The following is a 57,671-nucleotide window of genomic DNA, read 5'->3' as shown; positions in this document are numbered from 1 at the left end:
TTTGACATAGTATGGGCTTTACACTGCGCTTTATCCCGTTGGAGGTTGCGCGAACGCAAACAAAAACCGTTTCCCTGCCGCCTAAGCGGTGGAAAACGGTTTTAGATGAGTGTGGGTTAATTGTTCTACACTTCCATGATGATCGGCAGGATCATCGGTCTTCTTCTCGTCTGTTCGTACAAGAAACGGCCGAGCGCGTCTTTGACATTCGTCTTCAGCGACGCCCATTCGTTAACGTTCTCGTTCATAAGTTTGTGCAAGGTGCTCGTTACGATGCGATTCGCTTCTTCGAGTAATCCTTCGGATTCCCGTACGTATACGAAACCGCGGGAGATAATATCCGGTCCCGACATAATCGTGCCGTCTTGTTTGCTAAGCGTAACAACGACAACCAGAATACCGTCCTGTGACAAAAGCTTGCGATCACGAAGAACGATATTGCCCACATCGCCTACGCCCAGACCATCAATCAATACGTTGCCGGCAGGAATCTTTCCTGCTTTGCGTGCCGTACCATTCTGAAGTTCAACCGTATCCCCGTTGTCTAACAGGAATATGTTTTCCTTCGGAATGCCTACAGCTTCGCCTAGCAGCCCGTGATGGCGAAGCATCCGGTATTCACCGTGTATCGGTATAAAATATTGCGGGCGCATCAGGTTAAGCATGAGCTTAAGTTCTTCTTGGCTCCCGTGTCCGGATACGTGCACGCCAGAGACGGACCCTGGACCATAGATGACGCTTGCGCCTAGACGCATTAACTCGTCAACGGTTCGTCCAACGTAACGTTCATTACCCGGAATCGGAGTTGCCGCAATAATAACCGTATCTCCCGGTAAAATATCGACTTTCCGATGAGTGGAACGGGCCATCCGGGTTAATGCCGACATCGGCTCCCCTTGGCTTCCCGTCGACAGGATAACAACGCGGTCCGCAGGAAGCTTGTTCACTTCCTCCGGCTCGATCAACATGCCTTCCGGTATCGTCAAGTAGCCTAGTTCGGAAGCGATGCTTACGACGTTAACCATACTTCTGCCGATAACCGTCATCTTACGGCGGGTTTCAGCGGCAGCATTGATCACTTGTTGAATCCGATGTACGTTGGATGCGAACGTTGCGACGACTACGCGTTGCTTCGCGCTGCGGAATAACGATTCGAATTCCTTGCCGATATTGCTTTCGGATGGCGTATAGCCGGGGCGTTCCGCGTTGGTGCTGTCCGACAGCAAAGCCAACACGCCGCGGCTGCCGATAGCAGCCATCTTCTGCAGGTCAGCGAATTGGTCGTTGACCGGCGTATGGTCAAACTTGAAGTCGCCCGTATGGACGACCAGTCCTTCCGGTGTTTCCAAGCACACGCCGACGGAATCCGGAATACTGTGATTCGTTCGGAAAAAGCTAGCATTAATCGTACCTAGCGTCAGTTCCGAAGATTCGTTGATCAAATGACGTTTCGTATCCCCGAGCAAGCCGGCTTCCTTCAGCTTGTTTTCTACCAAGCCTAATGTCAGCTTTGTTCCGTAGATCGGAACATTAAGCTGCTTCAGTACGTAAGGAAGTCCGCCGATATGGTCTTCGTGTCCATGGGTTATTAGGATAGCCCTTACCTTATCGCGATTTTCCAACAAGTAGCTGATATCCGGGATAACGACGTCGATTCCGAGCATCTCTTCTTCCGGGAATTTCAATCCAGCGTCTACGACCACGATGTCGTTGCCATACTGGATGCAATACATGTTTTTGCCGATTTCGCCAACGCCACCGAGCGCGAAAATCAGTAATTTGTCTTGGCTGTTCTTCTTTGACACTTCAGTACCTCCTAGATCAATTCGACGATCCCGATCGATATTAAATTTTCAATTTGCATAATTATTGGCCGCACCCAATCACTCTCAACCATTATACATGATGCAAAACAAGAATTACAAGATCGACGATCTTATCATTTCCCTAACAAAAAACCGACATCCTGAGGACATCGGTTTTCGCAAATTACGGACAGAGCGACCGACGGATCTCTTGATTAAGCATCAAGCAGGTTATTCAAGAAATTCGCTTCCGCGTCTGTCGCCGGCACAAGCGGCAGACGAACTCCGCCGACAGGTACCCCGCGCCGGGAGAGCGCATATTTAACGGCAACAGGGTTGGGAACCGGATGCGGACAATTAAACAGTCCATTAAATATCGGGTAACATTCCGCGTTAATGGCGATGGCATCTTGAACCCGGCCTTCGAGGTAAGCGGATATTAGTTCTTTCATCTTCGCGCCGATCAAATGGCTGGCGACGCTGATAATCCCGTATCCTCCCACGGACAAAGTAGGAAGCGTAACCGCATCATCTCCGCTATAAAGAACAAAGCCTTCCGGTGCGCCGCTTACGATTTCTATCATTTGACTCAGAGATGCGCATTCCTTGGTCGCAACAATGTTCGGGATTTGCGCTAGCCTCAGCGTCGTTTCCGAAGATAGGCTGACAACCGTACGGGAAGGCACATTATACAGAATGACCGGAAGCGTAGTCGCCTCGGCAATCGTACGGAAGTGCTGATAAATGCCTTCTTGACTCGGTTTATTGTAGTAAGGCGCCACTAACAAAATCCCGTCAACGCCGGCTAGTTCAGCCTGCTTGGTCAATTGCACGGAATGGGCGGTTTCGTTACTGCCCGTCCCGGCTATAATTTTCGCGCGTCCAGCAGCATGCTTGACGGAGAAACGAAATAACGCAACCTTCTCCTCGTCCGATAACGTCGGGGACTCGCCCGTCGTTCCCGATATAACCAAGCTGTCGGACTTTTGCTCCTCGATCAAATAATCGATCAGCCGAGCCGTAGCTTCCCAGTCGATCTGGAGCTGTTCGTTAAAAGGTGTAACCATTGCCGTAATCAAACGCCCGAAACTCATTGCTATTCCTCCTTCTATATTCCCAGTCCTGGAGAAAGATGTAGTCCGAAAGCCGTATGCAAAGCTTGCAGCGCCTCAGCTAAATCTTCTTCGGATATAAGCACCCATATCGTTGTGTTAGAGTCTGCAGATTGCAAGATGGGAATGCTCGAGTTCGTCAACGCTTCCACAATGACGGCCATAACTCCCGGTTCCCCGTTCATCCCGCCGCCGATTACGGATACTTTAGCGCATCCTTTTCGCACATTAGGCTCAAATCCTAAACCTTGCAGCATCTGTATGGCAATGGGGGTATCCAAGTCGGATACCGTGTAATGGACTCCGGTAGGCATCACATTGATAAAGTCAACGCTGATCCCGTGGGTTGCCATAGCGCGAAATACGCGCAACTGAAGATCGGCAAGGCCGTCTTGATTCAGCACGGCTAGCTGGGTCACGCCTCTTACATGAGCTAGTCCCGTGACCGTTTTGTCCGTCCATATGCCTTGGCTGCGAAGAATTTGCGCATGGGTGACCAGCGTCCCTTCTCCTTCGGAAAAGGTGGAGCGTACGCGGACGGGCACCCCCGCTTTCATTGCAATCTCTACGGCTCTTGGATGGATAACCTTCGCGCCATTCTGAGCCATATTACAAATTTCTTCATAGCTCACGGCAGCTAAAGGCCGGGCATTGCTCACCCATCGCGGATCAGCCGTTAATATTCCGTCCACATCGGTATAGATATCAACGATATCCGCACTTAATGCGGCTCCCAGCGCGGTTGCGGAAGTATCGCTCCCGCCGCGACCAAGCGTCGTTATCTCACCATCCGTTGTCATTCCTTGGAATCCTGTTACGATGACAACTCGACCTTCAGCCAAGCATTGATTTATTCGATCCGTTTTGATTTCCACAATACGAGCGGAGCCAAAGCGGTTATCGGTTAGAATACCCGCCTGTCCTCCCGTTAAAGCAACGGAAGGTATGCCTTCTGCGTTAAGTAAACTGCACAGTATAGATGCGGATATCAATTCCCCGCAGGAGAGCAGTAAATCCCGCTCGCGCAAAGGAAGAGCGTTCCCGTTCTGTCGAATAAGATCGAGCAGCGAATCAGTCGCGTAAGCTTCACCGCTGCGTCCCATTGCGGATACAACAACAACTAGGTTAACTCCTGCTTCATGTTCCCTGACAATATGACGGAGGACGTGGCGCCGACTTTGCTCGTCGGACAGCGACGTCCCTCCGAATTTTTGCACGATCAGGTCCATCTCGTCTTCCTCCGCTCCTGTAAGAATGGGTAGTCGAGGGGAAAAATAGAGAGGAAAACTATCGCGATGTTTAATTTAATTTTATTATTGCTGGATCGCAATATACTCGGCAATTTGCACTGCATTCCAAGCAGCGCCCTTAAGAAGATTGTCGGAGACGATCCACATATTCAGAGCACGAGGGTTGGAAAGATCGCGGCGTATGCGTCCTACGAAAACCTCATTCTTGCCGGCAGCGTCCGTTGCAAGCGGATATTGTTGGCCAGAAGGATCGTCAACCAATTCAATGCCCGGAGAATCGGACAGCAGCGCTTTAATTTCATCGATATCGAAATCATTCTTTAATTCGACGTATACCGATTCGGAATGACCGTATACGACAGGTACTCGAACGCAAGTTGCCGTTACTTCCAAAGATTCGTCACCCATGATTTTCTTCGTTTCGCGAATCATCTTCATCTCTTCCAACGTAAATCCGTTATCCTGGAACTTATCGATTTGCGGAATGACGTTAAAAGCGATTTGGTGCTTCACCGGCAAAGAGGAAACCGGAAGGATAGCAGGCTTAGCGTCGTTTCCAGCCAACACTTCGCTGGATTGTCTTAGCATCTCGGTTACCGCGGAAGCTCCGGCACCCGATACCGCTTGGTATGTGGATACGATAATTCGCGAAATGCCGTACCGATCATAAATCGGCTTTAATGCCGCTACCATCTGAATGGTAGAGCAGTTCGGATTCGCGATAATGCCTCTGTGCTCGTTGATTTTATCCAAGTTCACTTCGGGCACGACAAGAGGTGTATCCGGATCCATCCGATAAGCGTTCGTGTTATCGATACATACGGCGCCATGCTCGACCGCATGCGGGATGAGCGCTTTGCTTACGTCTCCGCCGGCGCTAAACAACGCGATATCTACGCCGCGAAAACTCTCGGGCGTGGCTTCTTCCACGGTAATCTTCTTGCCGTTAAATTCAATGATCGAACCCGCTGAACGGGCAGAAGAAAGCAGCTTTAGACTAGCGATCGGGAAGTTGCGTTCTTCAAGTATTTTGCGGATTTGTTCTCCAACGGCACCTGTCGCTCCCACGACGGCGACATTAAACAACGGCTGTGTCGACACTTGGTATCTCTCTCCCCTCGAATGCGGCATATCTATCTCAAGCGTGCATGAAACGCTCAATGAGCATGGGTTGCAGTTGTTTTCCCTGAAGTGCGGCTTCGCAGGTTTCCAGCACAAGATCCATTCTAGCTACGAGAGAGTTTGGCTTGGCAATCGGATTGTCCTGACCGAACGGCACGAAGTAGATGTTCTTCATGATTAGAAGCTTGGCGATATTCGCCGCGTTGAGCCCTAATCCGTCATTGGTGGATATCGCAAGAACGAGCGGACGCTGATTCCGCATCTGCGCCTTCGCCGCCATCAGCACCGGTCCATCCGTCAAGGCATTAGCGAGCTTGCTCGTCGTATTGCCCGTACAAGGCGCTATCGTTAAAACGTCCAGAAGTTTAGAAGGACCAAGCGGTTCCGCGTCTACGATGGAGGAAATAATTTCGTTTCCGGTAATTTTTCGCAAAGATTCCTGCCACTGGTTCGATGTTCCAAAACGGGTGTCCGTCGTCATAATCGTGGAAGATACGATCGGCACCACCTTGGCCCCGGCATCAACGAAACGCTGAATTTGCGGCATGATTTCCTCTAATGTGCAATGAGAACCGGATAGAGCATAGCCTACAGTGATTCCCTGCCAATTCATGGTAGATTCCCCCGTAATCGGTTGTCTTCCAGAATAATCTGGGTTAGACTGTTCGCGATGATTCGACCGGCTGTCTTCGGAGCCACGATTCCCGGTAATCCGGGAGCCAGCATCGCCTTGATCCCTCTCTTCTCAGCGAAGCGGAAATCAGTGCCGCCGGGCTTCGATGCCAGGTCGATTATACATGCGCGCAGGGGAAGTTGTGCGATCACTTGTGCTGTGACTATCATAGTCGGAATTGTATTAAAAATCAAGTCGATATTCCCCGCCTGGCGCGCTAATTCAGGCATATAGAAAGGCTCGAAACCCATTTCAAAAGCACGTGCGAAAGCCTCATCCCGGCGCACTCCGACTTTAACGCGCGCGCCCAATGCTTGCAGCGTTCGAGCCATCGTTAAACCCGTTCTGCCCAAGCCGAGAACGATGCAATTGGAGCCATGTATCGTAATATCCGTATTCTGGATGGCCATCATCAAAGCGCCTTCCGCCGTCGGAATCGAATTATAGATGGCCACATCATCCCGCTCGAACAATTCTATAAGCTCCAGATGGTATTTTTCACACAGTTCGCGCAAAAAGGGCTTCGCCATCCCAGTAATCACTTTGCAGGTTTTGGGCACGACCGCAAGATGCGCATCCGTTAACTTCAGTTCTTGATCGGTGAATAAAGTCGAAATGATTCCATCATCATCCGTACCGACCGCAGGAAGTACCAACGCATCCGCCTGCTTCAAAATATCCGGAGACCACTCCGCTTTAACGACTCCGCTAAAAGGAGTATCCAACCTATCGAAGCCAACTAGCGTAACCGAGGCATCCATCTCGGTTAATCGCCTGATGACCTCTAGCTGCCGGGCGTCTCCGCCAGCGAGCACAACTTGCACTCCCGTAAGTATCGCTGCCCCCTCCTTTCGGCTTTCTTGCATAGCATATCGTATGCAATCGCCCAGTCCGGGGTGCCGATAGGAGTGAATAGTCGGGAACGAGATACTGAGCGAAGGGGATAACAAAAAACCTAACTCGGATCAATAAGATCCAAGTTAGGCCGGTGGAGATTAGTTAGACTTATTTTCCTGTGTGTCCGAAACCGCCCTCGCCGCGAACGGTGTCCGTTAGCTCCGAGACTTCTTCAAGAGATACTTGGGGCACGCGTTGGAAAACGATCTGCGCAACGCGCTCGCCACGTTCGATAGTGAAAGGCTCCTGTCCCAAGTTGATAAGGAGTACTTTTACTTCTCCGCGATAATCCGCGTCGATCGTACCCGGCGTGTTCAGGCACGTAATCCCATGCTTAAAGGCTAAACCGCTCCGTGGCCGGATCTGCGCTTCCAATTCTCTAGGCATCGCCATCGCGAACCCGGTCGGGATTAAAACCCGCTCGCCCGGTTTTAACACGACAGGTTCAGCTACGGCAGCATGCACGTCGAATCCCGCAGCCCACTCCGACATTTGGCGCGGCAAAGCAACATCCTCATTCCCCGGCAGACGTTTCAACTGAACTGGATACAATGAATTCCCTCCCGATTCCCGACAGCACCTTCTCATTCGAACCCACCAACGCGACGGCGCATGGCTCTGCCATCATCGTCTCCATAATCTCGCTAACATCATATAGCTTTACTTGATCTATCCGCTCCAGCATTTCATCCAATGTATAATGTCGGCCAAGCATCAACTCGTTTTTCCCCAAACGGTTCATGCGGCTGCTGGTGCTTTCCAAGCTTAAGATCAAATTGCCTTTCAGTTGCTCTTTGCCCCGATGAAGCTCGGCTTCGCTCATTCCCTCGGCCGCAAAATCATTCAGCAATTCCATCGTGATATTATAAACGTCCTGCGTTTGCTTCGGAGCCGTTCCCGCATAAACGGTAAACAACCCGCTATCCGCATAGGATGTATGATAGGAATACACCGAATAGGCAAGACCGCGTTTTTCCCTGATTTCCTGGAACAAACGCGAACTCATTCCGCCGCCGATCGTGTTGTTTAGAAGAATCATAGCATACAGGTTAGGCGCTTTAATCGAGGAACCCGGAAAAGTAAGACATAGATGGTTTTGTTCCGTTTTTTTGCGATGAAACAACGCACGGGAATGGAAAACCGGCGATTCGAGCGAGGTGTCCTGACCCCTCACCCCGAACTGTCCGAAATATCGCTCAAGCAACTCGAGTACTTCTTCGCCTACGTTGCCCGCTACGCTGATAACGGTGTTATCAATGCGATAACGCTCCCCCATATAGCCGCGCAAGTTATCCGATCCCATTGCATGAAGCCGTTCGGCCGTTCCAAGAATCGAATAGGCGAGCGGGTGATCGTGAAAAGCCGCCCGGGATGCTAAATCATGGACCGTATCGTCGGGTGTATCCTCATACATTGATATTTCTTCCAGTATGACGTTTTTTTCCTTGGCTAACTCCACTTCGTTAAGCAGCGAATCAAAAAACATATCGGACAAAATATCTACGGCTATCGGCAAATGCTGATCCAATACTTTGGCGTAATAACATGTATATTCTTTGGACGTAAAAGCATTTACGTTGCCCCCGATTCCATCGAAACGGTCGGCTATATCTTTCGCGCTATGGCGATTCGTCCCCTTGAACAGCATATGCTCAATGAAATGCGAGATACCGTTATTATCTACACTTTCATAACGGGAACCGGTTTTAACCCAGATGCCGAACGATACCGACCGACAGGTCGGTATCGTCTCGATCATCACGCGCAATCCGTTCTTGAGCTCATATTTGTTCATCCGATTTCCCCCTCTGCTGAATACCTAACAAACAGTGATACAACTATATCAAATTCCGACATCCGTCACAACCGATCATCTACCCGTTCCGAAGACAGTGTTTCCGACACCGTTCCAAGCGTATAACCCTTGGATTTAATGACCTTGATCATACCTTTTAATGCCCCTTGCGAGGTTGCTGTTGGATGCATCAGGATCAATGTTCCCGGACTAACATGTCTGGACACTTTATCAATAACCGTCCAAGGCTGCGGCTTTTGCCAATCAATCGTATCCAACGTCCATAATACCGTTCTTAATCCGTATTCGTTAGCGACTTTCACCGTATTTTCATTATAATATCCGGATGGAGGCGCAAACCACACATTAGTTACGCCCAATTTTTTCAGAAGCGCTTCCGTCTTGCCGATCTCTTCCCGCTGCCGAGTGGCGCCCAGTTGACTCATGTTCGGATGAGTATACGCATGATTGGAAACTTCGTGTCCCTGAGCGACTATGCTTCTGGCCGTATCCATATGTTTAGACAACCACGTACCGTCGAAGAAGAAAGTCGCTTTCACGCGGGCTTCTTTTAAAATATCGAGCATCGGAAGCAAGTATTCATCCCCCCACGCGACATTAATCATAAAAGCGACCATAGGTTTGGATGGATTGCCTCGATAAATCGGCTGTTTCGGCAAATCCATCAGCGAAACCTTCGGCTTCAACTCGCGATAAACCCATGGGAATTGATCGGTGTTTTTAACTGTTAAGCCGAGCAATTTCGCTTTCTGATAAGTTGCCTCTACATCGACAACCCGTCCGTTATACCCGGGAATCGCTTTCCAAACCCGATCGATAACGGCATCGATCGGAGGTTTGTTTCGTTTCGTCGCCTCTGATTTAATCCATCTCATTAATTGATCTTCCTGTTTGCCGCTTTCTAAGACAGCGATTGAAGCAGCTTGAGGTTTGACGGATTGTACGAACGGCTTTAACGGCCCGTAAGTTCCTGCCAATAATACGGCCGTCAGGCACACCAGCATCGCCGCCAACAATGCGGGCGACGTCTTTCTCTTCATTCGGCTCACCCCCGTCTTGTCCCGTTTACCCTGCCTCATCCTATGCCAGGGCAACGGGGTTTATGAGTGAGCATCCCTTAGAAACCATTTATTTATGCAAAACAAAAAGAGACCTGCAAATCGGAGTCTCTTTTGTCTTCCTTATTCGATTGCCGTTCGTTTATACGGATACTTGTTCGGAGCTTAGCAAAGCCTTGCGGGACAAGTTGATTCGGCCCATATTGTCGATTTCCGTAACCTTTACTTCGATCTGGTCTCCGATGTTAACGACATCCTCCACTTTGGCAACCCGCTCGTTGGAAAGCTGGCTGATGTGTATGAGCCCGTCTTTGTTCGGCAAAATCTCGACGAAGCAACCGAATTTCTCGATCCGTTTCACCGTACCGGTGTAAACCTCGCCAACAACGACTTCTTTGACGATGCCTTCGATTATGCCGCGAGCGCGTTGGTTCGCCGCTTCATCCGTCGATGCGATATATACGGTACCGTCTTGCTCGATATCGATTTTTACGCCGGTTTCTTCAATGATTTTGTTAATGATTTTACCGCCGGAACCGATAACATCGCGGATTTTGTCCGGGTGTATCTTAAGCGAGATGATTTTCGGAGCGTATTTGCTTAATTGCTTGCGCGGCTCTTGGATCGTCTCGAGCATTTTACTCAAGATGAACAAGCGACCTTCTTTAGCTTGCTGCAGAGCGTCCGTCAGAATCTGACGATCGATTCCGTCGATCTTGATATCCATTTGAATCGCCGTAATGCCTGCTGCCGTTCCCGCAACTTTGAAATCCATGTCGCCCAAGTGATCTTCCATCCCTTGGATGTCGGTCAAAATCGATGTGTGTTCGCCGTCTTTAATCAAGCCCATGGCAACGCCGGCAACCGGCGCTTTAATCGGAACGCCCGCGTCCATCATGGCAAGCGTACTTGCGCAAATACTTGCTTGAGAAGTAGATCCGTTGGACTCCAGAACCTCGGATACGAGGCGGATCGTATACGGGAACTCTGCTTCCGAAGGCAGAACCTTCAGCAAAGCCCGTTCGCCAAGCGCTCCGTGACCGATTTCCCGGCGGCCAGGCGGACGCAAAGGACGCGCTTCACCTACGGAGAATGGCGGGAAGTTATAGTGATGCATGAACCGTTTCGATTCCTGCGGGCTGATCCCATCCAAAATTTGTACTTCGCCGAGCGGCCCTAACGTACAAATGCTGAGTGCTTGCGTTTGCCCGCGCGTAAACAATCCGGAACCGTGAGTTCGCGGAAGAATGGATGTATCGCTCGATATCGGGCGGATTTCCGATAGTCCGCGACCGTCCGGACGCACTTTATCGTGCGTAATGAGACGGCGAACCTCGTTCTTGACGATATCGTACAATACTTCCTTAACGTCTTTGAGCTTGCTTGGCGTTTCGGCATACACGTTGCCGAAGTGTTCCACCGTCTCGCCGTTAATGAGATCAATCGCTTCTTGGCGAGCATGCTTCTCGGAAATGCTTACTGCTTGCACCAGACGAGTTTTCGCATAGGCTTGTACATCAGCTTCTACGGAAGGATCCACGCTGTGCAGCTTCACTTCCATCTTCGGCTGACCGGCTACGGCAACCAGTTGATCGATCGTATCAACGATTTTCCTGATTTCTTCGTGTCCGAACATGATGGCCTCGAGAATATCCGATTCGGAAACTTCGTTTGCTTCGGCCTCTACCATCATGATCGCGTCGCGCGTACCTGATACGACGACGAACATGTCGGTGATTTCTTCTTGCGCTTGAGTCGGGTTCACGATGTAATTACCGTCGATTCGACCTACGATAACGCCTCCTACCGGTCCGTTAAACGGAACGTTAGAGATGGCTAGCGCAGCGGAAGTACCGATCATAGCGGCAATCTCGGGCGCACAGTCCTGGTCCACGCTCATTACGAGGTTCACGATCTGAACGTCGTTCCGGAACCCTTCCGAGAACAGCGGACGGATCGGCCGATCCGTCAAACGACTGGATAGGATCGCTTTCTCGCTAGGACGTCCTTCCCGCTTAATGAAACCTCCGGGAATTTTACCTACCGCATATAACCGTTCTTCATAGTTGACGGTAAGCGGAAAAAAATCAAGATCCTTCGGCTCATTGGAAGCCGTAACAGTGGACAAAACAACCGTTTCTCCATAACGAACGACGACTGCGCCATTCGCTTGCTTGGCCAATCGTCCCGTTTCCAAAATCAACGAACGACCGCCGAGCTGCATTTCCACGCGATGTTCCAAACAGATTCCCTCCTCTTATTAACATTATGTACTTTCGACACTCTTCCCATTATTTCCTGCCTAATGGATGCTTAGGCATCTTCGGAAGCATTCATCTCCCTAATATGGGAAAAAGCAACCTGATGCCGGCGAGGGCGTAAACCCTAATCGACATGGCCAGGTTGCTTTCGTGCAGTTTACTAATTAACGGCGTAGTCCCAACTTGGAAATCAGGGCGCTATACCGGCTAACATCTTTGTTTTTCAAGTATGCTAGCAGCTTACGGCGTTGACCAACCATCTTAAGCAGACCGCGGCGGGAGTGGTGATCTTTCTTGTGCTCCCGAAAGTGAGTCGTCAAGTTGTTGATGTTCTGCGTAAGGATAGCAATTTGGACTTCCGGGGAACCGGTGTCCGTTGCATGCGTCTTATGCTCTTCGATCAATTCTTGCTTACGTTCTTGTGACAATGCCATCCTTGTTCACCTCCTTCTATAGAATCGCCATTAGCCGCGCAGGCGTCGGTGAGGGCGCTCTGCCAAGCTAAGGTTCCTGTATACCGAAGCGTCGGCGATAGGCCGATTTCAGCAACATGTTCTAGTATAGCATAAAAAAGTTAGGACCGCCAATCAGCTCTTTACAATCGTTGAGAGAATCTTTCTAGCTTCTGCGGCGTCACTCGTAATTTGTTCGATCAGTTGATCAATAGACTCAAACTTCTTCTCCGAGCGGAAGAACGAGTGAAGCGTCAGCGCCAGCTCGCGTCCATAGAGATCGCCGTCAAAGTCAAACAAATGCGCTTCCAGCTTCAATGCACCGCCCGGCGCATCAAATGTTGGCCGATAGCCGACATTAAGAACGCCGCTATAGCGGTTTTCGCTAGCTCCCGATGCAGATAATACATCAATATAAATGGCATATACGCCTGACCTTGGAATGACATAAGGCTGTTCTGGAAGCAAGTTCGCAGTTGGGAACCCTAGTAATCTGCCCCTCGCGTCGCCATGAACCACGATACCCTTAATCTCGTACGGCCGTCCCAATAAATGGGTTACAGCGTTGCAATCCCCTTCCGCCAATCGGTCGCGAATGCGGGTGCTGCTCACTTTATGCCCTTCATAATAGACCGGTGAAACGACCCGTACTTCAATTTCACCGCCGCCATACACTCTTAATGATTCCGCATTTCCCTCGCCACGGTGGCCGAAAGCGAAATCAAAACCAACGACCGTCGCCTTCACTCCGAGCGGTGAAATGAAAGATTTAACGAATTGTTCCGCCGTCACTTCAGAGAAATCCCGGTCAAAATGGATAATATACGCCGCTTCTACTCCTAGTTCCGCAAGAAGTTTAAGCTTGTCTTCGAGAGGAGTAAGCACGGTATGAAATTGCGAGCCTTGACCGAGCACGACTCTCGGATGCGGATCAAATGTCATTACCGCAGGTACGAGCCCCTGCTGGCGCGCCAAGGCAACCGCTTGACGAACGACCTCGAGATGCCCCAGATGGACACCGTCGAAAAAGCCGATTGCCAGCGAAATACCGTTGATTTTACGGGCTCCTTCAGGCAGAGTACCCGTTACATTAGTTACTGATAGATCATACCTCTCCACCTGATGCCCTCCTGCTTAATCGGACTGACTGCCGGTTTTCTCCGTTCCATCCGGAGCGTAAAACACTTTCACCGGACGGACCGTTTCCATGTCCCCTTCAAGAGAGAACAACCCGAGAAAAACCCCATCCGATCGATAAAGCTTTAATAATCCCTCTTTGTCAGGCTTCGGCTGCAGCCGATTCGCATCAACGGCTTTACCCTGAAGAACGTATAGCGATTCAGGATACTCGGCGACCACGGATGGCATTCCTGCCAGCATCGTGTCCGGTGCGAGCAATTTCTCGCTCAAGCCGCCGTGCTTAATCAAATCGGGAATTTGCTCCAACGTCACGCATTGCTCCTGACGGATGCCTGCGCTTTCCGTGCGAACGAGCTCTTTCATGACTGCGGGAACTCCCAGCTTACGGCCGATGTCCACGCATAAGGTGCGAATATAAGTGCCTTTGGAACAGGTTACGGAAAAAGTAAGCTCCGGCTCGGCGCCATTTGCGATTACATTCAAAATTTCGATTCCGTATATGTTGACGCGCCTGGAAGGACGATCTACCGTTAATCCTTCCCGAGCCAATTCATAAAGCCGTTTTCCATTGATTTTAACGGCGGATACCATCGGCGGGACTTGATCGATCTCCCCGATGAAGGATAAAGCGGCATCGATGATCATGGACTCCGTTAAAAAGGAAGCGTCCTTCTGCTCAATGATATTGCCGGTTAAATCCTCCGTATCCGTAGCTATCCCGAAACGAAGCGTTGCTTCATATGTTTTGGGCATGTCCTGCAAATATTCGACAAACCGGGTAGAACGGCCGATACAGAGCGGAAGCACCCCCGTCACGGCGGGATCTAACGTGCCTGTATGTCCGATTCTTCGTACCCGAAGCAACCCGCGCGTTTTCGCAACGACATCATGGGAAGTCCAGCCTGCAGGCTTCCATACGGCCAGAACCCCTTCCAAAACTTGCTCCGGGTTATGACTCATGGGCTTCCAGCGCTTTCTGAACAACCGCTATAACTTGGCTGATTACTTCGGGAAGCGGATCCGTAAGCCTGCAGCCCGCCGCGCGAACGTGCCCGCCGCCGCCGAAATGCTGGGCAACCGCCGCAACGTTTACACGTCCTGCGGAACGCAAGCTGACTTTAACGGATTCCTGGCCATTTTGCTTGAACAGCAACCCGACCTCTACTCCTTCGATATTGCGCGGATAGTTAACGAGACCTTCCAAATCTTCATTGGTCGCTCCCGTTTCCTCCAAATCCTCCGAGTTCACCCAAAGCCAACCGATTTGCTGATCTGGGCTGAAGGATAGCCGCGACAAACCGCGTTGAATGATGCGAAGCTGACCCATCGTCATCCGTTCCAGCAAAAGCTCGGCTAATTCCGGCCCTTTAACTCCTGCTTCCAGCAATCGCGAAGCCATTGCCATCACTTGCGGACTTGTGTTGGAATAGCGGAAACCGCCCGTATCCGTCAACAATCCCGTATAAATGGCGGTGGCAATATCCTCGTCCAAGTCTAGTTCAAGCTCGTCAAGCAACTCGAATAAAATTTCAGCGGTAGCTGCCGCGTGAAATTTCATTAAGTTAACGCGGCCAAAGCCATCATTCGTTGGATGGTGGTCGATATTAAGCAGCTCTGCATCCTGCGCGAACCATTGATTCGTCTTACCCACGCGCGCGTAGTCCGCGCAATCGACGCAAATGACGTTGCGGTATTGCCGCTCCGGTTCATTGTCGCCAATCGTTAAGATATTCGCGCTTTTCCACAAAAAATGCAGCCGAGAAGGCACGGGGCCTTCGTTCAGCATCGTAAATTTCTTGCCTAGCTTCTCCAGCAGCCAACCTGCGGCAACCGTGGAGCTTATGGCGTCACCATCGGGCTGCACATGAGAAACGATTAGGAAATCGTCCCTTTCACGAATGAAGGCGGCGGCTTCCTGCAAATCTTTGGCCCACATGCTCATTCCCCCTAGCCCGATACTAAGACTCCAGAGAATCTTTGTTCAATTTCTGCAGCAACGATTCGATATGGCTGCCGTACGCAATGGAACTGTCGAAGCGAAATTCCATAACCGGGGTATGGCGCAGTTTGACTCGACGTCCCAACTCCGAGCGCAAAAACCCGTTCGCTCGCCCGATCGCTTTGAGCGTCTCCTCTTTCTGTTCTTCGCTTCCCAAGATGCTTATATACACTCTTGCAAGCGATAGATCATTCGTGATGTCCACTCCGGTAACCGTAATAAAACCGATACGGGGGTCTTTCAGCTCCGTCTGGATGATGGAGCTGATTTCCTTCTTAATCTGTTCGCCGACCCGTCCGACTCGGAATTTGGCCATGCTGATCCCACCTTAATGCGAGCTGATATTAACGCTCAACAGACTCCATCACGAATGCTTCGATGATATCGCCCTGTCTGAGGTCATTGAATTTGTCTAACGTGATCCCGCATTCATAGCCTTCCGAAACTTCCTTCGCATCATCCTTAAATCGCTTAAGGGAATCGATTTTACCTGTGAAGACCACGATTCCTCCGCGAGTAAGGCGGGCTTCGGAGTTACGGGCAATTTTGCCGTCCGTAATCATACAGCCTGCAATCGTGCCCACTTTCGTCACTTTGAATGTTTCGCGTACTTCCGCGTGTCCGGTTACTCTTTCCTTGAAGATCGGATCAAGCATCCCTTTCATCGCGTGTTCGATCTCTTCGATCACTTTGTAAATAATCGTGTGCAGGCGAACGTCAACCTTTTCTTGCTCTGCGGACGATTGCGCGCGAGGCTCCGGACGTACGTTGAAACCAACGACGATCGCAGAGGAGGCGGAAGCCAGAATAATGTCGGACTCCGTAATCGCGCCTACGCCGCTAAGAATCGTTTTGACGCGAACGCCTTCGATCTCGATTTTCTCCAGGGAGCCTTTAAGCGCCTCGAGCGAACCTTGAACGTCGGCTTTAAGGATGACGTTAAGCTCCTTGATGTCGCCATCCTTGATTTTGCTGAACAGATCTTCCAGCGTAACCGTTTGGTTGGCTTTCATCTGAGACTGACGAGTCTTGATCGAACGCTTGTCGGCGATTTCACGCGCTTTGCGCTCGTCCTCGAATACCATGAACGGATCGCCTGCCTGCGGCACTTCCGTCAAACCGGTAATTTCGATCGGTGTCGAAGGACCCGCTTCTTTAATACGGCGGCCGCGGTCATTCGTCATGGCGCGAATACGTCCGAAGCAGTCGCCCGCCACGAAGGCGTCGCCCACTTTAAGCGTACCGTTCTGAACGAGAATCCGGGCAACAGGGCCTTTGCCTTTGTCGAGCTCGGCTTCCATGACCGTACCGCGCGCCCGCTTGTCTGGGTTTGCTTTGTAGTCATTCACTTCGGCGACGAGAAGAATCATCTCGAGAAGGCCGTCGAGGTTGATGCGTTGTTTCGCGGACACTTCGACGAAGATCGTGTCGCCGCCCCATGCTTCCTGCACGAGACCGTACTCGGTCAATTCTTGCTTCACTTTATCCGGATTAGCGCCCGGTTTATCAATTTTGTTTACGGCAACGATAATCGGCACCTTCGCCGCTTTCGCATGAGCGATCGCTTCAACGGTTTGAGGCATAACGCCATCGTCCGCCGCAACAACGAGAATCGTAATATCGGTTACTTGCGCACCGCGCGCACGCATTGTCGTGAACGCTTCATGACCAGGCGTATCCAAGAACGTAATCTTCTTGCCGTTGATTTCAACTTGGTACGCTCCGATATGCTGGGTAATACCGCCCGCTTCGCCGCTTGCCACTTTCGTTTCGCGGATAGCGTCTAGAAGCGTCGTTTTACCATGATCGACGTGACCCATAATCGTAACGACAGGAGGACGGGAGATCAATGCATCCGGATCGTCGTTCTCTTCAATCGTTTCAAATTGGGTATCTTCAACAACGATTTTCACTTCCGATTCCACGCCGTATTCATTAACGACGAGCAATACGGTATCCAAATCGAGATCTTGGTTGATCGTTGCCATAACGCCCATCATCAATAGCTTCTTGATGACTTCGGAAGCGTCTTTGTGCAACAGCTTAGCCAATTCGCCTACAGTCATATTACCGCGAACGATAACCTTTTTAGGCGTGTTGTCGATTTTTTCCCGTGGCGGTTGGTTGCTCTTGCGAGCGTTTTTGCCGCCTTTGCCTTTAGCTCCTCTGAAGTTGCCGCCTCTGCCATCGTCGAACCGGCTGTCTTTGCGTTTGCCCGCAGCTCCAGGACCGCCGGCACCGGTGCGGTTGAAATCCCCGCCTTCGCCCGGACGGCCTTTCGCATCGCCGCGGCCTGCCGGACGACTGCTGTCTCCAGGACGTCCGCCGCGAGCGCCTACCGCCGATGCAGCCGGACTGCGTCCAGCTCCCGTACCTTGACCCGGACGACTTGGAGCAGCGCTGCTGCCGCCTGCGCCTTGCGGACGGCTTGCGCCGCCGCTGCTATATCCGCCTTGGCCTTGCGGTCGATTACCGCCGCCACCGCTGCTATATCCGCCTTGGCCCTGCGGTCGGCTTGCGCCACCGCTGCTATATCCACCTTGGCCCTGCGGTCGATTACCGCCGCCGCCGCTGCTATATCCGCCTTGGCCCTGCGGTCGGTTAGCGCCGCCGCTGCTATATCCGCCTTGGCCTTGCGGTCGGCTTGCGCCGCCGCTGCTATATCCGCCTTGGCCCTGCGGTCGGCTTGCGCCGCCGCTGCTGTATCCGCCTTGACCGCCTTGGCCTTGCGGACGGCTTCCGCCTTGAGCTTGCGGTCGACTTCCACCGCCGCCGCTATATCCGCCTTGACCACCTTGGCCTTGCGGTCGGCTTCCGCCTTGACCGCCTTGGCCTTGCGGACGACTTCCACCGCCGCTGCTATATCCACCTTGGCCTTGCGGACGATTGCCGCCTTCGCGTTGGCTGTATCCGCCCTGTCCTTGCGGACGGTTGCCGCCTTCGCGTTGGTTATAGCTGCCTTGACCTTGCGGTCTTGGAGCTTGACCTTGCGAAGGTGCCGCTCCCGCAGAAGCGGGTGCCGTTGGCGCCGAAGAAGCGGGACCGGAATCCGCCTGCGAAGTACTCGCCGGCGCTTGCTGTGCAGTTACCGGTGCTTGTGCAGCGGGACGAGCCGGCTGCGCTTGTTGTTGCGGCGCGTTCTGCGTCGGCGTACTCGAAGAAGCCGGCGCTCCCGTCTGCGGGCGGCGATCGGCTGCTGGTGCCGCAGGCTTCGCTGAAGCTTGAGCCATTTTGGCTGCCGCGTTCGCTTTAACGTCGCGGAAAAATTTCTCGACTGCTCCGGTCATTCCGTTTTCCATAACGCTCATGTGGTTGTTAACCGGCATATTCATTCTTTTCAATATCGTGATAACCTCTTTACTGCTCATGTTGAGCTGTTTGGCATATTCGTAAACTCTTAGCTTATCCTTGTTATCCGTACTATCTTGCTTACTCAATATTCTCCACCTCCGAATGATGACCCCAACCGACGGCTAGCATGTCGGCAAATCCCCGATCCGTTACCGCGAATAGTACACGCTCGGGTTTGCCTACGGCAGATCCCAACTCGAATCGGGTAAATCCTATTAATAACGGGACTCCGTAGCTGCTGCATTTGTCTTTAATTTTCTTAGCGGTATTATCCGAAGCATCTCCGGCAAGCAACACCAGCTTGGCTTCACCGGACCTAACCGCTTTTAACACGACTTCTTCCCCGCTGATAAGCTTGCCCGCTCTCGTCGCCAAGCCCAATCGGGATAATACTTTATTCGCCGTCGTCATCGTCGCTCGCGAGCTCCTTGCTTGCCTGGAACTCCTCTTCCACTTGAATGAATTCGGCTTCCAGACGATCGTATATATCCGCACCGACCGGCGTCTTCAAAGCCCGTTCGAACGCCTTGGATTTTTTAGCTAACTTGAAGCAAGCGACATTGCCGCATAAATAAGCGCCGCGCCCAGGCTTCTTGCCGGTCAGGTCGATTTGAATTTCTCCCTGCGGAGAACGAACGATTCGAATCAGTTCCTTCTTGGGTTTCATTTCCTGACAAGCCACGCATTTACGCTGCGGTATCTTTCTCGGTCTCAAGGTGATCCCTCCCGGCGTTTCGTAAGAAACGCACCTCGTAAGCATAAGCTCAGTCGATGGATACGCTGTCCTGATGCATTGTCGTTCCCGTCGTTTTCGGACGTCCATACTCTTGCTCGGCCTGCGTTTCGCTCTTGATGTCGATTTTCCAGCCGGTCAGCTTGGCAGCCAAACGAGCGTTCTGTCCTTTAATTCCGATCGCAAGGGAAAGCTGATAATCCGGAACGATAACTCGCGCCATCTTCTCTGCTTCGAATACGAGAACTTCAAGCACTTTCGATGGGCTGAGCGCGTTAGCGACATACTCATCGATGGAATCGGACCATCTCACGATGTCGATTTTCTCGCCTTTAAGCTCGGTAACGATCGTCTGAACGCGAATCCCTTTTTGCCCGACGCAAGAACCGACCGGATCCACTTCATCGTTGCGGGAATAGACGGCGATCTTCGAACGGAATCCCGCTTCGCGCGCGACCGAACGGATTTCGACCGTACCATCGAAAATTTCCGGCACTTCAAGCTCGAACAAACGTTTCAACAGCCCGGGATGAGTTCGCGATAAAATGATTTGCGGGCCTTTGCTCGTGTTCTCCACTTTCGTGATGAAAGATTTGACGCGATCGCCTTGTTTGAACTTGTCGGTCGGCATCAATTCGGTTAGCGGCAGCGCGGCTTCCACTTTACCAAGATCCACGTATAAATTGCGCAAGTCCATCCGTTGCACGATTCCAGTAACGATATCCTGCTCTTTATCCACGAAAGCATGGTAAATGAGACCGCGTTCTGCTTCGCGAATCCGTTGCGTGACGACTTGCTTCGCCGTTTGCGCGGCAATCCGTCCGAAATCCCTTGGCGTAACCTCAATCTCCGCTATATCCTCCAGCTGATAATGCGGATTCATAGCTCTGGATGCTTCCAGCGAAATTTCCAATCGTGGGTCAAGCACCTCTTCCACGATCGTTTTACGCGCATAAACTTTAATTTGTCCCGTTGTCCGATTAATGTCGACGCGAACGTTCTGAGCCGTATTAAAGTTACGCTTGTAGCTGGAGATAAGTGCCGCTTCGATAGCTTCGATCAGGACGTCTTTGCTGATGCCCTTCTCGCGCTCGATTTCGGACAGCGCTTCGATGAACTCCATGCTCATGACTTGATGATTCCTCCTCGTAAAAAAGAATTAGAAAACAATGGCCAAGCGTGCCGAGGCCACTTTATTGTAAGGGATGGCATGTTTACGGCGTCCGATGACTACGATCATTGTCTCTCCGTCGAATCCGTCAAGCCTTCCTTCAAACTCTTTGGCCCCATTAATTTGTTCATAGGTCGTCACAAACACGTGTTTGCCGACGGCTTTCGCGACATCTTCGGCCTTCTTAAGCGGCCTCTCGGCGCCGGGAGAACTAACTTCCAGGAAATACGCTTCTTCTATGGGATCCAGTTCATCCAGCTTTGCGCTTACGAATTCAGAAACGCGGCCGCAATCGTCGATATCGATGCCGCCTTCCTTGTCCACATATATTCGCAAAAACCAGTTGCTGCCTTCCTTCACGTATTCCACGTCCACCAGTTCGAGCCCGTTTTCCTCCAAATAGGAAGTCGCGAAATTTTCCACGATGGACTTGATTTTCGGTGCATTCAAAATGGTTTACCTCCCGATGCTCCAAATGGATTCCCGCAGTCTCATAACCGCAAAGACCCGCAGACAAAACGGAAAGAGTGGGTTTCCCCACTCTTCTGCAGACAGTGATATCCACATGATTACCAAAATTAATATAACATAACCTTAAAGCGGCTGGCAACCACAACTTTCCTGTCCTTCCGCTCCCGAATCCCTAGAACAGCATGAGCTGATTGGATTCCGGCAAACCCCGGAACGTGCCAAGACCGCTCAATACTTCGACGATCGTCTTACTCGCTTTGGACCGCTGTTGGAAATCCTCGACCGACAAAAAGTCGCCTTCTTCGCGGGAAGCCGCAATGTTGCGCGCCGCATTCTCCCCAACTCCCGGGATCGCTCCGAACGGAGGAATCAAGCTGTCGCCGTCGATGATAAATCGGGTAGCTTCCGACCGATAGAGGTCAACAGACTTGAACTTCAATCCGCGAGCGGTCATTTCGAGACCCATCTCGAGAATCGAAATCATGTTCTTCTCCTTGGTCGTCGCTTGGAAGCCCTTCTCTTCAATCTCGAGCAGCATCTTTAGAATGGCATCGTAGCCTTGGCAGAACAGCTCGACGTCGAAATCGGCCGCGCGCACCGAGTAATAGGTCGCGTAATACTCAATCGGGTAATATAACTTAAAGAAGGCCGTCCTTACCGCCGAAATAACATAAGCCGCGGCATGGGCTTTCGGGAACATATACTCGATGCGCAAGCAGGAATCGATATACCATTGAGGTACTTTGCATCGCTTCATCTCGTCGATCCATTCCGGCGTTAGCCCTTTCCCTTTCCTTACGCTTTCCGTAATCTTAAACGCTAGGGAAGCATCCATTCCGGCTTTATAAATGAGGAATAACATGATATCGTCGCGGCATCCGATTACCGTCTTGATCGTGCAAGTATTGTTCTTGATCAGTTCTTGCGCATTGCCGAGCCATACGCCCGTACCGTGGGACAACCCGGAAATTTGCAGCAAATCGGCGAAGGAGGAAGGTTTCGTCTCCTCGAGCATCTGTCTGACGAAACGCGTACCCATTTCCGGGACGCCGAAGGTCGCGACCGGGGAACGGATTTGGTTCGGACTGACGCCCAGCGCCTCTACGGAATTGAACATGCTCATAACCTTCGGATCGTTCATCGGAATCGTTGTCGGATCCACCCCGGTCAAATCCTGCAGCATCCGCATCATCGTCGGGTCGTCGTGTCCGAGAATATCGAGCTTTAGCAAGTTCGCGTCGAAAGCATGGTAGTCGAAATGGGTCGTCTTCCACTCCGAGTTTTTATCGTCCGCCGGAAACTGCACGGGCGTTATGTCTTCCACTTCAATGTAGTCGGGTACGACGACGATGCCGCCGGGATGCTGGCCGGTGCTGCGTTTAACGCCCGTGCATCCGGCCGCTAACCTGTTCAGCTCCGCTCCCCGCCACGATTGCCCCTGCTCTTCTTCGTACTTCTTGGTAAATCCGAACGCGGTTTTCTCGGCAACCGTACCGATCGTCCCCGCGCGGAATACGCTCTTCTCTCCGAACATCTCTTTCGTAAAGTTATGCGCTTGCGGCTGATACTCGCCCGAGAAGTTCAAATCGATATCGGGAACTTTATCTCCCTTAAAGCCAAGGAACGTTTCAAAAGGGATGTCCTGCCCTTCGCCGCGCATGATCGTGGAGCAGTGCGGGCAAGCCTTGTCCGGCAAATCGAAACCGCTCGGCACGCTTCCGTCCAGAAACCATTCGCTATGCTTGCAATCGGAATTGCGGCACAAGTAATGCGCGGGTAACGGATTAACTTCGGATATTCCGAGAAACGTCGCAACGACCGACGAGCCTACCGATCCACGCGATCCTACGAGATAACCGTCCTTGTTCGATTTTTTAACGAGCCGCTCCGAGATGAGATAGTTGGCGGAAAATCCGTATTTGATGATCGGAACCAATTCTTTCTCCAGCCTTGCCGTAACGACTTCCGGCAGCTCGTCTCCGTAGAGGCTTCTTGCCGTTTCGTAGCAGGTGTTGCGGATTTCGTCATCCGCCCCTTCGATGATCGGCGTATAAAGCTGGTCCGGGAACATGACGATTTCTTCGAACCGATCAGCGAGCTCGGACGTGTTCTTAACGACGACTTCATAGGCTTTATCATCGCCTAGAAACTGGAACGCTTCGAGCATCTCGGCCGTCGTTCGGAAATGGGCGTCCGGCTTGCGCTGGTCCTTAAGCGGACTAAACCCGGTAATGCCATGAATCGTAATATCGCGGAATACTTTCTCGCGAGGAACAAGATAGTGCACGTTGCCGGTGGCGATAACGGGTTTGCTCAGCTTCTCGCCGATCCGGCAAATCCGGCGCAGCGCCTCTTCCAGCGCCCCTCGGCTGCTGACGAGTCCTTTATCCAGCAAATGCATATAGAAATCAAGCGGCTGCACCTCGAGCACATCGTAGAAAGCCGCCACTTCTTCCGCTTCCTCTTGCGATTTATTCAGCACCGTTTCGAACAGTTCACCCTTCTCGCATCCTGATATCACGAGCAAGCCTTCGCGAAGATCGATCAGCTTGCTCTTAGGGATACAAGCGACGCGGTTCATGTAATCGGTATGGGATAATGAGATCAGCTTAAACAGGTTTTTCTTGCCGACCGCGTTTAGGGCATATATCCCGCAATGAAACGGACGAGTTGTCTTCCAGCTGTCACCGTTCACTTCATTCAATGATTGCAATTCCGTAACGCCACGATTTAAAGCTTCCTTAAGTAAACCAACCAATATTCCGCCTAATGCGATCGTATCATCAATGGCTCTATGATGATTATCCAGAGATACCTTGTAAAGAGCTGCCAAAGTATTCAAACGATGGTTTTTCATCGTCGGGTGGAGGAATCGAGCCAATTCAAGCGTATCCAGTGCCGGATTCGTCAGGGGAGGTAGTCCATGCTGTTTGCACGCTTCCTGCATAAAACCGACATCGAAACGCGCATTATGCGCGACAAGCACGGCATCTCCGATAAAATCGATGAATTCCCGCAGCTTCGGCTCGAGTTCCGGAGCGTCCTTGACCATTTCGTCCGTTATGTTCGTTAACTGCTGAATATTATAGGGAATCGGCTCGTGCGGATTAACGAACGTTTCGAACCTGCCTATCTCCTGGCCGTTAACCATCTTAATGCCCGCGAGCTCGATAATCTTGTTGTTCGTAACCGATAATCCGGTCGTCTCGATATCGAATACGACATATTCCGCATCGGCCAAGCTTTGTTCTCTCGGCTGAATGACCATCGGGACCGCATCGTTGACGACGTTAGCTTCCACGCCGAACAAAACTTTGATTCCGTGTTTCTTGCCCGCTTTGGCCGCGTCCGGGTAACATTGAACGTTGGCGTGGTCGGTTACGGCAACGGCTTTATGTCCCCACTTGGCTGCCGTTTTGATATAAACGTCGACAGGGGTTACCGCATCCATCGTACTCATCGTCGTGTGCAAATGAAACTCAACGCGCTTTTCTTCGGCCGTGTCTTTAGGTTCCGGAGGAGCCAACACTTCGCGGATATCGCTAGGGAACATAACCAACTCCGGCGGATTGAGGAAACGGTCGTACTCGATTTTCCCCCGCATTTTCACCCATTTGCCGTTGGCGAGCAAGTTAAGCATCTTGATGTCTTCTTTGTTTTTGCCGAAAATCTTAATCGAAAGGGAGTCCGTATAGTCCGTGACATAACATTGGTAGAGCGTGCTCCCCGTCCTGAGCTCCTTGGTTTCCAAGCCGAAAATAACGCCGTGAATCGTTACCTTCTTCTCTTCCTCGCGGATTTGCTGGATCGGCACGGGGGCGTCTTTAATCTCGTAGCCATGCTGCAGCACTTGCGGCGCTTCGCCTTCGACAACCGGCGCTTCTTCCCGAACGCTGGCCATCATCTGCTCGATCGCTTCACGATTTTCTTGCTCGATTTTCTGCGTGAATTCCGTGTAGGTTTCCGGTCGCGCCTCCCCTACGGCGAGCTTCACCCGGAAAGAACGCAGGAATCGTTCCTCGAAAAAACGCACAGCTTGCACATCCACTTCTTTCTTACGAGCTAATTCGAGGTTCGTATCGTTAAGCAGCGTTATCGTCAGAAGGTCGCCTTCCACGCCCAAGTCCGCCTTCGCAAGCCATCCGTTAACCGAAACGACTTCCTGCTGAATCCAATCCACGAATACTGGCCAATACTCCTGAACGATGCTATCCGTGGATACGGCTTGTCCGTAGTTGATGACTTTCCTGATTTCCGCATGATGCCCCAGCTTCGCTTTAACCCGTTCGATAAAGCCTATGTATATCGTTTTGGGCAGCAACGTTTCTTTGCCAATATAAAAAGTCCATTCCTTGCGGGAACGATGAATTTCCACTTTATCGATATGACCGTCTCGAAAATGTTGCCCGATCCACTCGGTCGGCAGCTCCGCCTGTTGCAGCAATACTTCGAACCGCTTACGCCTATCTTCCGTCGGCTGCATCCCCACATTCCTCTCCTGTCTCCGCTACCCGATAAATATAAAAGCTTCCGTGAAAAAGGATCAGCCGCGGCACCGCAACTGGAGACCATCTTCAATCAGAAGCTAATCTTGCTCTTTCTATCATTTTACCTGAACGACTTCATCCCATCAATAGAAAATGAGACCCCAAAACAGACTTATATCTGCTTTGGGGCTATTCGTTCACGTTTAGAAATTAATAAGCTCTTGCGAAGACGACCGTATGCTGGGAAGCGTCGCCGCACACGAGGCAGGTTGGCTTCGTCTCGGCAGGCTCGAAAGGAATGTTCCGGCTAGTCGCGCCAGTTTCTTCCTTCACTTGCTTCTCGCAAGCCTCGGAGCCGCACCAGCCCGCTAGAGCGAAACCTCTCTTCTCTTCCATCGCTGCCTTGTATTCATCCAAGGTATCGACGGAGAAGAAATTATCCTGACGGAACGCGAGCGCCCGTTCGAACATGTCATCATGGATTTGCGCGAGCAAGGTTTGCACTTCCGCCACAAGATTATCGAGCGCGACGGACTTCTTCTCGCCGCTTACGCGGGAGACGAGCACGCACTGGCCGTTCTCCAAGTCGCGTGGTCCGAGCTCCAAGCGGATAGGGATGCCTCGCATCTCGTACTCGTTAAACTTCCAGCCAGGAGATACATCGGCTCGGTCGTCTACGCGGACACGAATGCCGGCAGCCTTCAGCTGCGCATAGAGCTCGTCCGTCTTGCCGATCACGACGTCGCGTGTTTTCGGCGGGCCGATCGGAATCATGACAACTTGCGTCGCCGCTACTTTCGGAGGCAATACGAGCCCGCGGTCATCGCCGTGCACCATAATCAATGCGCCGATCAAGCGGGTGCTCACGCCCCATGACGTCGTATGACAGAACTGCTGCGTATTCTCGCGATCCAAATACTTGATATCGAACGCGACCGCGAATTTCGTTCCCAAGTAGTGGGACGTACCTGCTTGTACAGCGCGTCCGTCTTTCATCATCGCTTCGATCGAATACGTATCGACAGCCCCCGCGAAACGCTCGGAAGGCGTCTTCTGGCCTTTAATGACCGGAATGGCCAATACGTTCTGGACGAAATCCGTATAAACCTCAAGCATCGTCATCGTTTCTTTGCGGGCATCCGCCTCGTCTTCGTGCGCGGTATGGCCTTCCTGCCAGAGGAACTCGCTTGTCCGAAGGAACGGCAGCGTTCTTTTTTCCCACCGCACGACGTTAGCCCATTGGTTGATGAGCAGCGGTAAATCCCGGTAGGAGTTGATCCACTTCGCGTACATATGCCCGAACATCGTCTCCGAGGTCGGACGAATGGCGAGCCGCTCTTCCAGCTTCTCTCCCGCCGCTTCCGTTACCCAAGGGAGCTCCGGGTTAAAGCCTTCCACGTGCTCTTTTTCCTTCTGAAAGAAGCTCTCGGGGATGAACAACGGGAAATAGGCATTGCGGTGGCCCGTATCCTTGAACCGTTGGTCAAGCTCCTTCTGCATGTTTTCCCATAGCTCGTAGCCGTCCGGACGAAAAACGATGCAGCCCCGGACAGGCGAATAATCCATTAATTCGGCTTTCTTAATGACATCGATATACCAACGGGAGAAATCCTCGCTCTGCGGCGTAATTTCCGTTACGAATCCTTTATCCTTCGACATGACGGCCCTCCAGCTCCAAGCTTATGCTTACGAAGTGCGTTTCTTGCGAAACGCTTTAAACTATTTAATTTCTTACCAATCCCACGATATCGTTATAGGTTACGACAATCATAAGCAACATGAGCATGGCGAACCCGATAAAATGCACCATGCTTTCGCGGTTAGGGTCAATCGGTTTCCCCCGTACCGCTTCCAACCCGAGGAAAAGTAATCGGCTTCCGTCGAGTGCCGGTATCGGCAACAGATTAAATATACCTAGATACAAGCTGAGCATGCCCGCCCACAAAGTAAGCTGAGCAATGCCCTGCCTGGCGATTTCCACGGTCACTTGCGTCGTCTTGACAGGTCCTCCAAGATCGTCCAGCTTAAACTCGCCGAAGATCAATTTCCGGAAGCCTTCGAAAATTCTTTGTGTCATATCAACCATCGTCGTGCCCGCGAAGCTGATCGTTTCGCCGAATCCCGGCTTTCTCATCTCCCCGGCGGGGTAAATGCCGATTTTGCCCGTTTTGGCATCGGGCGTCACCTTGATCGGCACCTCAACGCCATCGCGTTCCACGATCCAATTCATCGGTTTGCCCGCTGACGCGTTGATTTTGCCGACGAACTCGTTCACATCTCCGCCTACGGGTTCTCCATTGATGGATCTTACCCAGTCCCCTTTGACCAAACCGGCTTGCTCGGCCGGCGTACCTGCCACCACGTTCGAGATAAATACTTTGGAGGAGTTTTCGACCGACACCCCTTGCAATACCAAAAAGAGCGCGAACAAAACGAAAGCCAGCAGGAAATTCATAACCGGTCCCGCGACGATAGCTAGAGCGCGTTTGCGTACCGGTTTATTCCCGAATTGACGGTCTAGCGGAGCAATCTGAGTCTCCCGGCCTCTTGCGATGATAAGCGCTTGCGGATGGACGGAATAGCGTTCGATTTCACCATCGATATCGAGCTTGATCGTTAAATCCTTCTCAAGGTCGAGGGACTTGACTTCCCCTCGCATGACGCCCGATCTCTCGTCCAGACGATCAAGGTACAAACGGGTAACCAAATCGTCCTTGACCCTTACGGCCAACGTCTGCCCGGGCTGAACTTCCACGACTTCGGGATCCTCGCCGGCCATACGCACGAATCCGCCGATCGGCAGAAGCCGGAGCGTATAACGGGTTTCCCCCCGTTTGATGGAAAACAGCTTAGGCCCGAATCCGATCGCAAACTCGCGCACCAAGATGCCTGCCCTGCGAGCGAAATAGTAATGGCCCCATTCATGCAACGACACCAGCAAGAAGAACATAAGCACGGTCAGAAGAGCGACCTGTATATTTCCCATCATTCCAACCCCTTTGTCCCAAGCACGATGACTGCCGCACACTTGCTTCTAACGGCTGTCCTTAGATTAACATTATTCTCCGAGCCGTTACAAGAGAATACACCCTCGCGTTTTATTCCGGTGCCGCCGCTTCTCTTCTAGCCCAGCCATCTGTCTCAAGAATGTCTTCTAAGTTTGGATTCGTAACCGCAGTATGCCGAGTCAACACTTTCTCGATGATGTCTTCGATTGCGAGAAATGGAATTTCGCCTTTCAGAAACCGCGCGACAGCGACTTCATTCGCCGCATTGAACGCCGTAGTTGCCGTTCCGCCGCTTCGCCCCGCTTCATAGGCTAAACGCAAGCAAGGGTATCGGTTAAAGTCCATCGGCCGGAAATGCAGCGTCCCTTGGGCGATTAAATCAAGCGCGGATGCCGGGGATCGCTTGCGCTCCGGGTAGGTGAGCGCATATTGAATCGGAACGCGCATGTCGGGATTGCCAAGCTGTGCCATGACGCTCGTATCCTCGAATTCAACCATGGAATGGACGATGCTCTCCGGGTGAATGACAACATCGATTTGATCGTAAGGCAAATCAAATAACCAATGGGCTTCGATCACTTCAAGCCCTTTGTTGGCCATCGTTGCGGAATCGATCGTGACTTTCGCGCCCATGCTCCAATTCGGATGCTTCAGCGCACTCTCGACCGTCACATTCGCGAGTTGATCACGTGCTAGGTCGCGAAAGCTGCCCCCGGATGCCGTCAGCATGATCCGTTTAATCGCTTTATTATTTTCTCCGTTAAGGCACTGGAAGATGGCAGAATGCTCGCTGTCTACCGGCAGAATGGATACGCCTTTATCCCGCGCCCTTTGCATGACGAGATGCCCTGCGGTAACTAAAGTTTCTTTGTTGGCAAGACCGATGTCTGCCCCCGCTTCAATCGCAGCAAGGGTGGACGTCAATCCTAGACTGCCCACCAATGCGCAGACGACATAATCGGCTCCAGAATGTCCCGCGATTTCCGTCAGACCCGCTTCCCCATGCACAACGCGAACTTCTGCGCCAACCTGGGATTGGACTTGGTCTGCCAAAGCTTTGGTAGCGGCGGAAACCCATTTCGGGCGAAAAGCTTGCACCTGTTCCAGCAGCAATGACACATTGTTTCCTGCCGCTAAGCCAACAACTTCGAACTCCTCAGGGTAACGAGAAATGACGTCAAGCGTCTGGGTACCGATGGACCCCGTACTCCCGAGCACGGCTACCTTTTTCATAAGAACCTCCACTTGCTCTTTATGTATAACCGGATTATTGCGTCAATAGACCAAGCAGGTGAACAAGCGGAAATACGATGAGCCAACTGTCCGTGCGATCCAGCACTCCGCCGTGTCCCGGGAGCAGACGTCCGGAATCCTTAACGTCGCGGAAACGCTTGTAAGCGGATTGAACCAGGTCTCCAAGCTGACCTGCGACGGCCGCCGTCAGACCGATGAGCATCGCCTGACCGTATCCAAGCCATTCCGATCTGAAATAGCTGAAGATTAGCCCGGTAATAACAGCGATCGCTAAGCCGCCCAAAGCGCCTTCGATCGTCTTGTTGGGGCTAATCGCCGGCCAGAGCTTCGTCCTGCCAATCGCTTTTCCTACGAAATAAGCTCCGGCATCCGAAGCCCATATGCAAGCAAACGTAAGGGCGGACCAGAAAATACCGTGTTCAAGATCCCGGGTTAGCGCCATATAGTGAAAACCCGTTCCTATGTATACGACCCCTAGAAACAATACGCTCACGTGCTCGAGTTGAATCCGGTTTTTACTGAACACCGTTCCGCACAGGAAAATGAACATCGACAACCAAACGATCGTCGCGTATGAAGGCTTATCCCAGCCGAAAGGCAGCTGCGGCAATACGATCAACAAGACGGCAACATAGCCAATCAGCACATCCAATCGCATCCAGGCTTGTCCATTCAGCCGAACATATTCCCAATAACCGATTACCGCCAACAGAACTAACAATCCGGTGTAATACCATCCACCGGCAACTAACAGACCAATAAAAGCCGCACCGGCTATGACGCCGGTTACCAGCCGCTGACCCATGATGTCATAGCCCCCCGTAACGGCGCGCACGCCGCTGATACTCGCGGATGGCGTCGAATAAATGTTGTTCGCTGAATTCCGGCCAATACACGTCGGTGAACCAAAATTCGCTATAAGCGAGCTGCCATAACATGAAATTGCTTAATCTCAGTTCGCCGCTTGTGCGGATAAGCAAATCCGGATCGGGAAGTCCGCTTGAAAGCAGCAGCTTCTCGAAATCGGCTTCTTCGATTGTCTCCGGATCTATTTCTCCAGCCGCCGCTTTGCGCGCCAATTGTTTCGCCGCTTCCACCATTTCAATCCGGCTGCCGTAATTCAGTGCAAAATTTAGAATGAGTCCCGTATTATGCTCCGTCTTCCGGACCGCTTCTTCAACCGCGGCTAACGTGTGATCCGGCAGCAGATCACGGTTTCCCATCATTCTGACCTGTACGTTATTATCGATAAGTTCGCTTAGTTCCAACGACAAAAATTCCTGCGGCAATTTCATCAGGAATTCCACTTCCGCCTTCGGCCGTTTCCAATTTTCCGTAGAAAAAGCGTATAAGGTCAACACTTTGACGCCAACCCGATCTGCCGCTTTCGTAATCCGTTTGACGGCCTTCATTCCGTTATGGTGCCCGGCAATACGAGGCAAACCTCTAGCTTTGGCCCACCGGCCATTTCCGTCCATGATGATGGCCACGTGTTCCGGTATATTATCTCCTGTAGGCTCTTCTTCGGTCTTAACCTGCATGAGATTGATGTCGCTTTCCGTGAAAACCCCGATACGAAGCTTACGAAGCCAATTGCTGAACTTACTCATGGTTCTTCCCCCTAAGAGCGAGCTATGCCCACTCGCTAGCTAACCAAAAGAGAATAAACCCCACCTTTCGGAGGGGTCATCACCGTTCAAATCAAACTTCCATAATCTCTTTTTCTTTTGCGATCAAAATTTTATCGACTTCAGCGACAAATCGGTCCGTCATCTTCTGAACGTCTTCTTGATGGCGGCGCGATTCATCCTCGGAGATATCGCCTTTTTCTTTTTTCTTAATCTCGTCGTTCGCATCGCGGCGAATGTTGCGAATCGCTACTTTAGCTTCTTCTCCGAACTTCTTCGTCGATTTGGCTAAATCCGCGCGACGTTCTTCCGTGAGCGGCGGGATGTTAAGGCGAATGATGGACCCGTCGTTAGCAGGCGTCAAGCCGAGATCCGACTTCTGGATCGCTTTCTCGATCGCTGCCAGCGCCGTTTTGTCCCATGGCGTAATAATCAACGTGCGGGAGTCCGGCGTGTTAACCGAACCCATCTGGTTAATCGGAGTCGGCGTACCGTAGTAATCCACTTGCACCCGATCCAACATAGCACCCGAAGCGCGGCCTGCCCTTAACGTCGTTAAGTCGCGTTTCAACGCTCCCAAAGCTTTCTCCATGCGATCTTCTGCGTCTTTCTTGATTTCCTGAGGCATTAGTCGATACTCCCCTTCACTATGGTGCCGATTTTCTCACCCATAACGGCACGTCTAATGTTTCCTTTCTCGGTAATTGCAAATACGAGAAGCGGAATATTGTTATCCATGCAAAGCGAGGAAGCGGTTGAATCCATGACGCCAAGGTTTTTGTTGAGCACGTCCATGTAAGTCAACTGCTCGTATTTCTCCGCGGTAGCGTCTTTGAAAGGATCGGCGCTGTATACGCCATCCACTTTATTCTTAGCCATAAGAATAACCTCGGCTTCGATTTCAGCGGCTCTAAGCGCAGCGGTCGTATCTGTAGAAAAAAACGGATTACCCGTTCCCGCTGCGAAAATAACGACGCGGCCCTTTTCCAAATGACGAATCGCGCGACGGCGAATGTAAGGCTCGGCGATTTGCTGCATGGCGATCGAAGTTTGTACCCGGGTAGGCACATCCATTTGTTCTAGCGCGTCTTGCAGAGCAAGCGAGTTCATGACCGTGGCCAGCATTCCCATGTAATCGGCTGTAGCCCGGTCGATCCCTTTCTGGCTGCCGGCAATTCCTCGCCAGATGTTGCCTCCGCCGCATACGATCGCGATTTCTACGCCTAATGCAATAACTTCCTTGATTTGCTCGGCAATAGACAGGATGGTCGTCGCGTCGATGCCGTAACCGTTTGACCCGGATAACGACTCGCCGCTCACCTTTAATACCACACGTTTATAAACGGGACGTTCCAACGTTTTGTACCTCCATCATGTCTTAAGTTTAAAAAATAGGGAACACACTGTGCCCCCTAAATTCGTTATTATTAATGTTTGACTTGAGCCATAACTTCTTCGACGAAGTTATCCACTTTTTTCTCCAAGCCTTCGCCCAATTCGAAACGAACGAATCTGCGAATGGAGATTTTCTCGCCGATGGCAGCAATCTTCTCATTCAGCAGCGTCGTGATCGTTTTGTCCGGATCCTTAACGAACGATTGCTCCAAGAGGACGTTTTCCTCATAGTACTTGTTCATGCGGCCTTCGACCATTTTATCGACGATTTTCTCCGGTTTGCCTTCGTTAAGCGCTTGGTTGCGGAGAATTTCTTTTTCTTTGTCCAACTCTGCTTGCGATACTTCTTCACGGCTCAGGAATTTCGGGTTAGCGGCCGCGATTTGCATAGCGATGTCTTTAACGAAAGAGCGGAATTGATCCGTTTTACCTACGAAATCGGTCTCGCAGTTAACTTCTACGAGAACGCCGATGCGTCCGCCGGCGTGGATATAAGATTCAACTACGCCTTCCGTAGCGATGCGATCGCCTTTTTTCGCGGCAGCCGCAAGGCCTTTCTCGCGAAGAAGTTCTCCTGCTTTGGTCAGGTCGCCATTCGCTTCCTCTAACGCTTTCTTGCAATCCAACATGCCTGCTCCGGTTCTTTCGCGGAGCGATTTAACGTCTGCTGCATTTATTGCCACGTGGACTCCTCCTAATTATAGGCTCCCCTTGGCTACTGCCTGCGAGGGAAGCGACTCGTTTGGTTTTTGAAAAAAAGGGCGGTGAGAAGGTTCTCTTCTGACCACCCTTTGATTGTTTCGTATCATTGAAGTGGCAATTAAGCCGTTGTTTCTTCGCCTTGGCGCGCTTCTACGATCGCATCGGCCATCTTAGCCGTCAAAAGCTTAACGGCGCGGATTGCGTCATCGTTACCCGGAATGACGTAGTCGATCTCGTCCGGATCGCAGTTCGTATCAACGATGCCTACGATCGGAATGCCTAGTTTGCGGGCTTCGGCAACGGCGATACGCTCTTTGCGAGGATCGATGATGAACAAAGCGTCAGGCAATTTGCGCATATTTTTAATACCGCCGAGGAATTTCTCGAGACGATCTTTCTCTTTGCGGAGAATGATAACCTCTTTCTTAGGCAGCACTTCGAAAGTACCGTCATTTTCCCATTTGTCCAATTGGTGCAAACGGTCCGTACGTTTTTGGATGGTGGAGAAGTTAGTCAACGTACCGCCCAACCAACGTTGGTTGATATAGTATTGACCGCTGCGCTCGGCTTCTTCCTTAACGGAGTCTTGAGCTTGCTTCTTCGTTCCTACGAACAGCATCGTTCCGCCGTTCTCTCCGAGCTGACGCACGAAGTTATAAGCCTCGTCTACTTTTTTAACCGTTTTCTGCAAATCGATAATGTAAATTCCGTTACGTTCAGTAAAGATGTACTTATCCATTTTCGGGTTCCAACGACGTGTTTGGTGTCCGAAATGTACCCCTGCTTCGAGCAGTTGTTTCATGGAAATGACTGCCATCTTCCTGCACCTCCTAGTGGTTTTTGGTGAATCTCCGCCGCTCTTCGCCTCTTTCGCCAAAACTCTCTCGTTTAACACAAGAAAAGCACCGTTGACGAAATTGAAAAGCGTGTGTTTTTTACACCGAAAAATAATATACCATATCGACTACACTCGCGCAATGGCTGAATACCAATAATACATCATTTCTATCCAAAAACCCGTATGCTTACTTATTTTTCGCGCGTCAGCTCTGCCATTATTTGTTTATAATTCGGTTTACCGGTAAATACGGCTGTGCCAACGTTCATTTTCTTGGAAATGGACTTTGCTCTTCTGACGAAATCTTCGACATCGTCTATGACGCCGAGCTTCTGCAACCTCTCCGCCGCTTCGGTCAAAGTCATATTTTTACGGATATACAAGGTAACCGCTTTAGGATCCTCGGAGTCGCCGGCACCCGCATTCTCGGAATTCGCTGTTTCGGAAGGAGCAGGCGGCTTCAGAGCTCCTTTAGTGTCGTTTATTCCATCCTTCGAGGCAGCTGCGACGGCTTCATCGATCTTGGCATTCAATTGATCTTGCGTATACAGGGTTTGACCTGCTGGCGATAGAACGAAACCTGCTTTTTTCGCTTCAGTATCCAACTGTTCGCGAGTCATAGGTTCATCCGCTACCATAACCGCTTGATTTTTGGCAAGCTGAATAATTTGAAGCATCGAAGACCCGAGAATAATTCCGATACCTAGCCCCATCAACCAACTGCGATACTTATGCATGGTGTTGTTCCTCCCGACGCGCGAGCTGCAAAATGAGTTGCACCTCGCCCTTGTTCATCCCCATCGCCTTGGCGATTTGCTCGACCGATCTGCCCTTATCGTGCATCTCCAGCAACGCCGGATATCTGCCTCGGATGGTCGTCGGCGGCAATTCGACTTCAGCGACATCCGCCACAGCAATTACGACGGGTTCTTCAATTGACTGTTGGACGGTTGGCGTTGGCGCGAGTATTTCATCGGAAGGGAACGAATTCGTTGCTGCAATCAGAGGCTTTGAATCGAATGGTACCGCAGCGGGGGGGGATTGGGATTGTTCCTGCCACTTTCTCATTTGATGTTCCATGTCGACGATACGGCGTCCTAATTTATCGACCGTCTCATCCTGCTCTTTCTTGAAATTGGCAACTGCATCGAGAAGCTCCCGATTTTCGGTTTCCAAATCTTCCAGCAATTGATCGTAGGCCGCTTCGCTAACGAACCCCGATTCTTTCCCGCGGCTGCCGCTTTTCTTGGGCATCATCCACGCGTACCCTGTAATCGCCACGCCTAGCAGCACTATGCTCATCCATGGACTCGGAAACACTTTAAAACCCCTCTCTTGCCTTTAGATCAACCTACGAAATCAATATGTTTACCTTTGTAAGGATGCTCAGATACATGGCTTTCTTCTTGTACTTGTTCATTATCCTGTTTCTTAGAAGACGTTGACGCTTTATTGCGATTGCGAGGCTGTCGCTCCGATATCGTACCGTTAGATGTCGATTCCGTTTTCACGCTTCGCTTGGCTTGTTGTTCTGCCGTTTTCATCGCCTGTTGTCCCAATAAAGATTGTTCCGTTGCCGGACGTTGCTGTTGGTGGTGCTGCAAAGGCGACATCTCCGCCGTGCGGGGGAGGGATGCTTGAAAATCGATCGATTTGTAGCTCATGGCCGTTCACCTCTCATTTGATTTAGAAAAAGGGAACCATGATGATATCGCCGTCCGAAAACCGGAAGGATACCCGTTGAGAGCTGTCTTTAACGAATCTCGTGTACCTGCCGATGACGATTTTGGTGCCTCCCCATAAGGTATGGACCGCATCGACTCGCGCCGTCGTCGTATCCTCGAGCGTCTTCTCGATTTCAAGAACTCGTTCCTTGTTGGCGGCAAGATCTTCAATAGCTTGGCGTTTGGTGGCTGATAGCTTTACCCTAAGGGCTAGTTTATCCGCGCTTAATTGTCCGATAGAAGCCATCTGGTCGAGCAAGGCAAGCGCTTTCTCCGACTTGTCCATGTTCTCGGTCAGCTGCCGCATGACCACTCTTAACTCGTTAAGTTCTTGGCGGAGCTCCGGTCTGACGCCTACCTCGATCACGGTCGCCGTCGACATCGAATTTCCGATCATTCTAGCGGTCACGCGGTCTCCCGCCTGAATTAATCCTCCGACGATAAGCCCTTTAGCGCCGGCGCATTTAACGGACCGTCCTGCCCGGACATTGGCATGCATGATGCTTTGCGCTACGACAATGTCCTCGCCGGCGAATACGTTGCCTTCTTGTATGAACGAGCAACGAATATTGCGACCCGCTTTAACGAAACCTTTGTTGCTGCCGATAATGCCTCCTGAAATTTCGATCGAACCGTCGGATTCCACTTCCGCCCCTTCGATCCCGCCGGTAACCCGTATGTCACCCGATGCTTTCACCCGAAATCCGGTCAGGATGTTGCCTCTAATGACAACCGTTCCTACGAAATCGATGTTGCCGATATTATAATCAACATCCCCGTTCACCTCGTAGACGGGAAATACGTTCAATTTTTCTTTATCGGTTTTGGTTACAAGTCCGTCGATAGCCGCATACATCGCGACCTTCTCCGGATTAACGACGACATTTTTGCCGACTTTGAAATGGGCATCCTTGCCCTCTTTCGGCAAGATCTCTTCGCCCGTAACCGCCTTACCCGCAGTACCCTTCTGAGCGGGTACTCGTTCTGCGATCAATTGGCCGGCTTTAACGTTAGCCAATTGCTTGACTTCTTTATAATCAACGCTGCCGTCTTCCCTTTCGGTTGGACGCCGCTCCTGCTCGTTGGATTCTCCGTAGAGGACTTTGACATAACCGTCGATACCTGGCAGCGGAGGAGTTCCAATGGCAATGACGTTCTGCGTAAAGAAAAAATCCTGGGGTTTCTGCGCAATCAGATAGAGAGTATCGGACTGCACCCCATGCTTAATTCCTTGTGAGCTTATGTATTGCTCCAATTCACGAGAAGTCAGCTTAAGATCACCTTCGACACGTCTGAAAACCAAGTAAGCTTGCATCTTATCTTCAGAAACCGTGACTTGTAGACATTCCGCCAATGGTAAACTTCCATTGTCAGGCATAAATATCGCCTCCTTATTATCCGTTTTGAAGCAATTGTTCCTTTTGCTTAGAGAGAGCTCCCCTGAGTCTTAGTATGGCTTTGGAATGGAGCTGAGAGATCCTTGAAGGCGATAAGCACATGACCTCGGCTATCTCGCTTAACGATAGGTCGTCGTAATAAAACAAAGAAACGACCGTGCGTTCTTTTTCCGTTAATTTCTGAATTCCATATTGAAGGGAGTCTTTCAGATAAGTTTCATGAACTTTAGACTCCGGATTTACCGCTTTATCATCGACAAGAAGAGATAACCTTGTTTCGGATTCTTCCTCCCGGATCGGATCCTCCAGAGAAAAGACAGCCGCAACGGCAACCTCTTGAAGCATCTGCTGGAACTCTTTATCGCTAATATTCAAATAGGCGCATATCTCGTCATCTGAAGCGGAACGCAAATTCTTCTGCTCCAAAACCGCGTAGGCGTCCTCCATTTTTTTCGCTTTGTCACGTACCGATCGGGGGACCCAGTCGCCTTGGCGAAGCCCGTCGATAATGGCGCCCCGGATTCTCCACGATGCATAGGTTTCGAATTGGAGCCCGCGCCGATAATCAAACTTCTCAATGGCGTCAATCAAACCCATGGCGCCATTGCTGGCCAAGTCGTCTTTCGTTACGTTCTTCGGTAAGCCAACAGCCATTCGACTGGATACATAATCCACGAGTGGCAAATAGTGCTCGATCAGAAGCTTTCTCGCATCCGGATCCTCGTCCTCTTTCCAACGCTGCCATAAATCTTGATGGGATAACCGGGAACGTGTTTGATCGACCATACTAGCCTCACCATCCTTATTCGTCCGTCAGACGACGAATCGCCTGAACCACTTCCTCCGGATTGGGATTGTCAAGCGACACCAATCGCTTGGGCTGCAATGGCTGGAAACCTTTAATCGGCTCCCCCTTGCCATCCGCCCACTGTTCCTTCATCAACTCCGATAAAGAATCTCCTTCATCCGGGGTCGTTATGTCGAGCACCGCACCGCGATCTTTCTCCAAAGCGCTAGCCGCATCAATCTTATTAGCCGGATTCAACAATTGTCCTAGGACTAGCCGAATTACGAGAGCTATCGCTGCAAAAGCGATAAACGCATATAAGCTATTTTTTAATGTCGTTCCTATCGGATTGTTCGATAGAGAGAACAAGAAGGTCAACAATGCGCCGAATGCGCCGAAACCGACATTTAAGCGCCAGGAACCAATCATTTTAGATCTCCTTTACTCCGAACTGCACGCTGCGAATGCTGAACACGCCGTTTTGACTGTTCAGTTCAACGGTTCGACCGTAGCTGCCTCCGGTATCTTCCGCAACAAGCGGAATCTTGAAATATTCGAGTGCCTGTTTCGTCGCTTCCACGTTGCGGGGACCAATACGCATCGTATCCGATCCGCCCATGAAAGCGAACATTTGGGCCCCGCCTGCCATTTTGGCAACAAGCCGCCCCGTCACGGCTCCTTTGCTTTTCATTCGCGCGAGAAGCTCAGGGATAGCCGTATCCGCGTATTTAGCGATATTGACTTGCCCTTCTCTGGCAATCTCGGAAGTGGGCAACATGATGTGCGCCATTCCCCCGAGTCTAAGTTGAGGGTCATATAAGGTTAAACCCACGCAGGAACCCAAGCCTGTTGTTTTAAGTACCGCTCCGCCCTCCGCGATGTTCAAATCTGCCATCCCCACTTTAATTAGGGTGCCTTCGGTCATTAGATCGGCACTCCCAACGCACGAAATAGCTTATCGAATGACTCGGGGTCCGGAATGAGGAAGAAGTGACCTTCCGCTTCTTGATGACCTTCAAGAAATGTCGTATCGATGAGTAGAGCATCATCGCCCATCGTGCCGAATTGAAGTAAGCCGTAGCTTAAAATCGCACCTGCCATGTCTACCGCTAAAGAAGGGACCGTAGGAGACATATGAAGACCCGTAAAATCGGCAAGGGAGGATAAATAAGAGCCAGCCAGAATATTGCCGATTTCGCTGAGAGCGGACAGCTCTAATTCGCTGTATTCATCGTTCTCTGCCGCATTGAAGCCTAACAGTCCTTGCAGTATGCGCCTTGCGGGCTCCCGATTGAGGATAAAAAACATATTTCCGGGAGCATCGCCGTCGACCCGCAGGAAAATAGCAATGACGACGGCTTCGGAACCGCCGACGCGCTCGGCTATTTCTTCGAATGGAATAAAGCTGACCGTAGGCACCGCCATGTCCACCGGTTTGTTAAGCAAGGTCGATAACGCCGTAGCCGCATTGCCCGCACCGATATTTCCGACTTCCCGAAGCACATCCATTTTGAAATCCGCGTCATTCTTAAAAAGATTCACAGTTTACTCTCCGAACTGTTCTAATTGGATGATTTCGTTACGGCTGAGCACTTCCACTAAGTTTAGCAATATCAATAACCGACTTTCGCCGATTTTGGCTACTCCGCTCAAGTATTTCGCTTTGATTCCGCCTAATACTTCAGGAGGGTTCTCGATCGTATCGCTCATAACGTCCATAACATCATTGGCGGAATCCACGATAAATCCAACTTCCAGGTCGTTAGCCGCAACGATGATAATCCGGGAATTTTCGGTGAGATCCGTCTCGGGAAGACCGAAGCGCCCCCTAAGATCGATAACGGGAATAACGATGCCCCGAAGGTTAATAACGCCTTTAACGAAAGCCGGCGTTTTCGGAACGCGAGTAATCGGGACCAGCCGTTCGATAGTACGAACTTTATCTACCTCAATACCGTACTCTTCTTGCGCAAGCGTGAAAACGATGACTTTCATTTCCTCTGCCATGGAATAAATCCTCCCCTAGAGTCCGGTTTATTTACTTGATGAGTGCGTTTGGATCTACGATCAATGCGACTTGGCCGTCACCGAGAATCGTGGCTCCCGAAACGATGCCGAGGTTGGCATTTAAATATTTGCCAAGCGGCTTAAGAACGATTTCGTTTTGTCCGATAAACTCGTCCACCAGAACGGCAGCAAGCTTGTCCCCTTTGCGAATGACGATCATTTCCGTTTCCGTCTCATCGTCATCGCGATAATCCGGCGAATCTATTAAAGCTGCCAGCGATACAACCGGAATGATAGATTGACGATAGTCGATAATACGATTTCCGTGCAGCGTCCGAATGTCCGATCTCTTGACAGAGCCCGTTTCCACGATGGAAGAAAGCGGGAACGCGTACTTCTCGGAACCTAGTTTAATCAACATCGCCGCTATGATGGATAGCGTCAGCGGCAGCTGGATCGAGAATCTCGTTCCTGACCCCAATTTCGAGTGTACGGAAACGTGACCGCCCAATGAGGAAATTTTGGATTTCACCACATCAAGGCCTACGCCCCTGCCGGAAATATCCGATACTTTGTCGGCCGTGCTGAATCCCGCGGCAAAGATCAGCATGTTCACTTCGTCATCGCTGAGATTTTTCGCTTCCTCAACGGTCACTACCCCGCGTTTAATTGCCGTTTCGAGCACTTTTGGACGGTTAATTCCTTTACCGTCCTCCTCGATTTCGATGAAAACGTGGTTTCCGGCGTGATAGGCTCTTAAATGTACTGTACCCACTTCCGACTTGCCTGCTTTAATCCGTTCCGTGATCGGTTCTATGCCATGGTCAACCGCATTTCGGATGAGATGGACTAGCGGGTCGCCGATTTCATCGATTACGGTGCGATCCAGTTCCGTCTCCGCGCCAATGATGACGAGATCGACTTTCTTATCAAGCGATTTGGCCAAGTCGCGAACCATCCGCGGAAACCGGTTAAAGACGCTTTCTACGGGTACCATCCGCAGCTTCAGAACGATGTTCTGCAAATCTGCGCTGACTCGAGCCATGTGTTCGACCGTTTCGGTCAAATCATTGCGACGTACTTCGGAAGCCAATTGCTCCAATCGAACGCGGTCAATAAGCAATTCGCTAAATAAATTCATGAGCGAATCCAAACGTTCGATATCAACCCGAATCGTACGCGGAGCAGCATTGCCGGCAGGAGCAGCGGACGAGGCAGCCGGTGCTGCACGTAAACCGCCGCCGTTCTCGGCACTTGGAGCTGCAGCAGGCGCGGCGCTTTCGGTCGCTGCGGCTGTTTCCTTGATCGCGTCGGAAGTTGAGACGGAAGAGGCTTGGGGGCGGCCTAATTCCGCAAGCGAATCGCGATCAACAGGGGTCAAGACGACCGACTCGATCTCGGATACGCGGGAGATGCCGTCTCGAAGCACAGCTTCATCCACTTGGGTAATATAGTAGACGGAGAAACTTCTCTCGAATAACTCTTGTTCGATTTCCTGTACGGACGGGTGAGCTTTAACCACTTCGCCGTTTCTTTCGAGAACATCAAATACCATATACGCGCGGGCTGCTTTCAGCAAACAATCTTCACGTACCTTTACATCAATGTAATAGGCCCGATGACCGCTTTCCATGGATTGGCTTAGAACGGATAATTGGTATTGGTCAAGAACTAACGATGCGGATATCGCTTGTTCCTTATTCGCCGCCTTCGCAGCTCCTTTGCCGCCATCCTCGCCTTTAACGATTGCCTTTAGGCGTTCTACAAGCTCGGTAACCTCGCCTTTACCCGTGCCGCCGTTGATAACGTCCTGTACCATTGCCTCTAAAGCGTCCAAACATTTGAATAGCGTGTCGAAAATATTGCCGTTCATGCTCAATTTGCCATTACGAACTAGATCCAGCACATTTTCCATCTCATGCGTAAGCGCCGCGAGATCTTCAAACCCCATCGTCGCCGACATTCCTTTAAGCGTATGCGCGGAACGGAAAATAATTTGAACGATGCTAATATCCTCTGGCTGTTGCTCTAACCGAAGCATATTTTCATTGAGCGATTGCAAGTGATCGTTGGCCTCATCGATGAAGATGGACATGTATTGATTCATTTCCACGGGCCTGACACCTCCTAGTTGGCTGAACTTTCAGCGGCAATTTCATGGCTTGCGCAGTTTCACTTCTTTCACGAGAACGGAAGCAATTCCTTGAAGCGGGAGCAGATGGGATACGGCACCAAGCTCTACCGCGGACCGGGGCATGCCGTAAACGACGCAGGTCTGTTCTGCTTCGGCGATCGTAGTAACGGCTCCGTCCGTTTGAAGCGCCTTCATTCCTTTGGCGCCATCGCTGCCCATTCCAGTCATAAGCACGACATGCCTTTTCAATTGATGCTGTCCGATCAAGGATTCGAACATGACATCTACAGAAGGCATGTGCCCTCCCCTTGGACCCTCGTCTGACAATTTAATTCGGTATTTGCCATTTGCTTCTTTCGCCAGCGTCATGTGTCTTCCGCCAGGAGCGATGTAAGCCGTGGCGGTTTCAACAGGTTCCCCGTCGACCGCCTCCCGAACTTGAATGCTGCAAAAGTTATCCAATCGTTGTGCCAGCGAATGCGTGAATTTGGGAGGCATATGCTGGACGACGAGAATTGGTGCCGGAAAATCCGCGGGAATACCGGTTAGCAATTCATGCAATGCCCGGGGCCCTCCCGTAGAGGTGCCTACGGCTACGATATGGGTGAATGCGGTTAAGCCTGTGCTTTTGGGCGGCGTATTAGGAATCGCATGTGCCGGCTTCTCGGAATTTATGGTTGGTTTCGTCAAACGCTTAGCAGCGATATCTTGATCCGCGTTTGTCGAAACGGGCTTCATTTCTTTCAGGCGGGATGTTTCGATTCCTGGTTGAGACTGCGGCAATTTCGGTTTCGGTATCCCGCTGCCGATGTCAGATGCAGAAGGCGGCACGGGAGATCCCACAGGTTTGCGATTGTCCGTTGCGCTTTCCGGCTTTCGGTTCAAGTCCGGGCTCTTCGGCCTAGCTGGCGCCGCGGCAGATCTGCTCGTATCGACCTTCGCCTTATACACGGCCGTTTCCGTTTGGTTATCCGGCTTCTTAATCTCCTTCTGCAAAGGCGCTGCTTGCCTTGGTTCGACAGTTGCAGGTTGAGGAGACGGTTCTCCCTTTTCTTCAATGGCCGGAAGCATTCGGAATGAACCGCTGCTCATCGTCTCTAAAGCAATATGTAATTTCTCCAGCAGTTGTTCTCCTACCTGGCGGATATCCAGCTTAACGGCTCCGTCCGGTTTTCGGATAAAATCGATCGCCCCGTATTGCAGAGCTTTAATCGTATCCCTTGTCCCGTTGTCGGTAACCGCCGAGAGCATAATAACCGGGGTCGGTTGAATCGCCATAATGCGCTGCAGCGCTTCAATTCCATTTAATTGCGGCATTTCCAAATCCATGGTTATGATGTCCGGCTTGAGCTTAAGCGCCAAGTCAACGGCTTCTTTGCCATTCGAGGCTGTTGCCAATACTTTGAAGGCAGCGTCAGCATCAATGACATCGCTGAAAACCTTGCGCATAAATGGGGAATCATCTACGATCAGCACTTTGAATTCCTGCATTTGGCGACCCTCCCCGTTAATCTAGTTGTGCAATCGAATTGATTAACTCCATAGTTTCTTCATTCGCTGCAGGAAGCTTGATAGTCCGCGCGTTGAGGAAGTTTCCCTTTCCATTAGAAACCGGGAAGCTATCCGATCAATTCCCCGCGTTGCCGAACTATCCGGAAAGGCGATCGATAAAGGCGTCTGCTTCTTGACGGCCTTCGATACGTTGGCGTCGTCCGGAATATACCCCAGAACGGGAATATTCAGACCCAAATACTTATCCGTTACATGCTGAATGTTATCCGCCGTCTGCTTCCCCTCTCTGTCGTCGGAAACGCGATTCACGACAAGCTTAAAGGAAATTTGATGACCCATGGACTTCAACATCTTGATCAGAGCATACGCATCCGTGATGGAAGTCGGCTCGGGAGTCGTTACGACAATGGTTTCTTCCGCAGCCGTAATGAATCGAACCGTTTCCTTGGACAATCCGGCGCCGGTATCGAACAGGATAAAATCCACGTAACCGTGCAGCTTGCCAATCTGTTCGGAGAAATACTCGATTTCCTGATCGCTTAAGCGGACCAAATCCTGGAATCCGGAACCACCCGCGATAAACTGCAGTCCACCAGGACCGGTCTGGATGATTTCCCAGATCGTTTTCTCGCCTTTAAGCAAATGAATGAGATTGTATTTGGCCGGCGTGCCCAATAAAACATCGATATTCGCAAAGCTTATGTCCGCATCGAACACAAGCACGCTATATCCTCGATTTTGGAGCGCCATGGCGAAATTGAGGCTGAAGTTGGATTTGCCGACACCGCCTTTTCCGCTAGTAACGGTAATCACCCGCGTCATGCGAGCGGATTGGGAGTCCTTGGAATGAACCAAATGCCGCAGTGCCTGCGCTTGATCATTCATCGGACTTCTCCCCCAACAACCGTCTGATCAAATCTTCGGGATCAAATGGCCTAATGTCGTCTGGAACGGTCTGACCGCATGTAATATAGGAAATTCGGAAATCGAACTCTTTCACCAAATTGATTATCGTTCCGAAAGAGTCCGTCTCGTCGAATTTAGTCAGCAATAGTTGATTGACCCCATACTTCGCGAACTGAGAAGCGACCATTTTCATGTCGCTATACTTATGTGTCATGCTAAGGACAAGAATCGTTTCCGTCTGTTCTCCGGGAGCGAGGAGGCTATTGACTTCCGAAACGAACATTTCGTTCCGATAGTTTCGACCGGCCGTATCCATGAACAATAAATCAAGGTCGTTTAGTTTCTTATAAGCACGGGTCAATTCGCTGGGTGAAAATACGACTTCAAGCGGGACGTTTAAGATATCCGCATAGGTCCTCAATTGATCAACTGCCGCTATTCGGTAGGTATCTGCCGTTATAAACCCGACGCTTCGTCGATGGCTGAAGGATTGCTCGGCGGCTAGCTTGGCGATTGTGGTCGTCTTACCTACTCCAGTCGGCCCTACAAAATGAACGATTCTAGTCGTAGGTTCGATACCTGTCCCCTTGGCGTCTTGCAGCCATGAGAGGAGTACGGCACGAGCCGCTTCATAGGAGGAACGAGTTTCTTCTTCGCTCGTCTCTTCCATTATTAAATTTACCGCTTCCGCGAATTGCTCCACGTAAGCAGGATCAACTCCTTGTTCCGCTAATCGCCTGCTCCATTTCATGACCGCTTCAGGCATGCTGCGGAAAGTTTGCTGCTTCGCCATCTTGGCCATCATTTCTTTCATGGAACGCAGCTCTAGGAGCAATGCGGAAGTTTCCTCTTTGGCCTGTTTATTTTCTCTGGCTTCCAACGTCTGAACCGCGACCGCCAATGTGGCTGCTTGAGTGTCAGACCGATGCTGTTCAAGGTGGGTGTCCGGTTGAGCGATAATCGCTTGTCCCGCATCACGCTGCGCTTCCATTACCGGGGACGTCGTCTTCCGTCCGCTGTCGGCAAAGGGAGCTTGCGAATATCTCTCTCTTACCGCATTCGAAGGGATCATCGGGGACGATACAGCCAGTTCCTCTATTTGGGATAAAAGCTGTTTCTTTTCTATCGGACGCGCAGGCATCGGCGCGCGCGCTGGAAGTTTCTTGGAAGCCTCATCTACAGCCGCAATGACCTCTACACGTTTCTTGCTGAACATGCCAAGAAATCCGCCGATGCGGATTTCTTTCGTATTTAGAATGACGGCATCCGAGCCGAGCTCGCTGCGGATCATTTGCACGGCTTCCGGCAAATCATCGACTATATATCGTTTGACCTTCACGCACTCACCACCCCGACGCTTTGCACTTCAATACTTGGCTCCAACTCACTGTAAGAAATGACCGGAATATCTTGTAAGCTTCGTTCAAGCAATTGGCGCAAGTACATTCGAATCGTCGGTGAAGTTAAAATAATTGGCTGCTGACCCGATTGTACCAATCGATTTACTTGTTCCGTAAGCCTTTGATAGATAGCCTGAGATGAAGCCGGATCCATGGCCAAGTAACTTCCTTGATCCGACTGCTGCACGGCATCCGCTATCTTCTTCTCAACGGCAGGACTTACCGTTATAACCTTGAGAGGTTCTGACGAGCTTGCATACTGTTGGGTAATTTGCCTGGATAAACTTTGACGTACGTACTCCGTCAGCACCTCGGGATCTTTCGTAAACTTGCCGTAATCCGCCAACGTCTCGAAAATCGTCACCAAATCCCGGATGGAAATTTTCTCTTTCAACAATTTGGACAACACTTTCTGGACGTCGCCAACGCTAAGAATGGAAGGGATTAGTTCATCAACCAGCGCAGGATAAGTTTCCTTTACGCTTTCAACCAATGCCTTCGTCTCTTGACGACCGATAAGCTCGTGCGCATATTTCTTAATGACTTCCGTCAGATGGGTAGCTACGACGGAAGGCGGATCAACGACCGTATAACCGGCCATTTCGGCACGTTCCTTCGTCGCTTCATCGATCCATAGCGCAGGCAATCCGAACGCGGGCTCCTGAGTTTCTATCCCCGTTACGGAATCGTCATCGAAACCGGGACTCATGGCTAAGTAGTGATGTAACAATAGTTCGCCACGAGCAACCGTATTTCCTTTCATTTTAATGACATATTCATTCGGTTTTAGTTGAATATTGTCGCGAATTCGGATAACGGGGACGATTAAGCCCATTTCGAGCGCGCATTGCCGTCGAATCATAATAATTCTGTCGAGTAAATCTCCGCCTTGCTGGGTGTCTGCCAATGGAATCAAGCCATAACCAAACTCGAATTCGATTGGGTCGACCTGCAGCAAGCTGATGACGCTCTCGGGGCTGCGAACTTCCTCGATATGCTTCTCCTCGACGAGTAATTCTTCCTCCTGCTGTTTCCGATTCAGATTTCTCTGCAGTCGGTAGCCTGCTATGGAAAGAATGGCTGCATAAGGAATTGTGCTTATAAGAGGAATAGGAGTTGCGAGTCCCAGAAGCGCCACGGTTCCTGCGACAATATAAAGCAATTTAGGATACCGCAGCAGCTGTTTGCTCAAATCATCCGCCATATTCCCTTCGGAAGCGGCTCTCGTTACGATAATACCGGCTGCGGTACTGATCAGAAGCGCCGGAATTTGGCTGACAAGTCCGTCCCCTATCGTAAGAATCGAGTACCTTTCAAGCGACTCCATCGCGCTCATCCCATGAATAGCCATACCGATAATGAATCCTGCGACGAGATTTATCATTACGATGATGATGGATGCGATCGCGTCTCCCTTGACGAATTTACTCGCACCATCCATCGCGCCGTAGAAGTCCGCTTCCTTCTCGATTTTCCCGCGGCGTTCACGCGCTTGTTGCTCGTTAATTAACCCTGCGTTCAAATCCGCGTCGATACTCATTTGTTTACCGGGCATCGCATCGAGCGTAAACCGCGCGCCAACCTCGGCAACCCGCTCAGAACCTTTGGTAATAACGATAAACTGAACGACAACGAGGATGAGGAAAACGACAAAGCCAATCGCTATCTGTCCGCCTGCAACGAACCTTCCGAATGTATCTACAACATGCCCGGCGTCTGCTTTCGATAATACAAGACGGGTTGTCGAAACGTTAAGCGCCAATCGGAATATCGTCGTAAGGAGCAGTATCGTTGGAAATATGGAAAAATGAAGCGCATCCTGCGTGTTCATTGCGATGAGCAGTATCATGATCGCCACAGAGATGTTAAGTATGAGCAGAATATCCAATAGTCCTTTGGGAATTGGAACGACCATCATCAGGACAATACCGATGACGCCTATGAGTATGCTTAAGTCCCGAATTTTCATGGCTCGTTCCCTCCCCTCGCAATTCACTTCCTATACGTCGACTAATGCTGCGAATCCGGAAAAGAGGTTGTCACTCCGCCGCTGGTTAAAATCTGAGTTGTTTTGAATTGACTTGTCGGTTACAACTCGATTTTAAAGGCGGACGTAAACTCTCCGTGACAACCTTTTTCCTCCTTCTCCGCACTCGACGCACAGCTTGTAACAGCTCGTTTTACCTTTTTTAACGCCGGCCCTTGAGCCTGTATACGTATGCCAGCACTTCCGCGACCGCTTGGAAGAGATCGCCTGGTACGCTTTCTCCCACTTCGGTCCTCTCGAACAGCGCGCGGGCGAGCGGCTTGTTTTCCATAGTCATTACGTCGTTCTGCTTGGCGATCTCACGAATTCTTAGAGCCAAGTAATCTTGCCCTTTAGCGATGACAGTTGGTGCATCCATTTTCTTGCCGTCGTATTTAAGGGCAACGGCAAAGTGAGTCGGGTTCGTGATTACGACGTCCGCTTTCGGCACTTCCTGCATCATTCGCATAAGCGCCATCTTGCGTTGGCGTTCCTTGATCTTTCCTTTGATCAATGGATCGCCTTCCATGTTCTTGTACTCGTCTTTAATATCCTGTTTACTCATCCTCAAGTTCTTCTCATATTCATACCGCTGGTACATGAAATCTCCTACCGCAAGGATGAACAATAGAGCTGCAACGAATATTCCCATGCGAACCGCCAAGCTGGCTACGAATGCAAATATATCCTGCACGGGCAAATGCGCCAAATCCAAAAACCGTTTCTTTTCCGACCACAGTGTCGTAAAAACGATGAGTGCCACAGTGATCAGCTTCAGCGAGCTTTTTAAAAATTCCACGACGGATCGAATTCCAAAAATATTTTTGGCGCCTGAGAGCGGGTTCAGCTTCTCGAACTTTGGCTTTAACGGTTCCAAAGTGAATAGCCACCCGATTTGAACGTAATAAGCCGCAAAGGCAATCACAAGCACGATAACAAAAATCGGAGCAAGTACGATAAGCAGTTGAATAGCGTAGTGGCCGAAGAGACTAAGTACGTTCTGCTCCGTCACGTCCATGTTCAATCGGTGCAACAGAACATCTCCGAACATGGCTAGTATTTGTTTCTGGAAATAAGGTCCTAACACGAGCAAACAACAGATGCAAGCGAGCAGAATAAGCGAGCTGGGTATTTCCGCGCTCTTGGCCACTTGTCCTTTGTTGCGGCTATCCTGACGCTTTTTGGGTGTCGCCCTCTCCGTTTTTTCGCCTGCAAACAACTGCAAATTCATCCTAAGGCGATTACGGGGCATGACACCACCTCCTCTACTTTGCACCTATGTTTAAGAGGATGATTTCAAGACGACAAACAGTTTTTCAAGTGCATTGAACATGTGATCGAATAGCATCTGAAACAAAGCGCTGAACCCCGGCAGCAAAATGACGAGCAAGGCCAATCCAACCAAAATCTTAATCGGAATTCCGATAACGAACACGTTATATTGAGGAGCGGTCCGAGCAAGCAGAGCCAAACCGAAATCCGTCAAGAACATGGACACGACAATTGGAGCCGATATTTGCAAAGCGAGCAAGAAGGTATCCGCAAACGTTCTTGCCAGAAACTCCGTAACATGCCCCCCGTAATAAACTTGAAACAGCTTATTATCGAGAGGCAGCCATTTGTAGCTGTCCATAATGGCCGCTAGCAAATAATGATGACCGTTCAAAGATAGGAACACGAGCATCATGAGCATGTACTTTAAATTTCCCATGATCGGCGCGGAAACCCCGGATATCGGGTCTACGATATTCGCAATTCCAAACCCCATCTGCATATCCATCAAAGCGCCGGAGGTTTGAACAACCGTAAAGAAGAGATGGGATGTGTATCCTATAATAAGTCCGGCGAAAACCTCGCGAATAATCGCCAGTATGTAAGTTGCGTCCGCCGTTACCTTCGTATCGAAACCGATGGTCAGAAAAACGATCATGGAGACGAAAAACGCCAGGCCTATCTTGATCGTCGTCGGAAAAGTCCGTGATGAAAATATCGGCGCAACAACAAAAAACGAGGTGATTCGACAAAAAACAAGCAAAAAGGCAGGGAATGCCTGCATGATTATTTCCATCCGGCGTCATCCAATGTAATTCGCCAAGTTTCCGAGCAAATTGCTTGTGAAATCGACCATGATATTAAGAATCCACGGCCCGAAAATCAAAAGCGCTAAGAATACGGCGATAATTTTGGGTACAAACGCAAGCGTTTGTTCCTGAATCTGGGTCGTCGCTTGAAAGATACTCACTAGCAATCCGACGATTAATCCGATTCCAAGCATTGGAGCACTTACTTTAAGGACGGTATATAATGCTTGTCCAGCTAATCCAATAACAAATTCGGAGCTCATCTGTTCCCTCCTAGCTAACGATTACGCAGCGTTTCAAGTATTAAAGCTAGTCAACAGAGACTTAACGACAAGATACCAACCGTCGACGAGCACAAAGAGCAATATCTTGAACGGGAGCGAAATCATTACAGGCGGAAGCATCATCATCCCCATCGCCATGAGCGTGCTGGCAACGACCATATCTATGATGAGAAAAGGAATAAATATCATGAAACCCATCTGAAAAGCCGTTTTTAATTCGCTGATGGCATAGGCGGGAACAAGTACTGTAATCGGAATGTCCTTGTATGTAGCCGGCTTCTCGGTTTTCGTATAATTCATGAATAATAACAAATCTTTCTCGCGCGTATGCTTGTACATAAAGTCTTTCATCGGTATGGATGCCTTCTGCAAAGCTTCCGTTTGGCTGATCTGGCCGGCAAGATATGGCTTTAATGCCGTCTCGCTTAATGTTGAGAACGTTGGAGCCATGATGAATAAAGTCATGAACAAAGCAAGTCCGATCAGCACCTGGTTCGGCGGCATCTGCTGCGTACCGAGAGACGTGCGGACGAATCCGAGCACGATTACGATCCGCGTGAAGCTTGTCATCAGCACGAGAATGGCGGGAGCCAAGCTCAACACGGTGATCAGAAGCAGCATCGATAGCGCTGAAGCTCCAATAGGCTCCTTCCCGTCACCGAGAGTGACTCCAATGATGGGATCCGCATAAACCGATGCCTGAAACGCTAACAGAAGAGCTTGGAGACTCAAGAAGCTATAAATCAGTTTTTTTCTCATGACTTGTCTGTCCGATCTCCGGAACGGCTTTCCTCTAACAACTGCTCCACCCGCTGTCTTCTTTCCGAAAGCTGGCGCAGGCGGTTTTCCAACGTTTGCTCGAAACTTGTCCCATTGTTAGCTACATTGTTCACAGTGTCTTCGCTTGGCTCGCTGTTGCGCCCCGTCCACTTCCGAAACCATTCAGGCAATGTTGCTCCCGTATTAGCCGTAGCGGAGTCATGCTCTGCCAGCAGGTCGGCTACGATTTCCGGATCCGTAATAGACTCCAGCAACGTCACGTTGTCCCCTATGCCGAGCACGTATATTCGACTGTTCCATTCTACGATTTGCATCGACTTATTCGTGCCCAGAGGATAACCTCCGAGCGAACGAAGCGAGCGATTCATCCCCCATCCGCGATTGCGTTTAGCGAAAAATCGTAATACTAGAACGATCAAGCCGACGATAATTCCGAGGACGAACAATACCCAGATCAGATCCCATGCGGATGTTGATCCTTGGAATTGTTCAACGAGCCCGTAAGTGCGCATCAATCTTCAACGCTCCTGACTTAACCCAGTGTTTTCTTGATCGCTTCGATGACGCGGTCGGCTTGGAACGGTTTGACGATAAAATCTTTAGCTCCGGCTTGAATCGCATCGATAACCATAGCTTGCTGCCCCATCGCCGAACACATGATGACTTTAGCGTTCGTGTCCAACTTGCGGATTTCTTTCAGAGCGGTTATCCCATCCATCTCCGGCATCGTGATATCCATTGTAATAAGATCAGGAGTAAGCTCCTTATATTTCTCGATGGCCTGTGCTCCATCTTGTGCTTCTCCCACAACCTCATAACCATTCTTCGTTAAAATATCGCGGATCATCATGCGCATAAATGCTGCGTCGTCTACTATGAGAATGCGGTTTGCCATTTCAATTTCCTCCCGATGAGCTTATTGGATTTTTTGGACACGATCCCATTGACTGACGATGTCGGTTACGCGTACGCCGAAATTTTCGTCGATGACGACGACCTCGCCTTTGGCGATCAATTTGTTATTTACTAAGATGTCGACAGGTTCGCCGGCCAGTTTGTCCAGCTCGATAATAGAGCCTTGGGACAGTTCCAAAATATCCTTGATCTGTTTTTGGGTACGGCCTAATTCTACCGTTACTTTCAGAGGGATGTCGAGCAATAGATTAAGATTCGTCTCATCCCCTTGCGCAAAACCTCCGCCTTGGAAATTCGCGAATTGAACGGGATTCACATTCACGTTCCGGTTAACTCCTCCGCCCAATGTTTGTGGATAAGAAGGCATTGGCGCAGCATAACTTGGCGGTGCTGCTGCCATCGGAGGCGCTTGATGTATAGGAGGCGCTTGATGAACAGGCGGCGCGGGCGGCGGAGTCGGGGCCGAATAAACCGGCTGAGCCGCTTGCGGTGCGGGCGGCTCGCTCGAAATTGGCGGAGCCGCATCTTCCGAAACGGTTCCCATCAAGGAACGAACCAATTCTTTGGCAAATGGAACCGCCAATAATTGCATGATCGACGAATCGATCAAATCGCCGATTTTGAGGCGGAAAGAGATTTTAACAAATACGTCTTCCTGCGGCATATTTGTTAGGCCCGAATTGTTGCGGACATCCATAATATCAATACCGGGAGGAGAAATGTTGACCATACGATTAAAGATCGTCGACATTGATGTTGCGGACGAACCCATCATTTGATTCATCGCCTCTTGCACGGCGCTTACGTGAATTTCGTTTAGCTCTTCGGAAGTGACATTTCCTTCCCCGCCGAGCATCAAATCCGCGATTACCTGGGCATCGTGGGATTTAATGACAAGCGAGTTGATTCCTTCGAATCCCTCCACGTAACTTACGTGAACGGCGACATGCGGTTTAGGAAATTCAGCTTCGAATTGCTCTCGAGCGATAATCGATACTGTGGGAGTTGTAATATCGACTTTTTTCCCGAGCAGCGTTGAGAGTGCCGTAGCGGCACTTCCGAAAGTTATATTACCGATTTCCCCAAGAGCGTCTTGCTCCAGCGGTGTCAAGTAATCATCGATCGTACCCTCGCCGCCCAAAGAACTCTCTGGCGCCTCGTCTTCCCCGCCGGACGATTGACGCAATAGAGCATCAATCTCTTCTTGGGATAAATAGTCTTTACTCGTCATCGATTTCATCTACCCCTTCACTGACGATTTCATGAATTTGGATCGCCATCTTATCCCGCACCGTGCCGGGGCTGGCAATAAACTTCACCTTATCCCCTACTTTTACTTCCAATCCTTCGTCCGTCGGCTTATGTAGGGCGATCACATCTCCAATGGAAAGGTTCAGAAATTCCTGTACGGAAATTTGGGAAGCGCCTAATTCAGCGATAATAGGCAGCCTGGCTTTGTTAACTCTTTGCTCTAGCAGCTGCTGCTCTTCCGGTGCCCTCGTTTTCTTCTGGGAAACAAACCAGTGATGCACGGATAACCTTGGCATGATCGGTTCAATGACCACATGCGGAATGCATAAGTTGATCATCCCGGTTGTATCCCCGATCTTGGTACTTAAGGATATGAGCGCGATCGTTTCATTCGGAGATACGATTTGCATGAACTGCGGATTCGTCTCTAACGCTTCGAGCCGCGGTTGCAAATCTATGATCGTTCGCCAAGCTTCCTGCAAGCTCTCGAAAGCTCTGCTGAAAATTTTCTCCATGATGATCGTTTCGATTTCCGTTAAGCTGCCAATTTTGTTGGGAGCGGTGCCTCCGCCGCCGAGCAGCCTGTCTAACATGGCGAAAGCGACGTTGGGATGTACCTCTAGAACCATTCGTCCTTCCAGCGGCTCCGCCTCGAAAATATTTAATATCGTCATCTTCGGAATGGAGCGAATAAATTCGTCATAAGGAAGCTGTTCAACCTGAACGACATTAATCTGGACGAACGTTCGCAGCTGAGCGGAGAAATACGTTGTCAAAAACCGCGCAAAGTTCTCGTGTATTCGGGTCAAGCTGCGGATATGATCTTTGGAAAAGCGGACTGCGCGTTTGAAATCGTAAGAGCGCACCTTTTTCTGCGTATCCTCTTTTTTAAGCTCTTCCGCATCCATTTCACCCGACGAGAGCGCCGCTAATAGAGCGTCGATCTCATTCTGCGAAAGTACATCTACCAAATCTCTCACCCCTCTCTTCGACCCAAGCGTAACGAGTTCTCTAGCTAGCGGTCAATTATTCCGACAATTGCATATGATGCGGGTTTTCATTATCAAATAGGCGTCATAATAAATCCTTTAATTCCAACCTTGACCAATTTGCCTTCCGACAACACGGAATTAATGGAATTGATAAGTCCGGCAGTCAGTTGGTCCTTGCCCTTGGTTCCATTCATATCATCAGGGGACATCACCCATAATGCACGGTTAATGATCGGTTTGATCTGGTTTTCCTTGATCTTATCGAACTCTTCTTTTGCTTTCTGACTATCGAATTGAAATGAGAAGCTGATTTGGACGACATAGTCAGTGTCAGCAAGATTTGTTCTGATATCTATTAATTCGGATGTGACTTTGACCAATTCATCCGCAGATATCGGCTCGGCTTGCACATTCTCAACCGCATCCTTCGTGGCCTGTTCGGGATCCTTGGACTTATCCCCGAACAGGGTGTTCCAGAAGTAAAAGGTGACAATGACAATCAACGTAATCGCCAATAATAGCGAAACGAGCCAAGGCAACAGTTTTTTCATGACGTAGCTCCCTCCGATTGCGTGTCCGTTGGGCTAGTTACAGCCGCCAGCACGCCGATACTGCGCAAGTAATGCCGGATTGCCCGGATTACATCCGAAGAATTTTCGATAACAATGAATTTCTTTCCTGTAGTAAGCGTAATAATGGTGTCCGGCGTGTCTTCCACCGTCTCGATCAATAAGGCATTGACGTGGAACTTGCTGCCGTTTAAGCGCGTAACACTTATCATCGTTGGGGCCCCCGAGCTGCCAAGGGGAGAGCTAAGCTCTCCCGAGGCAGGAGATCAATTACCGTTTCAGGTTAACGACTTCTTGAAGAATTTCATCCGATGTCGTAATGATTCTTGAGTTTGCCTGGAATCCGCGCTGCGCGACGATCATTTCCGTAAACTCGTTCGTTAGATCGACGTTGGACATTTCGAGCTGACCGGATACGATCGCGCCCGTTCCAACGACTAAATCATTGGCGCTGCCTACGACAAGCGCAGAATCGGGATTCGCGTTCGGCGTCATGCGGTACAAGCTTCCTCCGACCTTCTCCAAACCGCCCGGGTTAACGACTTTCGCTACTCCGACTTTGAAATCGGTCGGCGTTGCCAAACCGTTCTGGTCGATCGAGATGATCGTTCCGTCTTGAGCAATCGAGAACGCCGTAACTTCCTCGCCCAGTTGAATAATTCCGCCATCATCGGCAGCTTTTACGAACATCCCGTCGGAGTTTACCAATTGGCGATTCGCATCAAGCGTAAAGTTACCGGCACGCGTTAAATATTGCGGACCGCCGTCTGCCGGACTAACAACGAAGAACCCGTCGCCATCGATGCGAAGATCGGTGGAGATTGACGTAGTCATGGCGCTTCCGGGTGTATGGATCGTATCGATCGAAGCAACTGAAACTCCAAGACCGATTTGCTTGGCATTTACGCCGCCTGAAGTTCCATCGACCGGTGCTGTAATACCTGACATCGATTGGCTCAAAATATCTTTGAACATTACGCGTCCGGCTTTGAAACCGACGGTGTTGACGTTGGCAATATTGTTGCCAATGACGTCGAGCTTCGTCTGAAACCCGCGCATACCGGATACTCCAGAATACATTGAACGTAACATGAATTGCCTACCTCCATTAGTGGTTGGAATAGGGCCGCTTCAATCGGTCGGCGACCTTGGGCTTCCTTGGCAGGACCAGCCCTTGAATAACTTCTAACTAACGACAACGGCACTATCGATTTGCGTGAAAATATGCTCTTTCATCGAATTGCCGTCCATGGCGGTAACCACGGTACGATTGGGCACGTTCACGATCATGGCAATATCCTGGAATAATACCAAGGAATCTTTGGCTCCTTTGGTTGCTGCCTGATCGACCGCGTTTGCAATTCTCGCGATTTGATCCGGCATCAGTTGGATGCCTCTTTGCTGCAGACGCTGTTCGGCGTGATGACTGAACTTTAGCTGCTGCTGCTGATCAAGGATATCGCGGAACGAAGCCGCGTCCGTCTGTTGTTGCTTATTGCGATCAACGTTGCGGTTCCCTTGAATCGGTCCCGTACGTCCCGTCGATAAATGTCCAACGAGCATCCGGTCACTCATTCGCAGTCCCCCCCGGATCGCCTTGCGCCTTCGGTTCGGAAATGGACTTAATTTTATCCATGGCCACTTCAAGATTGTCGACCTTGACATATTGAGCGCCGTCGCGCCAAAGAATGGAATTAACGGTCCCGCTATGCTCCACGACTCCGGCTTGCGTTTCTTCAACCCACGATACTTCCTTGCCTATCAAACCGGCCGACATACCCGCCGATTGTCTAAGCGAGGTAATTTCCTTGGACATATTAACCGTTTGCTCCAAGGAGGAGAATTGCGCCATTTGCGCGATAAATTCTTTGTCTTGCAAAGGCTGCATCGGATCTTGATTGCGCAGCTGGGTGATTAAGATTTGCAGAAACTCATCTTTACCCAGTTCTTTCACTGGTTTCCTAGCCGCCGCTTGCACGTTCTTCGGCGAGTAATAAGGCCACACGTTACTTGTTCCGACAGTGCCGTCAGCCACAGGATTCACCTCCTTTAACCGGTATTACGCTGTGACGTTTAATTCGCTCCCGTACCCGAACTCTCTTAGGAAGGAAGTTCGTTCAAGCTCCGCTGCAAACACGGCTGGATCTTCGTATAAACCGCCTTTATTCCGCCCGTTGGAACCGTTACCGTTACCGGAATTCGATTGACGGTGCTCTTGATGCATGAACGACGTATTCGACGAGGATGCCGGCTGTTGGATAACTTCGAGCCGTTCAACATGCA

At 50.6% G+C, this 57,671-nt stretch carries 58 protein-coding genes (1 of these 58 running past the window's edge); all 58 read right to left on the bottom strand.

The window, feature by feature from the left end; genetic code table 11:
* Positions 1 to 125 precede the first annotated feature (125 nt).
* Positions 126 to 1,805, bottom strand: a complete 1,680-nt coding sequence (locus tag K7P76_RS16510) for a ribonuclease J (RefSeq protein ID WP_232186405.1) — start codon at positions 1,803 to 1,805, stop codon at positions 126 to 128.
* A gap of 215 nt (positions 1,806 to 2,020) precedes the next feature.
* Complete coding sequence (gene dapA, locus K7P76_RS16505; RefSeq protein ID WP_232186404.1) at positions 2,021 to 2,899, bottom strand: 4-hydroxy-tetrahydrodipicolinate synthase; 879 nt, start codon at positions 2,897 to 2,899, stop codon at positions 2,021 to 2,023.
* A 14-nt stretch (positions 2,900 to 2,913) separates the two neighbouring features.
* Positions 2,914 to 4,146 carry an aspartate kinase gene (gene dapG / locus K7P76_RS16500; protein WP_232186403.1) on the bottom strand — a complete coding sequence of 411 codons (1,233 nt, stop codon included), beginning with the start codon at positions 4,144 to 4,146 and terminating at the stop codon, positions 2,914 to 2,916.
* Between the two features lie 84 nt (positions 4,147 to 4,230).
* Positions 4,231 to 5,268, bottom strand: coding sequence for an aspartate-semialdehyde dehydrogenase (locus K7P76_RS16495; protein WP_232186402.1), 1,038 nt, complete (start codon positions 5,266 to 5,268; stop codon positions 4,231 to 4,233).
* Positions 5,269 to 5,305: 37 nt separating this feature from the next.
* On the bottom strand, positions 5,306 to 5,902 hold the full coding sequence (locus K7P76_RS16490; protein ID WP_232186401.1) for a dipicolinate synthase subunit B: 597 nt from the start codon (positions 5,900 to 5,902) through the stop codon (positions 5,306 to 5,308).
* Positions 5,899 to 6,798 carry a dipicolinate synthase subunit DpsA gene (gene dpsA / locus K7P76_RS16485; RefSeq protein WP_232186535.1) on the bottom strand — a complete coding sequence of 300 codons (900 nt, stop codon included), beginning with the start codon at positions 6,796 to 6,798 and terminating at the stop codon, positions 5,899 to 5,901. Before dpsA ends, K7P76_RS16490 begins: the two co-directional genes overlap by 4 nt.
* A 169-nt stretch (positions 6,799 to 6,967) precedes the next feature.
* Positions 6,968 to 7,447 (bottom strand): dUTP diphosphatase, encoded by a 480-nt coding sequence (gene dut / locus K7P76_RS16480; RefSeq protein WP_373692419.1) that lies wholly within the window; start codon positions 7,445 to 7,447, stop codon positions 6,968 to 6,970.
* Positions 7,374 to 8,654: a M16 family metallopeptidase gene (locus tag K7P76_RS16475; protein WP_232186399.1), complete on the bottom strand. Its 1,281-nt coding sequence runs from the start codon at positions 8,652 to 8,654 to the stop codon at positions 7,374 to 7,376. Before K7P76_RS16475 ends, dut begins: the two co-directional genes overlap by 74 nt.
* 65 nt (positions 8,655 to 8,719) lie before the next feature.
* A complete protein-coding gene (locus tag K7P76_RS16470) occupies positions 8,720 to 9,715 on the bottom strand; it encodes a polysaccharide deacetylase family protein (RefSeq protein WP_232186398.1) in 996 nt (331 codons plus the stop codon).
* Between the two features lie 160 nt (positions 9,716 to 9,875).
* Positions 9,876 to 11,975, bottom strand: coding sequence for a polyribonucleotide nucleotidyltransferase (pnp, locus tag K7P76_RS16465; protein ID WP_232186397.1), 2,100 nt, complete (start codon positions 11,973 to 11,975; stop codon positions 9,876 to 9,878).
* A 183-nt stretch (positions 11,976 to 12,158) separates the two neighbouring features.
* Positions 12,159 to 12,428, bottom strand: coding sequence for a 30S ribosomal protein S15 (rpsO, locus tag K7P76_RS16460; protein WP_232186396.1), 270 nt, complete (start codon positions 12,426 to 12,428; stop codon positions 12,159 to 12,161).
* Positions 12,429 to 12,581: 153 nt separating this feature from the next.
* Positions 12,582 to 13,565 (bottom strand): bifunctional riboflavin kinase/FAD synthetase, encoded by a 984-nt coding sequence (locus K7P76_RS16455; protein WP_232186395.1) that lies wholly within the window; start codon positions 13,563 to 13,565, stop codon positions 12,582 to 12,584.
* 15 nt (positions 13,566 to 13,580) lie between these two features.
* The gene (truB, locus tag K7P76_RS16450) at positions 13,581 to 14,546 is read right to left on the bottom strand and encodes a tRNA pseudouridine(55) synthase TruB (RefSeq protein ID WP_232186394.1); all 966 of its coding nucleotides are present in this window, start codon (positions 14,544 to 14,546) and stop codon (positions 13,581 to 13,583) included.
* Positions 14,536 to 15,528 (bottom strand): DHH family phosphoesterase, encoded by a 993-nt coding sequence (locus K7P76_RS16445; protein WP_232186393.1) that lies wholly within the window; start codon positions 15,526 to 15,528, stop codon positions 14,536 to 14,538. Before K7P76_RS16445 ends, truB begins: the two co-directional genes overlap by 11 nt.
* Before the next feature lie 16 nt (positions 15,529 to 15,544).
* Positions 15,545 to 15,901 carry a 30S ribosome-binding factor RbfA gene (gene rbfA, locus K7P76_RS16440; RefSeq protein ID WP_232186392.1) on the bottom strand — a complete coding sequence of 119 codons (357 nt, stop codon included), beginning with the start codon at positions 15,899 to 15,901 and terminating at the stop codon, positions 15,545 to 15,547.
* A 28-nt stretch (positions 15,902 to 15,929) separates the two neighbouring features.
* Positions 15,930 to 19,022: a translation initiation factor IF-2 gene (gene infB, locus K7P76_RS16435; protein WP_232186391.1), complete on the bottom strand. Its 3,093-nt coding sequence runs from the start codon at positions 19,020 to 19,022 to the stop codon at positions 15,930 to 15,932.
* Complete coding sequence (locus K7P76_RS16430) at positions 19,015 to 19,347, bottom strand: L7Ae/L30e/S12e/Gadd45 family ribosomal protein (RefSeq protein WP_232186390.1); 333 nt, start codon at positions 19,345 to 19,347, stop codon at positions 19,015 to 19,017. The genes infB and K7P76_RS16430 overlap by 8 nt, the downstream gene beginning before the upstream one ends.
* The gene (gene rnpM, locus K7P76_RS16425) at positions 19,331 to 19,651 is read right to left on the bottom strand and encodes an RNase P modulator RnpM (RefSeq protein WP_255678596.1); all 321 of its coding nucleotides are present in this window, start codon (positions 19,649 to 19,651) and stop codon (positions 19,331 to 19,333) included. Before rnpM ends, K7P76_RS16430 begins: the two co-directional genes overlap by 17 nt.
* A gap of 49 nt (positions 19,652 to 19,700) precedes the next feature.
* The gene (gene nusA, locus K7P76_RS16420; RefSeq protein ID WP_232186389.1) at positions 19,701 to 20,798 is read right to left on the bottom strand and encodes a transcription termination factor NusA; all 1,098 of its coding nucleotides are present in this window, start codon (positions 20,796 to 20,798) and stop codon (positions 19,701 to 19,703) included.
* 30 nt (positions 20,799 to 20,828) lie between these two features.
* Positions 20,829 to 21,290 carry a ribosome maturation factor RimP gene (gene rimP, locus K7P76_RS16415; protein WP_232186388.1) on the bottom strand — a complete coding sequence of 154 codons (462 nt, stop codon included), beginning with the start codon at positions 21,288 to 21,290 and terminating at the stop codon, positions 20,829 to 20,831.
* Positions 21,291 to 21,483: 193 nt separating this feature from the next.
* Entirely contained in the window at positions 21,484 to 25,794 is a 4,311-nt protein-coding gene (locus tag K7P76_RS16410) for a PolC-type DNA polymerase III (RefSeq protein WP_232186387.1), read from the bottom strand.
* A 214-nt stretch (positions 25,795 to 26,008) separates the two neighbouring features.
* On the bottom strand, positions 26,009 to 27,457 hold the full coding sequence (gene proS, locus K7P76_RS16405) for a proline--tRNA ligase (RefSeq protein ID WP_232186386.1): 1,449 nt from the start codon (positions 27,455 to 27,457) through the stop codon (positions 26,009 to 26,011).
* Between the two features lie 64 nt (positions 27,458 to 27,521).
* Positions 27,522 to 28,784 carry an RIP metalloprotease RseP gene (gene rseP / locus K7P76_RS16400; protein WP_232186533.1) on the bottom strand — a complete coding sequence of 421 codons (1,263 nt, stop codon included), beginning with the start codon at positions 28,782 to 28,784 and terminating at the stop codon, positions 27,522 to 27,524.
* Between the two features lie 112 nt (positions 28,785 to 28,896).
* Complete coding sequence (locus tag K7P76_RS16395; RefSeq protein WP_232186385.1) at positions 28,897 to 30,039, bottom strand: 1-deoxy-D-xylulose-5-phosphate reductoisomerase; 1,143 nt, start codon at positions 30,037 to 30,039, stop codon at positions 28,897 to 28,899.
* 34 nt (positions 30,040 to 30,073) lie between these two features.
* Positions 30,074 to 30,865 carry a phosphatidate cytidylyltransferase gene (locus tag K7P76_RS16390; RefSeq protein ID WP_232186384.1) on the bottom strand — a complete coding sequence of 264 codons (792 nt, stop codon included), beginning with the start codon at positions 30,863 to 30,865 and terminating at the stop codon, positions 30,074 to 30,076.
* A 4-nt stretch (positions 30,866 to 30,869) separates the two neighbouring features.
* On the bottom strand, positions 30,870 to 31,601 hold the full coding sequence (gene uppS, locus K7P76_RS16385; RefSeq protein ID WP_232186532.1) for an undecaprenyl pyrophosphate synthase: 732 nt from the start codon (positions 31,599 to 31,601) through the stop codon (positions 30,870 to 30,872).
* Between the two features lie 160 nt (positions 31,602 to 31,761).
* Entirely contained in the window at positions 31,762 to 32,316 is a 555-nt protein-coding gene (gene frr / locus K7P76_RS16380) for a ribosome recycling factor (protein ID WP_232186383.1), read from the bottom strand.
* Positions 32,316 to 33,044, bottom strand: a complete 729-nt coding sequence (pyrH, locus tag K7P76_RS16375) for a UMP kinase (protein WP_232186382.1) — start codon at positions 33,042 to 33,044, stop codon at positions 32,316 to 32,318. Before pyrH ends, frr begins: the two co-directional genes overlap by 1 nt.
* Before the next feature lie 71 nt (positions 33,045 to 33,115).
* The gene (gene tsf / locus K7P76_RS16370; protein WP_232186381.1) at positions 33,116 to 33,766 is read right to left on the bottom strand and encodes a translation elongation factor Ts; all 651 of its coding nucleotides are present in this window, start codon (positions 33,764 to 33,766) and stop codon (positions 33,116 to 33,118) included.
* A 137-nt stretch (positions 33,767 to 33,903) separates the two neighbouring features.
* Positions 33,904 to 34,602 carry a 30S ribosomal protein S2 gene (gene rpsB / locus K7P76_RS16365; protein WP_232186380.1) on the bottom strand — a complete coding sequence of 233 codons (699 nt, stop codon included), beginning with the start codon at positions 34,600 to 34,602 and terminating at the stop codon, positions 33,904 to 33,906.
* Positions 34,603 to 34,814: 212 nt separating this feature from the next.
* Positions 34,815 to 35,360 carry a hypothetical protein gene (locus K7P76_RS16360; RefSeq protein ID WP_232186379.1) on the bottom strand — a complete coding sequence of 182 codons (546 nt, stop codon included), beginning with the start codon at positions 35,358 to 35,360 and terminating at the stop codon, positions 34,815 to 34,817.
* Positions 35,353 to 35,943: a hypothetical protein gene (locus tag K7P76_RS16355; RefSeq protein ID WP_232186378.1), complete on the bottom strand. Its 591-nt coding sequence runs from the start codon at positions 35,941 to 35,943 to the stop codon at positions 35,353 to 35,355. The genes K7P76_RS16360 and K7P76_RS16355 overlap by 8 nt, the downstream gene beginning before the upstream one ends.
* Positions 35,944 to 35,969: 26 nt before the next feature.
* Positions 35,970 to 36,287, bottom strand: a complete 318-nt coding sequence (locus K7P76_RS16350; protein WP_232186377.1) for a hypothetical protein — start codon at positions 36,285 to 36,287, stop codon at positions 35,970 to 35,972.
* A gap of 22 nt (positions 36,288 to 36,309) precedes the next feature.
* Complete coding sequence (locus K7P76_RS16345; protein ID WP_232186376.1) at positions 36,310 to 37,725, bottom strand: FapA family protein; 1,416 nt, start codon at positions 37,723 to 37,725, stop codon at positions 36,310 to 36,312.
* Positions 37,726 to 37,741: 16 nt separating this feature from the next.
* Entirely contained in the window at positions 37,742 to 38,530 is a 789-nt protein-coding gene (locus K7P76_RS16340) for a FliA/WhiG family RNA polymerase sigma factor (protein ID WP_232186375.1), read from the bottom strand.
* A gap of 16 nt (positions 38,531 to 38,546) precedes the next feature.
* Positions 38,547 to 38,960: a hypothetical protein gene (locus K7P76_RS16335; protein WP_232186374.1), complete on the bottom strand. Its 414-nt coding sequence runs from the start codon at positions 38,958 to 38,960 to the stop codon at positions 38,547 to 38,549.
* A gap of 1 nt (position 38,961) precedes the next feature.
* On the bottom strand, positions 38,962 to 39,456 hold the full coding sequence (locus K7P76_RS16330; protein WP_232186373.1) for a chemotaxis protein CheD: 495 nt from the start codon (positions 39,454 to 39,456) through the stop codon (positions 38,962 to 38,964).
* On the bottom strand, positions 39,456 to 40,040 hold the full coding sequence (locus tag K7P76_RS16325; RefSeq protein WP_255678608.1) for a chemotaxis protein CheC: 585 nt from the start codon (positions 40,038 to 40,040) through the stop codon (positions 39,456 to 39,458). The genes K7P76_RS16330 and K7P76_RS16325 overlap by 1 nt, the downstream gene beginning before the upstream one ends.
* Positions 40,041 to 40,076: 36 nt before the next feature.
* On the bottom strand, positions 40,077 to 40,538 hold the full coding sequence (locus K7P76_RS16320) for a chemotaxis protein CheW (protein WP_232186371.1): 462 nt from the start codon (positions 40,536 to 40,538) through the stop codon (positions 40,077 to 40,079).
* 31 nt (positions 40,539 to 40,569) lie between these two features.
* Positions 40,570 to 42,651 (bottom strand): chemotaxis protein CheA, encoded by a 2,082-nt coding sequence (locus tag K7P76_RS16315; protein WP_232186370.1) that lies wholly within the window; start codon positions 42,649 to 42,651, stop codon positions 40,570 to 40,572.
* A gap of 42 nt (positions 42,652 to 42,693) precedes the next feature.
* Positions 42,694 to 44,163: a chemotaxis protein CheB gene (locus tag K7P76_RS16310; RefSeq protein ID WP_232186369.1), complete on the bottom strand. Its 1,470-nt coding sequence runs from the start codon at positions 44,161 to 44,163 to the stop codon at positions 42,694 to 42,696.
* A 42-nt stretch (positions 44,164 to 44,205) separates the two neighbouring features.
* A complete protein-coding gene (locus K7P76_RS16305; RefSeq protein ID WP_232186368.1) occupies positions 44,206 to 45,069 on the bottom strand; it encodes a MinD/ParA family protein in 864 nt (287 codons plus the stop codon).
* On the bottom strand, positions 45,062 to 46,429 hold the full coding sequence (gene flhF, locus K7P76_RS16300) for a flagellar biosynthesis GTPase FlhF (protein ID WP_232186367.1): 1,368 nt from the start codon (positions 46,427 to 46,429) through the stop codon (positions 45,062 to 45,064). Before flhF ends, K7P76_RS16305 begins: the two co-directional genes overlap by 8 nt.
* Positions 46,426 to 48,459 (bottom strand): flagellar biosynthesis protein FlhA, encoded by a 2,034-nt coding sequence (flhA, locus tag K7P76_RS16295; protein ID WP_232186366.1) that lies wholly within the window; start codon positions 48,457 to 48,459, stop codon positions 46,426 to 46,428. Before flhA ends, flhF begins: the two co-directional genes overlap by 4 nt.
* Positions 48,460 to 48,679: 220 nt before the next feature.
* Positions 48,680 to 49,768, bottom strand: coding sequence for a flagellar biosynthesis protein FlhB (gene flhB, locus K7P76_RS16290; RefSeq protein WP_232186365.1), 1,089 nt, complete (start codon positions 49,766 to 49,768; stop codon positions 48,680 to 48,682).
* A gap of 30 nt (positions 49,769 to 49,798) precedes the next feature.
* The gene (gene fliR / locus K7P76_RS16285) at positions 49,799 to 50,584 is read right to left on the bottom strand and encodes a flagellar biosynthetic protein FliR (RefSeq protein WP_232186364.1); all 786 of its coding nucleotides are present in this window, start codon (positions 50,582 to 50,584) and stop codon (positions 49,799 to 49,801) included.
* 6 nt (positions 50,585 to 50,590) lie between these two features.
* Positions 50,591 to 50,860, bottom strand: coding sequence for a flagellar biosynthesis protein FliQ (gene fliQ / locus K7P76_RS16280; protein WP_232186363.1), 270 nt, complete (start codon positions 50,858 to 50,860; stop codon positions 50,591 to 50,593).
* A gap of 33 nt (positions 50,861 to 50,893) precedes the next feature.
* Entirely contained in the window at positions 50,894 to 51,640 is a 747-nt protein-coding gene (fliP, locus tag K7P76_RS16275) for a flagellar type III secretion system pore protein FliP (protein WP_232186362.1), read from the bottom strand.
* The gene (locus tag K7P76_RS16270; RefSeq protein WP_232186531.1) at positions 51,637 to 52,173 is read right to left on the bottom strand and encodes a flagellar biosynthetic protein FliO; all 537 of its coding nucleotides are present in this window, start codon (positions 52,171 to 52,173) and stop codon (positions 51,637 to 51,639) included. The genes fliP and K7P76_RS16270 overlap by 4 nt, the downstream gene beginning before the upstream one ends.
* Before the next feature lie 20 nt (positions 52,174 to 52,193).
* Entirely contained in the window at positions 52,194 to 52,556 is a 363-nt protein-coding gene (locus K7P76_RS16265; protein ID WP_232186361.1) for a response regulator, read from the bottom strand.
* Between the two features lie 21 nt (positions 52,557 to 52,577).
* Positions 52,578 to 53,807 carry a flagellar motor switch phosphatase FliY gene (gene fliY, locus K7P76_RS16260; protein WP_232186360.1) on the bottom strand — a complete coding sequence of 410 codons (1,230 nt, stop codon included), beginning with the start codon at positions 53,805 to 53,807 and terminating at the stop codon, positions 52,578 to 52,580.
* Complete coding sequence (gene fliM, locus K7P76_RS16255; RefSeq protein ID WP_232186359.1) at positions 53,797 to 54,798, bottom strand: flagellar motor switch protein FliM; 1,002 nt, start codon at positions 54,796 to 54,798, stop codon at positions 53,797 to 53,799. Before fliM ends, fliY begins: the two co-directional genes overlap by 11 nt.
* 92 nt (positions 54,799 to 54,890) lie before the next feature.
* The gene (locus K7P76_RS16250) at positions 54,891 to 55,370 is read right to left on the bottom strand and encodes a flagellar basal body-associated FliL family protein (protein WP_232186358.1); all 480 of its coding nucleotides are present in this window, start codon (positions 55,368 to 55,370) and stop codon (positions 54,891 to 54,893) included.
* A complete protein-coding gene (locus K7P76_RS16245) occupies positions 55,367 to 55,600 on the bottom strand; it encodes a flagellar FlbD family protein (protein ID WP_232186357.1) in 234 nt (77 codons plus the stop codon). Before K7P76_RS16245 ends, K7P76_RS16250 begins: the two co-directional genes overlap by 4 nt.
* A gap of 58 nt (positions 55,601 to 55,658) precedes the next feature.
* A complete protein-coding gene (locus tag K7P76_RS16240) occupies positions 55,659 to 56,480 on the bottom strand; it encodes a flagellar hook-basal body complex protein (protein ID WP_232186356.1) in 822 nt (273 codons plus the stop codon).
* 93 nt (positions 56,481 to 56,573) lie between these two features.
* Positions 56,574 to 56,963 carry a TIGR02530 family flagellar biosynthesis protein gene (locus K7P76_RS16235; RefSeq protein WP_232186355.1) on the bottom strand — a complete coding sequence of 130 codons (390 nt, stop codon included), beginning with the start codon at positions 56,961 to 56,963 and terminating at the stop codon, positions 56,574 to 56,576.
* Positions 56,956 to 57,423 carry a flagellar hook capping FlgD N-terminal domain-containing protein gene (locus K7P76_RS16230; RefSeq protein WP_232186354.1) on the bottom strand — a complete coding sequence of 156 codons (468 nt, stop codon included), beginning with the start codon at positions 57,421 to 57,423 and terminating at the stop codon, positions 56,956 to 56,958. The genes K7P76_RS16235 and K7P76_RS16230 overlap by 8 nt, the downstream gene beginning before the upstream one ends.
* A 24-nt stretch (positions 57,424 to 57,447) precedes the next feature.
* Positions 57,448 to 57,671, bottom strand: the 3' portion of a protein-coding gene (locus K7P76_RS16225; protein ID WP_232186353.1) for a flagellar hook-length control protein FliK. It continues 1,210 nt past the right edge of the window; 224 of the gene's 1,434 nt are visible here — the last part of the coding sequence; the start codon falls outside the window, past its right edge; its stop codon occupies positions 57,448 to 57,450.

Origin of the sequence: Cohnella silvisoli, assembly GCF_021190915.1 — a bacterium.
GTDB lineage: Bacteria > Bacillota > Bacilli > Paenibacillales > Paenibacillaceae > Cohnella > Cohnella silvisoli.
Note: the sequence above shows the minus strand (reverse complement) of the source record. Positions and strands in the feature narration are given on the sequence as shown.

Coding starts and splice junctions, on each gene's coding strand:
- dapA (WP_232186404.1), bottom strand. CDS start 2,899: ATGAGTTTCGGGCGTTTGATTACGGCAATGGTTACACCTTTTAACGAA.
- dapG (WP_232186403.1), bottom strand. CDS start 4,146: ATGGACCTGATCGTGCAAAAATTCGGAGGGACGTCGCTGTCCGACGAG.
- K7P76_RS16490 (WP_232186401.1), bottom strand. CDS start 5,902: ATGAATTGGCAGGGAATCACTGTAGGCTATGCTCTATCCGGTTCTCAT.
- dut (WP_373692419.1), bottom strand. CDS start 7,447: ATGAGAAGGTGCTGTCGGGAATCGGGAGGGAATTCATTGTATCCAGTT.
- K7P76_RS16475 (WP_232186399.1), bottom strand. CDS start 8,654: ATGAACAAATATGAGCTCAAGAACGGATTGCGCGTGATGATCGAGACG.
- K7P76_RS16470 (WP_232186398.1), bottom strand. CDS start 9,715: ATGAAGAGAAAGACGTCGCCCGCATTGTTGGCGGCGATGCTGGTGTGC.
- rpsO (WP_232186396.1), bottom strand. CDS start 12,428: ATGGCATTGTCACAAGAACGTAAGCAAGAATTGATCGAAGAGCATAAG.
- truB (WP_232186394.1), bottom strand. CDS start 14,546: ATGAGTCATAACCCGGAGCAAGTTTTGGAAGGGGTTCTGGCCGTATGG.
- K7P76_RS16445 (WP_232186393.1), bottom strand. CDS start 15,528: ATGAGCATGTGGGCCAAAGATTTGCAGGAAGCCGCCGCCTTCATTCGT.
- rbfA (WP_232186392.1), bottom strand. CDS start 15,901: ATGGCCAAATTCCGAGTCGGACGGGTCGGCGAACAGATTAAGAAGGAA.
- K7P76_RS16430 (WP_232186390.1), bottom strand. CDS start 19,347: ATGACGACGGCGAATAAAGTATTATCCCGATTGGGCTTGGCGACGAGA.
- nusA (WP_232186389.1), bottom strand. CDS start 20,798: ATGAGCATGGAGTTCATCGAAGCGCTGTCCGAAATCGAGCGCGAGAAG.
- K7P76_RS16410 (WP_232186387.1), bottom strand. CDS start 25,794: ATGCAGCCGACGGAAGATAGGCGTAAGCGGTTCGAAGTATTGCTGCAA.
- proS (WP_232186386.1), bottom strand. CDS start 27,457: ATGTCGAAGGATAAAGGATTCGTAACGGAAATTACGCCGCAGAGCGAG.
- rseP (WP_232186533.1), bottom strand. CDS start 28,784: ATGGGAAATATACAGGTCGCTCTTCTGACCGTGCTTATGTTCTTCTTG.
- K7P76_RS16395 (WP_232186385.1), bottom strand. CDS start 30,039: ATGAAAAAGGTAGCCGTGCTCGGGAGTACGGGGTCCATCGGTACCCAG.
- K7P76_RS16390 (WP_232186384.1), bottom strand. CDS start 30,865: ATGGGTCAGCGGCTGGTAACCGGCGTCATAGCCGGTGCGGCTTTTATT.
- uppS (WP_232186532.1), bottom strand. CDS start 31,601: ATGCAGGTTAAGACCGAAGAAGAGCCTACAGGAGATAATATACCGGAA.
- frr (WP_232186383.1), bottom strand. CDS start 32,316: ATGCCTCAGGAAATCAAGAAAGACGCAGAAGATCGCATGGAGAAAGCT.
- rpsB (WP_232186380.1), bottom strand. CDS start 34,602: ATGGCAGTCATTTCCATGAAACAACTGCTCGAAGCAGGGGTACATTTC.
- K7P76_RS16360 (WP_232186379.1), bottom strand. CDS start 35,360: ATGCATAAGTATCGCAGTTGGTTGATGGGGCTAGGTATCGGAATTATT.
- K7P76_RS16350 (WP_232186377.1), bottom strand. CDS start 36,287: ATGAGCTACAAATCGATCGATTTTCAAGCATCCCTCCCCCGCACGGCG.
- K7P76_RS16345 (WP_232186376.1), bottom strand. CDS start 37,725: ATGCCTGACAATGGAAGTTTACCATTGGCGGAATGTCTACAAGTCACG.
- K7P76_RS16340 (WP_232186375.1), bottom strand. CDS start 38,530: ATGGTCGATCAAACACGTTCCCGGTTATCCCATCAAGATTTATGGCAG.
- K7P76_RS16335 (WP_232186374.1), bottom strand. CDS start 38,960: ATGATTGGTTCCTGGCGCTTAAATGTCGGTTTCGGCGCATTCGGCGCA.
- K7P76_RS16330 (WP_232186373.1), bottom strand. CDS start 39,456: ATGACCGAAGGCACCCTAATTAAAGTGGGGATGGCAGATTTGAACATC.
- K7P76_RS16325 (WP_255678608.1), bottom strand. CDS start 40,040: ATGGATGTGCTTCGGGAAGTCGGAAATATCGGTGCGGGCAATGCGGCT.
- K7P76_RS16320 (WP_232186371.1), bottom strand. CDS start 40,538: ATGGCAGAGGAAATGAAAGTCATCGTTTTCACGCTTGCGCAAGAAGAG.
- K7P76_RS16310 (WP_232186369.1), bottom strand. CDS start 44,163: ATGCAGGAATTCAAAGTGCTGATCGTAGATGATTCCCCATTTATGCGC.
- K7P76_RS16305 (WP_232186368.1), bottom strand. CDS start 45,069: ATGAATGATCAAGCGCAGGCACTGCGGCATTTGGTTCATTCCAAGGAC.
- flhA (WP_232186366.1), bottom strand. CDS start 48,459: ATGAAAATTCGGGACTTAAGCATACTCATAGGCGTCATCGGTATTGTC.
- flhB (WP_232186365.1), bottom strand. CDS start 49,768: ATGCCCCGTAATCGCCTTAGGATGAATTTGCAGTTGTTTGCAGGCGAA.
- fliR (WP_232186364.1), bottom strand. CDS start 50,584: ATGGAAATAATCATGCAGGCATTCCCTGCCTTTTTGCTTGTTTTTTGT.
- fliQ (WP_232186363.1), bottom strand. CDS start 50,860: ATGAGCTCCGAATTTGTTATTGGATTAGCTGGACAAGCATTATATACC.
- fliP (WP_232186362.1), bottom strand. CDS start 51,640: ATGAGAAAAAAACTGATTTATAGCTTCTTGAGTCTCCAAGCTCTTCTG.
- K7P76_RS16270 (WP_232186531.1), bottom strand. CDS start 52,173: ATGCGCACTTACGGGCTCGTTGAACAATTCCAAGGATCAACATCCGCA.
- K7P76_RS16265 (WP_232186361.1), bottom strand. CDS start 52,556: ATGGCAAACCGCATTCTCATAGTAGACGACGCAGCATTTATGCGCATG.
- fliY (WP_232186360.1), bottom strand. CDS start 53,807: ATGACGAGTAAAGACTATTTATCCCAAGAAGAGATTGATGCTCTATTG.
- K7P76_RS16250 (WP_232186358.1), bottom strand. CDS start 55,370: ATGAAAAAACTGTTGCCTTGGCTCGTTTCGCTATTATTGGCGATTACG.
- K7P76_RS16245 (WP_232186357.1), bottom strand. CDS start 55,600: ATGATAAGTGTTACGCGCTTAAACGGCAGCAAGTTCCACGTCAATGCC.
- K7P76_RS16240 (WP_232186356.1), bottom strand. CDS start 56,480: ATGTTACGTTCAATGTATTCTGGAGTATCCGGTATGCGCGGGTTTCAG.
- K7P76_RS16235 (WP_232186355.1), bottom strand. CDS start 56,963: ATGAGTGACCGGATGCTCGTTGGACATTTATCGACGGGACGTACGGGA.